Here is a 55,845-nt window from a genome sequence, read left to right on the forward strand (position 1 = left end):
CGGGTGCTGGTGGCCGCGAACCGGATGAAGCATCCGCTGGACGCGCGGACGCTGGCGCGGCTGGCGGTGCGGTACGCGGACCGCGGAGTCGTCGGGTTCGGGCTGTCGAACGACGAGCGGCGGGGTATGGCGCGGGACTTCGACCGGGCCTTCCACATCGCCCGGGAGGGCGGGCTGTTGTCGGCGCCTCATGGCGGGGAGCTGACCGGGCCGTCGTCGGTGCGGGACTGCCTGGACGACCTGGACGCGAACCGGATCGGGCACGGGGTGCGGGCCGCGGAGGATCCTCGGCTGCTGCGGCGGCTGGCCGAGCGGGGGGTCACGTGCGAGGTCTGCCCGGCGTCGAACGTGGCACTGGGGGTCTACGAGAAGCCCGAGGACGTGCCGTTGCGCACCTTGTTCGAGGCGGGGGTTCCGATGGCGCTGGGTGCCGACGACCCGTTGCTGTTCGGGTCGCGGCTGGCCGCTCAGTACGAGATCGCCCGGCAGCACCACGGTTTCACGGACGCGGAGCTGGCGGAACTGGCCCGGCAGTCCGTGCGGGCCTCGGCGGCCCCTGCGGACGTCAAGGCGCGGATGCTGGCCGGGGCCGACGAATGGCTCGCTCGCCCGGCCGCTTGAAATGGGCGTAGGGCGGATACGGCTTGTAGCAGATGTCTATCTCCAGCGGATGCCCGCCGGTGTTGGGCGGCTCGGCCAGGGTCAGGGCCGTCATGAACGCCATCCGTCCCTTGGCGACGTGCTTCTGCAGCGGGCCCCAGCCGGCCGCGTAGGCGAGGTCGGTGGCCGTCTGGGCGAAGACGTCCCTCGTGCCGAACAGGAAGAACGTCCGGGCGTGGGTGCTGTGCCGCAGATCGTCGCGGGCGTCCGCGTACGACTGACGGCCACGCCAGGACTCCGCGTCCCGCGCGGTGCGGGCCTCGTCGGTGCGTGCGGTCAGCGGGGTGCCGTGGGTGAGCTTCCGCCGCAGCTCGGGCCACTGGCTCACGCGCAGGCCGAGGCTGTGGTGGGCCAGGACCAGGTCGACCCGTTCGCCCCAGCCCTCGTCGGGCGGGACGCCGTCACGCAGCGGGATGTGGACGATGGTGTGGCGGGAGTAGGCGGCGAAGGAGAACAGTCCGGCCAGCCGGTTGAGTCCGTCGTGGTCGCCGAGCAGCAGGCCGATGGGGTCGGGGGCGGTCAGCGAGGTGTGACGCAGGGGGTGGCGGGGCTGGACGACCCGGTGCTCGTGCGGACCGGACCGGGGCCGGAACTGGCGCAGCCTCAGCCGCATGTGGGGTGCCTCATGGGATGAGGGTGCGGGGTGGGGGGTGGGCTCCGCAACGGAGATTCTTGCGGGGGGCCGGGGGGATGGGGCCGGGCTGGGGTGGGGCGGCTACAGGCTGACGCCCACCGTCACCGGCTCGTTGACCAGCGTGATGCCGAAGGTCTCGTGGACGCCGGCGACGACCTCTCGGGCGAGGGTCAGGAGGTCTTCGGTGCTGGCCTCGCCGCGGTTGGTGAGGGCGAGGGTGTGCTTGGTGGAGATGCGGACGGGGCCGGTGCCGTAGCCCTTGGTGAAGCCCGCCTTGTCGATGAGCCAGGCCGCGGAGGTCTTGGTGTGGCCGTCGCCGGCGGGGTAGGCCGGGGGCTCGGTGCCCGCGCCGAGGTGCTGCTTCACGCGCGCGTGGAACGCCGTGAACTCCTCGTCCGTGAGGATCGGGTTGGTGAAGAAGGAACCGGCGGACCAGGTGTCGTGGTCCTCGGGGTCCAGGACCATGCCCTTGCCCGCGCGGAGCTTCAGAACGGTTTCGCGGGCGGCGGTGAGGGGCACTCGGTCGCCGGGTTCGACGCCGAGGGCGCGGGCGGTTTCGGCGTACTTGATGGGTGCGGAGAGGCCGTCGGCGTCCTCGAGCTCGAAACGGACGCGGAGGACGACGTACCGCGCGGGGTCTTCCTTGAAGCGGCTGTGACGGTAGGAGAAGGCGCAGTCGGCGTTGGCGATGGTGACGGTATCGCCGGTCCGCCGGTCGTAGGCGATCACTTCGGTGATCGTGGAGGAGACCTCCTGGCCGTAGGCGCCGACGTTCTGGATGGGGGTCGCGCCTGCGGAGCCGGGGATGCCGGCGAGGCACTCGATGCCGGCGAGGCCGGCCTCTACGGTGCGGGCGACGGCGTCGGTCCAGACCTCGCCGGCGGCGAGTTCGAGGTGGGTGCCGTGGAGGGTGACGCCCTTGGTGGCGATGACGAGGGCGGTGCCGTCGAAGCCCTTGTCCCCGATGACGAGGTTCGAGCCGCCGCCGATGAGCAGGAGGGGGGTGCCGCTGTCGTCGGCCTCGCGGACGGCTGCGATCACCTCTTCGTCGCTGGTCGCGGTGACCAGGCGAGCGGCGGGGCCGCCCAGGCGGAAGGTGGTGAGGGGGGCGAGGGGGGCGTCGTGTCGTTCCTGCACGGGCTCAAGAGTACGAGATGCCTCCGGCGGTGGGCGGGGTGCCTGCGGCGGCCTGCGCGGGTGGGTGGGAGTTCGCGTTGCGCGCTATTCGCCGTTGTGGGTCGGGGCCGCGCCGGGGGGTGTCCGTCCTCGGTCGGGCGGCTCGGTTTCTCTCAGGGGTGCGTGGTGTCGGACGCCCGCCGCTGCGGGCGGACACCCCCGGCACGTCCCCTGCTCGCCGTTGCGCCGGTGCGGGTGAGTGCGGTGCGCTGTTCGACGCCGGTACGACCGTCCGGTGCGGGTTACTTCAGCCTTGCGGCGCCTGAGGACGGGCACTGCCGTCCCGATGTGCTGAGCCTCTGGATGCCGGTGCAGGTCACTTCAGCCCGTCTGGGGGTGCCCCCTCTGGGGGAGTTTGAGGACGAGGCCCTTTCGGGGCCGAAGCGGGGTCTGGGGCGGCAGCCCCTGGGGATGGGACGGATAGGGGCGGCGGGGGCGAGGGAACTGCTGGTTCGCCACGGCGCGGGCGTACGCGGACGGCCCCGCCGTCTCGGGCGGGGCCGTGCCGAGGGGAGACTGTCAGCCGACGTGTTCCAGGGCCGCGGCCGGCTCCCCCGTCGCCGCGCCCACCGCAACCCGCGCGGAACGCCTCGTGGGTATCAGCAGCGCCGCAACCCCGGCGAGAGCCACCACCGCCGCCCCCGTCATCAGCGCGGGCCGCAGGCCGTCCACGAAGGTCTGGCCCGTCTCGTAACCGCCCTGGGCGGCGAAGATGGAGCCCATGATCGCGATGCCGAGCGCACCGCCGACCTCCCGGAGCGCGTTGTTCGCACCGGAGGCGATGCCCTGCTCGGAGCTGCGGACGCTGGACATGACCAGGTTGGAGGCGGGGGCGAAGAAGAGGGCCATGCCGATGCCGCTGATGATCAGGCCGGGCAGCTGGACCGTGTAGGAGGCGTCCGTGGTGATCACCGCGGCCAGGTAGGCGAGGCCTGCCGCCTGGAAGAAGAGGCCCGTGGCCACGACCGGGCGGCCGCCGATGCGGTCGGAGAGGATGCCGGCGATCGGCGCGACAAGCATGGGCATGCCGGTCCAGGGCAGCATCCGCAGCCCGGCCTCGGTGGGCGAGTAGCCGAGCACGCCCTGCATGTACTGGCTGAGCAGGAATATCGAGCCGAACATCCCGAGGAACATCAGCAGGCTGGCCGCGTTGATGCCGGAGAAGGCCCGGGAGCGGAACAGCCGCATCGGCAGCATGGGGTTCTTGGCACGGGTGCTGTAGATGACGAAGCCGGCGAGGAGCGCCGTACCGGCGAAGAGGGACGTGAGGACCAGGTAGTCCGTCCAGCCATCCGCGGGGCCGCGTACGAGGCCGTAGACGATGCCGAAGAGGCCGCCACTGGCGAGAAGGGTGCCGGGGATGTCGAGGGGCGCGCCGGTGCCGTAGGACTCCGCGAGGCGGAGACGGGCCAGGGGGAGGAGGGCCACGCCGAGCGGGACGTTCAGCCAGAAGATCCACTGCCAGGAGATGTGCTCGGTGAGGCTGCCGCCGATCAGGGGGCCGGAGGCCACCGCCAGTCCGTTGACGGCGCCCCAGATGCCGTACGCCATCCCGCGCTTGGCGGCGGGCACGGCCGCGGTGAGGAGGGTGAGGGTCAGCGGCATCATGACGGCCGCGCCGACGCCCTGGACCGCGCGGGCCGCGATGAGGCTGTCGATTCCGGGGGCCAGGGCGGCCGCGGCGGAGGCGCCGGTGAAGATCGTCAGGCCCACGAGGAAGAGCTTGCGGCGGCCGAAGCGGTCACCGAGTGCCGCGCCGAACATCAGCAGGACGGCGAAGGTGAGGGTGTAGGCACTCACCGTCCATTCCAGGTCGTGCAGCGCGCCGCCGAGATCCTCGCGGATGGACGGCAGGGCGGTGGTGACGACGAGGTTGTCGAGGGCCGCCATGAATCCGGCGACGCTGGTGATGACGAGGGCCCAGACGGCTCCCCCGCGGGGTGTGTTCCCTACGGCTTGCTGTGACATATCTCCCCCAGAGCTCCCTAGGTAGCTATTGATTACTAACTTTCACGCTCATGAAAAGGCGCCGACGACGCCCTTCTCGCTCACTTCTCCAGCCGGCCCTTGAATCGCGCCGACGGATACATCCCTTCCCACACCCGGTGCTCGGGCGGAAAGCCCATCGCGATCAGGCAGTTGATGAGCATCCCGTACGCGAGGAACTGCGTCGTCTCGCTCGCGTCGGCACCCAGCGGCAGATGCACCGTGTCCCACAGCCGCATCCAGCCGTCGCGCACCGCCACCCCGAACTCGTGGTCGCCCTCCTCCTCGGCGGCCGCCACGGCGACGTACATCTGCATCTGCATCAGCAGCCGCTCCGGGTGCTCCGCGATGACCTTGGTGTACGCGTTCGCCATGGCGTGCAGGGCCTCTTCGCCCTCCAGCCCTTTGGCGGCCTCGCCGAAGGTGCGGATGGTCTCCTCGACGCACCGCGCCGACGCCGCCAGGAAGATCGCCTTCTTGCCCGGGAAGAGCCGGAAGAGATACGGCTGCGAGACCCCGACCCGCTTGGCGATCGCCTCGGTCGAAGTGCCGTGATAGCCGCCACGGGCGAACTCGATCGTCGCCGCGCGGATCACACTCTCGCGCCTCTCCTCCGCACTCATCCTGACCATGGGCAGTAAGTTAGTACTCAATCACTAACTCGTCAAGGGCTCACGGAACGCTCCCCACCCGCCAAGCGTTGTGGCCGGTAGGAGGCCACGAACACGTAAGGAGCGCCCCACCATGGAGGGCGCCCCTTACTCAGCATTCTGCTCGTCGGGCCAGCCGTACAACCGCCCGCGACATCCCCAGCACCTTCTGCCCGGCGCTGGTCGCGGTCAGGTCCACGCGGACCGTGTTGTCGTCGAGCTTGGCGGCGACCTTGGCGCTGACCTCGATGACGGCACCCTGGTCGTCGTTGGGCACGACGACGGGCTTGGTGAAGCGGACGCCGTACTCGGCGACGGCTCCCGGGTCGCCGACCCAGTCCGTCACCACGCGAATCGCCTCGGCCATGGTGAACATGCCGTGCGCGATGACGTCCGGCAGTCCGACCTCCTTGGCGAACTTCTCGTTCCAGTGGATCGGGTTGAAGTCCCCGGAGGCGCCCGCGTACTGGACGAGCGTGGCGCGGGTCACGGGGAAGGTCTGGGCGGGCAGTTCGGTGCCGACCTCGACGTCGTCGTATGCGATCTTCGCCGTCATGTTCTTCGTCACGCCCCCTCGGCCGCGCGGGCCACGAGCTTGGTCCAGGCGGTCACCACGTGTTCGCCGGCCTCGTCGTGGACCTCGCCGCGGATGTCCACGATGTCGTTGCCGGCCATGGACTTGATGGCCTCGATGGTGGAGGTCACGGTGAGGCGGTCACCGGCGCGCACGGGGCGGGTGTAGGCGAACTTCTGGTCGCCGTGCACGACGCGGCTGTAGTCCAGGCCCAGTTGCGGGTCCGCGATGACCTGCCCGGCGGCCCTGAAGGTGATGGAGAACACGAAGGTCGGCGGGGCGATCACATCGGGGTGACCGAGCGCCTTGGCGGCGTCCGGGTCGGTGTACGCCGGGTTGGCGTCCCCCACGGCCTCGGCGAACTCACGGATCTTCTCCCGGCCCACCTCATAGGGGTCGGTGGGCGGGTAGCTCCGCCCCACGAAGGACTGGTCGAGCGCCATGGGCTCGGCACCTCCTGCTGATCGCTGGTACTGGCCGGTAGCGGCTGATGAACGACGCGAGGCCGCCCCCCTGACTACTGGGGGCGGCCTCGCGTACGAGCCTGATTTATCGCGTCTCGCGGTGCGCGGTGTGCGCGTTGCAACGCGGGCAGTGCTTCTTCATCTCCAGTCGGTCCGGGTTGTTACGCCGGTTCTTCTTGGTGATGTAGTTCCGCTCCTTGCACTCCACGCAGGCCAGCGTGATCTTCGGGCGGACGTCGGTGGCAGCCACAGGAGTGCTCCTTGACGAACGGATAGGACTGATTTAACGCAAAGAAGAGTAGCCGATCGAAGGACCGACCCCACAATCGGCTACTGTCAGTAGCGGTGACCGGACTTGAACCGGTGACACAGCGATTATGAGCCGCTTGCTCTACCGACTGAGCTACACCGCTGTGATGCGATCCGCTCCCGTCTTGCGACGGGAACCTCACACACCAGAGCCCCAATACGGAATCGAACCGTAGACCTTCTCCTTACCATGGAGACGCTCTGCCGACTGAGCTATTGGGGCGAGCGATGAAGACATTACACGCTCGGCAGCCGTTCGCCCAAATCCGTTTCCGGGCCCAGGCAGCGGTGCGTCCGGCCCCTCTCCGGCGGTCTGTCCGGCGGCCCGTCCAGTGGCCTGTGCGGTGGCCCGCGCAGTGGTTTGTCCGGTGGCCTGTGCCGTGACTTGTCCAGTGGGTTGTCCGGCGGTCTTCCCACCTGTCTCCGAGGGTTCTCCCGTACGACGAACCACACCGGTACGACTATTGCGCTCCTCCCCGCTGCGAGCGGATCACCGCCCTAGGCTCGACTCACTCTCCGTGATCTTGCGTCCCCCTGGCTCAGCCCCGAGCCACGAGCCTTGAGCCCCTGGAGCGCGATGCCCGACAGCCAGCCGCAGCCGCCGCACTCGTCGTCCTCGCCGGGCCCGGCCGACACCACCTCACTCCTGCTGTGCGGAGCACGGCTGACCGACGGCCGGACCGTGGACGTACGGCTGGACGGCGGGCGCATCGAGGCGGTCGGTACGGCGGGCAGTCTGACGGCGGAGGGCACGCGCGCGTGCGGTGCGCGTGTGGACCTCAGCGGCTATCTGCTGCTGCCGGCACCGGTCGAGCCGCACGCCCACGGCGACACCGCGCTGTCGGCCGACGAGGGCGGCCCGGTCTCGTACGACTCCCAGGACGTCCAGCGCCGGGCCACCGAGGCGGCTCTGCTGCAACTCGGGCACGGGGCGACCGCGCTGCGGGCACACGTGCGCGTGGGCGACGTACAGGGGCTGGGCGCGCTGGCCGCCGTGCTGCAGGCCCGGCGTTCGCTGCGCGGGCTCACCGAGCTGACCGCGGTGGCGATGCCGCGGGTGCTGACCGGGGTGGCCGGGGCGGAGGGGCTCGCGATGCTGCGGGACGCGGTGAAGATGGGCGCCTCGGTGGTCGGGGGCTGCCCGGATCTCGACCCCGACCCGACGGGCTATGTACAGGCGGTCCTGGACATCGCCTCCGAGCACGGCTGCCCGGTCGACCTCCACACGGACGCCACCGACGCGGCCCGTCTCGCGCGTCTCGCCGCCATGGCCGGCGGACTGCGCCCCGGCGTGACCCTCGGCCCGTGCGGCGGCCTCGGCCGGCTGCCCTCCCAGGTCGCCTCCCGCGCCGCCGACCAGCTCGCGGCCGCCGGGGTGACCGTGGTGTGCCTGCCACAGGGCGGCTGCGGGGGCGTGGACCGGCGCGGCACGGCTCCGGTACGGCTGCTGCGGGCGGCCGGGGTGCGGGTGGCGGCCGGCAGCGGCTCCCTGCGGGACGTCTCCAATCCGGTGGGGCGCGGGGACCCCCTGGAGGCGGCCTACCTTCTGGCCTCCCGTTACGGCATGCGCCCCGAGGACGCGTACGACGCGGTCAGCGCCTCCGCGCGGGCCGTGCTGGGGCTGCCCGAGGTGCGTGTGGAAGCGGGTTTTCCGGCGGAGTTGCTGGCGGTGCGCGGGGATCGGCTGTCGGGGGCGCTGTCGCTGGCGTACAGCCGGATCGTGGTGCACCGGGGGCGTGTGGTCGCGCGAACCAGCGCGGTCCGGGAGTTCTGCGACTCGGCGGCGGCTGTGGAGTTGGGGCTGCCTCGGCAGGGGCGGGGGGAGTTGTCTTGAGGGGGTGAGGTGGGGGTGGGGGTGCGGGTGTGAGGGGGGTGAGGGTGTGTGTGGGGGGGGTGAGGTAGGGGGTGACGTGGGGGGTGTGAGGGGGGCGTGCGTTGCGGCGTTGGGGCGCGTGGTGTCGGTAGTGCGCTGGGCGCGTGAAGGCAGGAGTGCGCTGGGCGCGTGGGAGCGGGAATGCGCGGGGCGCCTGATGGCCAGGGGCGCGGGGCGCACGGTCTGCCGCGCGCGGGCCTTGCCGGCCTGGCTGGGGGCGCCGCCCCTTGGCGCAGATGGGCGGTTGCGCGCCAGGCGTGTGTGCTTCGCGCCTGCTCCGGTGCGCTGCCGGACGAGGCGGCGCGTGGGGCGTGCAGGTGAGGAGCGGGGGGCGTGCAGTCGGGTGGGTGCGCCCCGTGGTGGGCTCCCTGCGGCGTGGCTCAAGTCGTGCGGCGGATGCGGTGGTCCGGGCGTACGGTCGAAGGCATGCGCATTGTCATCGCTGGTGGACATGGTCAGATCGCGCTGCGGCTGGAGCGGCTGCTCGCCGCGCGCGGGCACGAGGTCGCGGGCATCATCCGCAAGGCGGAGCAGGGCGACGATCTGAGGGCGGCAGGTGCCGAACCGGTGCTCCTGGATCTGGAGTCGGCGTCGGTGGAGGAGGTAGCGGCGCATCTGCAGGGCGCGGACGTGGCGGTCTTCGCTGCGGGGGCGGGCCCGGGCAGTGGTGCGGCGCGCAAGGACACGGTGGACAAGGGCGCGGCGGTGCTGTTCGCGGACGCGGCGGTGCGGGCCGGCGTACGGCGTCATGTGGTGGTGTCGTCGATGGGCGCCGACGCGAAGCACCAGGGCAGCGAGGTCTTCGACGTCTATCAGCGGGCCAAGGGCGAGGCCGACGACCATGTCCGCGGCCTGGACGCCCTGGACTGGACGATTCTGCGCCCCGGCGCGCTGACGAACGACGCCGGCACCGGCCTGGTCCGCCTGGAGGCACACACGGGCCGCGGCCCGGTCACGCGCGACGACGTGGCCGCCGTACTGGCGGAGTTGGTGGAGACCCCGGCGACGGCCGGGCTGACGCTGGAGCTGGTCGGCGGGTCGACGCCGGTGTCGGTGGCGGTGAAGTCGGTGGCCGGGAACTGACGATGGTCGTCGAGGGGGTGCCGGCCGCGCGGGAGGCGCTGCTGCGGCGGATGTACGAGGTCTTCTCGACCGACGACCGCGACGACTTCGTACCGCGGTGCCTGGCGCCGGATGTGGACTGGCCGAATGTTCTGGATGGGGTCCGGCTGCACGGACGGGAGGCGGTGCGGGGGTACTGGGCGCGGCAGTTCGCGGCCGGGCATCCCCTCGTACGGCTGGAGGGGCTTCGGCTCGACACGGACGGCTCGGCCGTGGTGGCGAGCGTGCGGCAGGGGATGCGGGACGCGGAGGGCGATCACTGGGCCGACGGGACGGTGGAACATGTGTACCGGTTCGACGGGGACGGACTGGTGAGTCGTATGGATGTGCGAGCCGCGTCGTAGCTGCGGCAGGTCAGAACAGGGGCATCTGGCCCGGGATCTCCGGGATCACGTATCCGTCCAGTGAGGGCTGGGCAGCGCCCAGTTGCGCCTGGCGGCGGGAGCCGGGGCAGGAGGTGAGGTCGCCGTTCTCGCGGGCGCCGGGCGGGTCGTGCCGCGCGAAACGGCCGGCTACGACGGCGATCTCGCGGCGGCATTCGGGGCAGTTCCTGCGACGGGTCGACATGGGGTCAGTGTGCCCCGGGTGATGTCCTGTTGTGCGTGTCAGACGGGTGGCAGGCGGTTGTCGTACATGGTGCGGGGCTGTCGGGACGCGGCCAGGGCCAGCGATGCAGCACGAGCGGACCGCCCCGGTGCCAGAAACCTGGCCGAGAGCCGTCGTTCCGCGCTGATGCAGGCGGCCCGCCGCGGCGAACCCTTCGACGAGGAGACGGGGCTGCCCTCCCCTGAACTCCGAGCCAAGCTGCAGAAGGTCACCTGGTATCAGCACACCCGCGACTTCATCGAAAAGCGCTGGGACGGCGCACCGGCCAAGTCACGCCGGAACTTCGCCGACGCGTTGGCGACGATCACCCCAGCTCTGGTGAAGACGGAGGCCGGACGCCCGGACCCACGCGTACTCCCACGCGCGCTCTACAGCTGGGCCTACAACAAGTTGGCCTGGCGGCAAGAACCACGGCCGGAGTGACGCAAGGTCCTCGACTGGCTGGAACGGAACTCGGTCCCGATAGGAGATCTCGAAGACCCACAGACTCTCCGCAAGGCCTTGGACGCCCTGGGAAAGAAGCTGGACGGGAAGCCGGCCGCAGCCCGTACCGCACTGCGTAAGCGGGCCTGCCTGAGCGATGTGCTCGGGATGGCAGCGGAAGCCGAGTACTTCACGACGGCCGTGAACCCACTTCAGTCGGTGCAGTGGGCCGCACCGCGCACGGCCGAGGAAGTCGACTCCGAGGAAGTCGACCCCGAGGCAGTCGCCAATCCCCGCCAGGTCCGCCGCCTGCTGACCGTCGTACGCGACCAGGGCGACCGAGGTGAACGACTCGAAGCGTTCTTCGCCTGCCTCTACTACGCGGGCATGCGCCCGGCCGAAGCAATCCACCTACAGAAGTCGCAGTGCCGACTCCCTGGGGAGGGGTGGGGAGTCCTCACCCCTCCGAGGCGGCACCGTCCGAGCCGGCCAAAGCTAGAAAGACGACGGCAGCGCACACGAGAAGCGAAGCCTGAAGTGGCGGGCCCCCGAAGACTCACGACCGGTACCGGTACCGATCCCTCCCGCGTGCGTCCGCCTCCTCCGCACCCACATCGACTGCTTTGGCACAGCCGCAGACGGCCGACTCTTCCGCACAAACCGCGGCGGCCTGGTCCAGGAGAGCGGCTACGGCGACGCCTGGGCAAAGGCCCGCGCCGACGTCCTCACCCCAGAGGAAGTCGCCTCATCCCTGGCCCGCCGTCCCTACGACCTCCGCACGTCGGCATCTCCTTCTGGCTCAGCTCCGGCGTCGACCCCGCAGAAGTAGCCCGGCGCGCCGGCCACAGCCTCACCGTCCTCTTCCGCGTTTACGCCAAGGTGCTCGCGCAGTCGCAGGAGCGCGCCAACCAGCGTATTGACGCGGCCCTTGAGGAATGGGGAGAAGCCTCCGAACCCGACGGTTCGTGATCCAGATCTCCCTACTTGATCAGGCTCGCTGCGCTCGCTCGGTCCGGCGGCAAACAGCGCTTGCTGATCTTCGGGCCAACTCCTCCGCCCAGGCGCATCAACGGCCGCTATCGGCCCGCATGCCACCGCCACCACGATCGGGCCTCAGGGATGGCAAAGAGCAACAGCAGTTAGACCTCAACGCCCTCGTTTCAGGGGCCACACGCGCAAACGACCAAGCAAGTCACACCCACTCACGCTTGACGTACATTTTGAACGCGTTCAAGATCTGGTTCGGCAAGTACAGCGCGCTTGAGCCGTGGCGCCGTGATGATCAGGGGGACAGGATGAGCAGGGGGATAGTCGGACGGTGGCTCGTCGCTGTACTGGGCGCTGCTTCGGTACTCATCTCGGGGTGTGCGTACTCGGTCGACCCCGACGAGCTTCCCGGCGTGTACCGCAACGGCAAGACCGGCGGCGAGATCACGCTCGATTCCGACGGCACATTCACCGCCACTGATCTGTCGACAGACGCGCACACCGACCCCGAAGATTTGCATGGCCACTGGGACTTCGTCGACAGCAGCGGCAGCGACTTCGTCTACTTGAACATCGATGAGCGTGGCATCGGTGAGATCTCCGGTGTCCAGCTCTACACGCGCGGCGGAGGGAAGGTGGAGTTCAGCCGTCCGGATGGGTCGTGGTCCCTGGTGCTCACGAAGGTGTCCGCCCAGTAGATCAGGCTGCCCAGTCCGGCGTGTGGTGGCACCACACCCGGCGGCGGCCGATCCGGGACATCCGTCCGTCCGGACGCCCCGATCATGGTCCGTGTCGAATACGTGTCGACGTAGCTCGGTTGGCCCTGCGTACGGCTACTACGTCCAAGGTCAGCGCCACGTCCATGCCGAAGCGCCCAGGGCCCTTCTAAGCGCTAGGACGCGGCGGGCGATCCAGTGCTAGTCGTCGGCGTAGGTCCACTCCTCAATGACCCAGGCATCGGACGCAGTCGATCGCCACGCGACGTATCCAGGTGGCATGGTGGCCAGTTGGGCAAGCGATGGGTCCAGGTCCACGACGTGCTGGAGGTGGAGGACCGACGAGGCACCGGAACCGTTGGGATCGTGGACGCCGTCGCTCACGAGCCAATCGTCCTCGTCATCGTGGATCACGGTCAGGGCCGGGAACTCCCCAGCGGAGACGGTCCTTTGTATGATCGCGAGCAAGTCATGAGGGAAGGTTTCCCCTTCAAACGGCCAGCTCAGCTGAGGCTGCATTGATCCCATGCGAGTGATTCTGCGTACAGCAGCGAAGTACAGCAACCACAGCAACCGCCCCCGCAGCTACACCGCGAAGAGACCTCGCTCAATCGGTTCTCTTCCAAATCTTGCAGCCGCCAGTCATGAAGGCCTTGTCGGTGGGCTTGATGGTGACAGCCGCCTGCCCCTTCGTCGACCCGCTGGCGATGATGTCGTCGGCTTCCCCTGACGTACCTTTCAGACGCTCCCAGAAGCAGTAGGTGCTGTCCCCGCCCTGCGGACCGGCAGTACGGTACGTGCCGGGTCGAACGTCCGTGCCGACCAGGTACACCCCATCCCCGGGAATCTCTCCGGCTCCCGCATCCTCGGCAGCGTCGGCCCCGCTGGACGAGGAGACTCCTGCCGTCGTTTCCGTGACCGTTTCCGTGACCGTGACGGTCGCGGACGCGTTGCCGGCGCTTCCCTTCGAGTCACCGCCGACGGCATAGCCGATCAGGCCTCCGGCCAAGAGGCCAGCAATAGCGACCGCCACATGCGCCAACAGGCCTCTGTGCAGCCTCAATCGGCCCGACGCAGGGGATGCCTCCGGCTCCCGCTGCTGGCGCTGCAGCGGGCCCTCAGGAGGGCCCGACGGGTCACTGTCCCTCATGACCTCAGAGTGCGCCTGGACGGCGCCGGCCGCACATCGTCCACGTCGCCCCCAGCCGCGCATCCCCACGTCGTGCACGACTACGTTGAGGCCCCTCTGGTTGGCCCGCATATGGCCCGGAAACCCTGATCAGCCCCGGGATCCACGCGTCACAGCGTGAGACAAGTCACCCTGTTTCGATTCCCCTCGAAAAATCGCCCCGGAACATGAAGAGACCCCCTCCTCACTGCGTTTCCGCAGTTGGGAGGGGGTCTTCCCCAGTGTGGCGGCGCCAGGATTCGAACCTGGGAAGGCTGAGCCGGCAGATTTACAGCGGGCTCCGCCCATCATCGTTGACCTGCGGTTCTTCCTGTGCACGCCGCTGCTGGGGGACACCTGGGGGAACCAGGGCCGCACTCCCCGCTGCCTCAACGGACTCCGGACCACCAACCCGCGTCCGATACGCGTACGAGATCACGGTGAGATCTGCGTCTTCCACAACCCACGGTGAGGTGCAATGGAGAACGCCCCCGGATGTCCTCGGCTCCTCTCCCGCGCGGTCCAACTCAATCGAATGCACGACGATCAAGGCGTTGTCCGGGTAGTACTGCCGCTGCTTCTCAACCTCTGCGCGCGTGAGAATTACCTCCAGCCCTGCGGAGGTCGTCCCCTTGACCTCGACGTGCAGCCGTCGTTCGCCCCTTGTGAGCAGAAGGTCGAAGGACTCCTTGTCGCCGACGTCTTTGACCTTCCACCCTTGTGCCTCAAAGTGCTCAGTGGCCATGCGGACACTGTGGTGCTCGATGGCTCGCCGCTCGCCGGGCGTGAGCAGAAAACCCTGCCCCGACCTGCCCGGCCGTGAACCACTGCGTGTGCGCCGGCCAGCGGTCTTCGCCGCACTTTGCTCAGCCTCCACCACTTCCGGGGTCGGATCCCCCGGGATGTACGGAGCCAACCGCTCGGCTTTGTAGAGGATGCCGAGAAGGCCCGTCATGAAGCGCAGGTCTTCCAGCAGGGTCTCCTGCGGAGGCATTTGATCGCGCTGGTACGTGATGGCCAGCACATTCCCGGGCTCGTACCCCCGTCCCAATGGGGTCCTGGCCTCCAAGTCGATGGTTCTATGCAAGTCCGGACGCCCGGCCGTGGCCTCTGTTAGTTGAGGCAAAGCCCAGCCGACGCGGGCACGAAGATCTTCGAGCCTGCGAGGCTTGAACACTCCTCCCGTCCAGATCGTCGTCCCCTGATTCAGTGACAGATAGACGCGCTGGCCGGAGGCGCTGAACAGGTAGACCACGTACCACCCCGTGGTCGAGCTAGGCGACTGTTCACGCCCGAATACACGCACCCACGGAATCTCCGACTTAAGACCCGTACCGTCGCGGCCCTCGACACCCAAGTTGTCGAGCGAAACACCGAGTGCTGCCGACAGAGTGGCCCCATCTGCTCGCAACAGATCGGGCAGCTGCTGCCGTACGACGACACCTCGTCCCTGCATCTCTTCCGTGTTCGTCGCCGTCCAAGACGGCTGAAGCTCAAGGACCTTGCTCAGGAGATCATCCACGTGCGCAGCGTAGCTCTGGGCACTGACACGGCTCTCCTCAAACCCGATTCTGCGATCTACGCACCAAACGCCCTGAGATTCCATAGCTTATGGACATGACGTTCGAAGCGAGGCCGGAGCAGCCGGCACCGACTGGTAGGTGCTGGTGTGGGTGCGGGACGACCACAGGCCCAGGAGCCTACTTCCGTCAAGGTCATGACAAGATCGCTGAAGCTGCCGTGTTGGCTACGCGCTACGGAAACAACGTCGTTCGACTGCTGGCGCACCACGGCTTCAACTCGGAGGTCTCGGTGGTTGGCGAAGCCGAAGCACAGGGCATCTGGGCGATGTGCCCGGAGTGTGAGTACCGCGGCGCGCCAGCAAGTGTCGCCAACCACAGGAAAAAGGCGAACCACTGACGACAGAGCCCCTGCACCTACTGAATTAAGTGGACGATCCCGCAGGTGCGACCGCTAGCTAGCTGACCCGGATTCTGCACTTTCTCCACTGCGGAACCCTTTGGAGGCCAGTCAGTCGCCCCCCCCCGGGGCTCGCCGCCTCCACAAGACTCATTGCGCGACTTCGGGACAGAAGCAGCTATCGACGCTAAGATCAGAGGTTACTATCCTGCACCTCTGCAGGGTAACAAAGCAATCGCAAGAGCAAGCTCATAGGATTAGCGAGTGTGGGGTACCCATGGACGACTTTCGCATGGAATTCGATATTGGCACGATCAAGCACCTGGGTCTACAGATGTACTCAACGTTGCCTCCGGTTATCGCTGAGCTCGTATCGAATGCATGGGACGCCGGAGCGAATCGGGTCGAAATCACGATTCCCACAGGAGTGTTCAACGCTCAATCCAGCATCGTGATCACTGACGATGGTGACGGGATGTCAGATAGCGAAATCCGGGACGGCTATCTTGTCGTAGGGCGAGATCGAAGAGTCGACGAAGAATCAGACCAGCGAAAAGATCCTCCGATTCGCAAATATATGGGACGTAAGGGGATCGGAAAGTTCTCCGGATTCGGTATTGCTCGGCGGATCGAGGTCGAAAGTTGCAAGCAAGGGCACGTCTCGCGCTTTGTCATGGATTTTGACCAACTTGAGCAGGCTGCGCAGCGCCGAGAAATTAAATTCGAAGCCCTCCCCGCAACTGGGCTCGTAAATAAGGGCACCCGAATCACACTCAACGCCATACAGAAGTACAGGAATCGCTCTGTATCGATGACTGCTCTGCGGCGTTCGCTTGCACGTCGCTTTTCAGTTATTGATTCCGATTTTATAGTGTCGATCAATGGGGCGCCTCTTACCCCTGACGAACGAGATCTGCGCCGGCTACTGGCAAATGACAGGAGCGGCAATCCATACCTGTGGGAGGTAGAAGAGGAGATCTCTCCGAACACCGGCTGGATGGTGAAGGGCTGGTTGGGGGCCCTGAAGCAGACAGACTCATCCGTGGACGGCATCCCCCGTGGGGTAGTTGTAATGGCCCGCGGAAAGCTAGTGCAAGAGCCCTTCTTCTTCGATGTCAACCCTGCTCAGCAATATGCCCTAGCCTATCTAGTTGGGGAGATCCATGCTGAATTTGTCGACGATGCGGAAGACACAGTAGCAACTGCACGTAATGGCCTTGTCTGGGACAACGAGGCCAACGAGGCCTTGCGCCTGTGGGGTCAGCGAAAAATCCAGTATGTAGCGAGAGAGTGGGCGAGTCGGCGCAAGCGGGACAATCTTGAAGCTCTAGAACATAACGAACTCTATGTCAGGTTCAAAGAGGAGGCACAAAAGGCTTCAAATACACGCTCCACTAAAGCTGCGGACAAACTAATCAGGGACCTGATTCAGCGCAACCCAGATGAAACCCCCGATGACATCGCCAAAGTGGTCGAATGGTCTATCGACTATTTGGAGTACGATGCTTTTTGGGAGCTCGCCCAAGAAGTTCGCGAAGCTGACGTCTCGGACGCCACGCAGCTGGTCAGTCTGTTCCGAGAGTGGGAGATCGTCGAAGCCAAGGAAATGTCGCGAGTAACCGAGGGAAGGATTGAAACTATCCGAAAGCTTCAAGAACTAATCTCCGAGAACGCCCTTGAAGTCCCCACGCTCCATAATTTTCTTCGCGAGTTCCCATGGGTTCTAGACCCTCGGTGGAATCTAGTAGACGACGAGGTCTACTTCAGCACTTTGCTGCGAGAACATTTCCCGGAGTCAGACACCGAGCTGGAAGAAGACAAACGAATCGACTTCTTGTGCGTGAAAGAGTCGGATTCTCTCGTCGTGGTAGAAATCAAGCGGCCGCAATCCGTTGCATCCACTAAGGCCCTTGAGCAGATTGAACGCTATGTCAACTTCTTGCGATATCAGATTCGAACGGCGACAGATCCCGAATACTCGTTCCATAAGGTAGTTGGTTACCTTCTGTGCGGAAGGGTTGCCAGCGGGTTTGAGCCGGAACAAAAGGCGGAAAACCTCAGGAACTCAGAAATTTACGTACGCCACTACTCTGACTTGTTGGGGATGGTGGAGCGAAGCCATAGGGAATTCCTATTGAAGTATGCCCAGTTGCGCTCTACCCGCGAAGGGGACAGCGCAACTTAGTTGGCGCCGGCTCACCGGGAGCGAACCAAGCAGGCTGCTAAATGAGAGCGCGAGCGTCAGGAGGGGGCAGCGGTCACAGCCCTGATCACAGTAGCCGGGTCTCCCTCGTACCTCACGTGCGGTTCGTCTGACTGAGGTGGCACGAAGCGCGCGCGATAGCGCCGAAGGTCGCTCTCGGAAAAGTAGATCGAGTTCGGATCGTCAGCGTGGAACTCGTTGCGCTTGCTGACCCTCGACCAGAGTTCGTCATGGCTTGCTTCGAGATAGACCAGTAGCGGAGTGGCGCCGGCGTCGGTCGCGATGGTTCGCCACCGGGCACGGTCGTCCGGGGTCCAGAAGCCATGGTCAACCACGACATCGCGCCCCGCCTTGAGCTGTTCGCGGAGTTCAGCCGCGATGTCCTCTAGGACCGGCCGCTCAAGGGTGGGAAAGGTCCCTCGTGGGAAGTCCACCCCGTACACGCCATGGCGGCGGTACATCTCCTCATCCGGGCACAGACGCACGAAGCCCCGGGCAGTGAGAGCGCGGGCGAGGGTGGTCTTGCCGGAGCCGGGGAGTCCAGCCATCAGGACGCAGAACGGTGGGCGTGGGGACATCGGTCTCGTCAGAGTCTGGGAGATGGCGGTCATCTCCGCTTCGGCTTCAGGGGTGAGCAAGCCGTCACGGCGAGCGGCAAGCAAGGTGCCCATGCGGTCTTCGAGAACGCTCATGAGCGTGTCGTCGATGGTCGTCACTAGGAAACCTCCGATTCCGTCCGCCAAGTGCGACCAGGGCCTCCGAGGTCGACACCGTACTCCACGACGTTCCCCTCGCTGTCGATGAACTTCGCAGTCATCACGACGACGGGTTCTGTCGGTGGGTTCTCAGGGTCCAGCTCCAGGAGCTGAGCGTCCTCCGCCGTCAACAGGCGCGCTGACGCGGTGTCGATTCGATGAGTGATCGGAAGGCCGGTCACCTCCGCGATGAGCTGGAGTGACGTCCCCCCAGTCAGTCGCTCGCTCTTCGCCAGTTGCGGGATGAGCCTTCCGTACCGAGCGGGAATCCAAGACGTGCTGTGCGCCACGATGCCGTGCCGGTCTCTGTACACCCGTCGCCGGCGAATCACGTCGGAGTGAGGTTCGATGCCCAGGGCCTGGGCGACCTCCGAGGGCGCGGAAACCACGGCAGCCTGGTGCGAGTCGGACCGTTCTCCTGATCCCCAACTTGACCCGGTGCGGCGCCCTCGATCCTGGCGCTGAGATCCGGAGGACATCGGAGCGGGCCGGTCTAGGACTTCCGTCCCGATCCCGTGAATCCCTCTGACCAACCCCTCGTTGCGCAACTTGCGCAATGCCTTCTCGGCCGTTGCGGTGCTCACACTCCACTCTTCCGAGAGGTTCTTGATGCTCGGCAGGAGAGATCCCGGCGGTAGCTGACCGGACTCGATCAGCTCCGTGTAATGGGCGGCAATCTTCGCGTACGGCGCTCGATTGTCGGCCTGACCTGCCATCTCGTCAGCTCCCTCATCGCTGGTTCCCTGCGGTTCCCTAGCTTACTGCTTGACACCGCAGGGAACCCTAGGGAACCTTAGGGATGTGCCCGCCGGTTGGAACGTCAACCAAGGGTCACCGTGCCCGTGTATGCCCGCTTTGATGCCGGGCGTAGCGGCTCGGAGCAGCACTAACGCCCGGAGGAAAGCCCCGTCGAGGTGAGTACGAAGGCAGCGGCAGTTGGTTGAGAATTCAATAGAGGTTCAAGTTTCGACGGGGTGAGCCCCGTCCCCGTAACGGCCCGGGTGACGGCCGTCGGTGGCCACTTCGTGGCGGGTGAACCTGGCCCACCCTGCGTGTCAGCTCTGGAGAAACAGCCTTCGGGATCATCCCTCCCTTACGGGAGGTCAACCCGTTGGCTGCCACCTGGTACGCGCCGCCCTGCTGGCGTCAGAGCAGTGACGATGACGCGCCCGATTCCCCGGCTCGGGACCGGTGCTCCGTGGCAACGGCGCGCTGGTGAAAGCCGTGCCCCTGCTACTCGCGGGAGGTCGGCATGGGCCGACGACATACGAGGGCGCCGCCGCGATGGACCGGCCGGCGGCGCCTGAACGACTTCACGGTCCGCTCTCTTCCTGGCTTCGCAGCGGCTTTGCGCTGCGGCCGGTTGCCTCCCCCGCCCGTCCAGCCCGCGCCGTGTGCGTGTTGGCCGTACGGGCGGGGCGCGGGGAGCCGGATCTTCCGACTTCAACGGCGCGCGGCCCCGGGTGGCTAGACCCGGGGCCGCTGTTCGGGCCGTTCCACTGCTGAGAGGAACACGACCCAATGAACCCCATCGTCACTGTTCAGGAAGCTGTTACCGCGTTCGCCGACTGGATGGAGCCGACGGACGCGGAGCTGGACGCCATCGACCGTGAGATGCCGGTCATCGTCGCGGACATCGACCTGTTGGACGCCCACATCGCCACCCTTGACCGCACGCCGACCGAGATGGACGAGCGGCGCATTCGCCGCGCACGTCGCCGGGCGCTGGCCGCGCGGGTGGAGCTGATCAACCACGCGGTCACCGTCGCTGGGCTGGGGGCGTGATGGCGCCGGTGTGCACGGCGCAGATGTCCGTGTTCAACGACCGCTGGCGGCTGTACGTGGTGCTGATGAACACCACCGACCTGTGGCCGGAGTTCAGCTTCGATCGGGCCGCGCCGGTGCCGACGTTCACGGAGCGCGTGAACGCGCTCAGCGTCCTCGGTTTCGAGCCGGTTCCGGGTGCTGAGTGGGAGTGGACGGAGTACAGCGCCGACCCCGACGACCCCTCCACCGCGATCACGCTCCTCGCCGCCATTCAGGTGCGTTCATGGACGGAGGGCGAGGCGTGAACGCCGTTCAGATCCGTTCAGCCGAGCGCGCCCTGTCCGTTGGCACGTGGCTGATCGTGGCGGGCGCGATGCTGTATTCGGTCCTCACCGTCACCCCGCTCGCGGCGGAACACACGCCGGATGAGTGGGACTGGACGGCACCCATCCTGCCCCTGGTCGTCGATGCGGCCGTTGTCATCGTGGTCCGCCTCGATGCGGTCCTGGCCCGCCTCGGGGGACACGGCGGCCGGTGGCCCATCGTGCTGCGCTGGATGACCGGCTGCATGACCCTGGCGTTGAACGTCGCGGACTCCGCGCTGCAAAACGACCTGGTGGGCGTGGCCGTGCATGCGGTCGCGCCGCTGCTGCTGATCGTCACCGCCGAAACCGGACTCGCCTACCGGCGCGCGATCACCGCCGCCGTCGCGGAGCTGGAGGAACGGCAACAGGCACAGCGCGAGGCACGCGAGCGGGCCATGGAGGCACGCCGTGAGGCTGCCGAACGGCTGGCTCGTGAAAAGCGGGAGCACGAAGCGCTGCTGGCGCGTGAACAGCGTGAGCACGAAGCCCAGCTCGCCCGTGAGCAAGCCGAGCGCGAGGAGCGGGCCCGCCGTGAGGAACGCGAGCGCGCCGAAGCCCGGGAGCGGGCCGAGCGCGAAGAGCGTGAACGTCATGAACGCGAGCGTGAACAGCGCCGCCTTGAGCGTGAACGTGCCGAGCGGGAAGAGGCCGAGCGGCGCGAGCGGGAGCGGCAGGAGCGGGCCGAGCGTGAACGCCGTGAACACGCGGCGCGCGAGGAGCGGGCCGAGCGTGAACGCGCCGCCCTGCTGGCTCTGGGACCGGCCACGGAGAAGATGCCGGAGGAGCGGGCCCGCGTGATGGTTCAGGCCGCCTTCACGGCCGGACTGCCGGTGCGCGCGGCTGCGGAGCTGTGCGGCTGGTCGGTCGGCTGGGTCTCCACCCGCTACCAGGAACTCCGCGACAACGGTCACGTGGCGGCCGCGCCGGTTGAGGCGATGGTCTGATGCCTACCGCCTACGCGAAGTGCTTCGACCCGACCGGGGCCCGCTACGGCATACCCACCTACCCGTGGCGGATGGCCCCGGACGGCTACGCCACCCGACGACAGCTCCGCGCGATGGGGCTGCGTCCGGGTGGTCAGCCGATCGCCGCGCAGGTCCTGCGCGTGAACCGCCGTACCGGCACCATCCGCGTCGCCTACTTCTACCGCATCGACCTGGCCAAGCCGGTCAGGCCGATGACGTCGCGCAAGTGGGGCGCTCTGGCGTTGGCGATGCTCGCCCGCCGCACCTGCCCGAAGTGCGAGATCACCTACAGCTACTGCCTGTCGGCCCGACACGGCATCTGCGGCCTGTGTCTGGCCGCCGAGGAACAGCGCGCAGCCGCCTGAACCCTCCAACACCCTGGGAGTTTCGCTGTGTCCAGTCGTACCCGTACCCGCAAAGTCCGGACCGCCGCCGGCGTCACCGCCGTGCAGATCCCGCGTGCGCGCGGCCGTCGCGGCGCACAGCCGTTCGTGGTCGTCGTCCCGGAACACCCGAGCCTGACCCGCCAGGCGTTCGGCTTCGTGGGCCGTGGACTGTGGATGGCCCGTCACGCGCTCGCCCCGACCGGCATCGCCGTACTGGCCCTGGTCGTCACCGGCCTGCTGCACCTCATCGCCTGGTGGTCCGCACTCGTGCTCGCCCCCGCCGCGCTCGCCCCGGCGGTGTGGTTCGCCGTGGTGCAGCGCTCGCACCCGGCGCAGGGCTCCACGCTCGCCTGGCGCCTCACCCTCGCCGTGTTCGCCACGCTCGCGCTCGCGTGGGCGGCGCTCGCGGCCGGGTTCGGCCCGTGGGCCGGTCCGCTGCCGCTGCTCTGGCTGCTGACGCTGATCGTCGCTCAGACCGCGTGGCTCATCGTCCGCCGTACGCACTGACCCGAGGAGACCGGCTCTGATGGCAACCCCTACGCGTAACGGCAACGGCCGCACCGGTGGCGCCGCGAACGGCGCGGCCAACAACAAGGGCAACAAGTTCGCCAACGTGGGCGCCGCCGCCGGCGGGTTCGTCGGCGCGATGGGCGGCTCGTTCGTCCCGCCCATCAACGTCACGGTCAACAACAATCGCAACGCCGCCCGGCCGGGCGGCGGCCGGTCCGGCAACCAATCCCTGCTGCCCTCCCCGGAGTTCACCTCCCCGGCTCAGGTGCGGAACTACTGCAACACCCTGCGCGCGGCCGGCGTGACGCTCTCGATCGAAGTGGCCATGGCGGCGGAGATCCTCGAAAGCGTGCTGGCGGCCGTGCCGGACCCGGAGGGCCGGGCGTTCGGCTCGCGCATCCGGGCCCGGAAGGTGGCCCGCAAGATGCGCAAGTCCGCCGACGGCATGCGTGACGCCGCGAAGAACGCCGCCGCCTGCTACTCCGCGTTCCAGCAGGAGTTCGAGGAAGAGATCAACCGCGTCCGACACCGCGCCCGGCGCCCGGCTCAGCCGGTCATGAACTGGGCTCAGCAGTAAGGAGGTCGGGCCATGGCCCGGACACAGAACCAGATGGCTGCCTACTACCCCGACGGCATGCAGGGCATGGTCATGGACCCACAGGGCGGACCGGAGAACGGCACCGTTCGCGCATACCTGCTGCACAAGGCCAAGCCGCACATCCCGCCGTGGCTCACGTGGGGCGCAACCGGTCTGGTCGGCGCGTTGGGCCACTGGCGGTGGCCGGACAACGCGGCGGCCGGTGTCGGCCTCACCCTGACCTCGGTGGCGCTGACCGGCGCCACCTGGCTGGCGGGCAAGAACACCACCCAACAGCGTCGCTTGCACTCCGCCGTCACGGTGGCGTGCGGGTCGGCATGGGTGACCGCCGCCTGTCTCGCGGGCCCGACGGCAGGGCCGGTCGACGACCTGTTCCTGATGGGCGGGCCCGCCCTGGCCCTGTCGTGGAACGTCCGCGTGGTGCTGCGCACCAACACCGAAGGTGTCGTCGGGAGTTCGGATGGAGGTCTGCTGGCCAAGGTCGGACTCGCGCGGGCGCAGATCGGCGCGGCGAAGGTGGAGCCCAACCGGGTCACCGCGCCGCTCGCGCTGCAACCCGGTGAGCAGACCAACGACGACGTCACCAAGGCACTGGCCCGGATCGCGTCCGCCCTGGATCTGCCCCGCAACGCCATCCGCTACAGCCCCGACCCCGACTCCGAGCGGCGCGGCGAACTGGTCATCGTGCCGGAAGACATGCTCGCCGAGGTCGTGGAGTGGGAGGGCCCCTCTAACCTGGGAGGCTCGATCGCCGAGCCGCTGGTGCTGGGACGCTACGACGACGGCTCGCTGCTGGTGATGTGGCTGCCCGGCGACCCGGATGCGGGCCGCAACTCCACGCACGGCCTGATCGCGGGCCAGTCCGGCTCGGGTAAGGGCGATGCCGCCCTGAACCTCCTGACGGAGATCCTTTCCCGCCGGGACGTCATCGTGTGGTTCTCCGACCCCAAGGCGTTCCAGGACTTCGCCCCGCTGCGGACGGGGCTGGACTGGGCTGCGGAGGGCGGTTCCCAGACCGAGGTCATGGTCGCGGTCGTGGAGGCGGTCATCCCCGCGCGTACGCGCTGGCTGGGCGCCCACGGCTACCGCCAGTGGGTTCCCGAGGCCGCCGAGGTGCAGAACGACCCGGCTCACTCCTGCCGCCCGGACGGCCGTGCGTGCGGCTGTGCGGGCATGCCGTTCCTGGTCGCCTGGTTCGAGGAAGCGGCCAACACCCTGCGGAACATGGGCGACGACGCGTTCACCGGCATCGCTCAGGAGGCCCGGTCCGCCGGGATCTCGCTGATCGTGTCGTTGCAGCGGCCCTCCTACGACCAGATGTCCACCTCCACCCGCGCCTCCCTCCCGTCCGTGATCGCACTCGGCTGCGACCCGCGCGACGAAGGGTTCTCCCTCCCGGAGACGGTCATCGACGCCGGCGCCCACCCCGGGGCGTGGGCCAACCGGCGCCCCGGCTACTGCTACGTCGTCTCCCCGGGCATCGACGAAGCCCGCTACCCCTCCCCGGCCCGCACCCGGCGCTTCACCATCCGGGCCGTGCCGGTCATGGAACAGCTCGCCGCATGGGCGCAAGCGAACGGCGCGGTCGCCGACCCGGTCACCGCTGGCGCGGCCTCCGGCGTGGCCGGACGCGCCTACACCGGCCGCACCACCACCGCCGACGACGACGTCCGGCAGCCGACCGGGCTGCGGGTCGTCCGTGACGAGGAGGACGACATGGACCACGGCGGGCTCCTGGTCGACCCCGAGGACGTGGACATCGACCCCGAGGCCGAGCTTCCGCAGCCGGAGGAGGGCGACGACACTCCGCTCTTCGGTGAGGAGAGCGGGCGCAAGCCGTCGCCGGAGGAGGCCCGCCGCCTGTTCGCTCAAGCGCTGGAGGAGTTCGAGGAAGCGGGCCAGATGATCGTCGGCCCGCGCGACTTCATGGACTGGTGCGACCGCAACAACCTCTCCCGCCCGTGGGTGTCCGCCCGGCTCAAGGAGGCGGCCGAGGAGGGCCGGTTGGAGGCGACGAACACCACCGGCCGGTGGCGCATCGTCCCCACCCTCACCGCCGCCTGACACCAGCCCTGACGCCTGACACCGTCACGGCCCCCTGACACCCAAACCCCTAGGCAAACCCGGTGTCAGAAACGCGTGACGCCCCTCCGTGACACCCCCTGACATCTGACGCTGACACCCCACCCGCGCGGGCCTGCGCCACACGCCGGCGCGGGCCCGCGGCTCACCCGAGGGAGCCCCGATGCCCCACCTCGACCCGCCGGGGATCATCGCCCCGCACATACCCGCCGACGCCTACCGGCGCGCCGAAGCGACCGGGCAGCCGGTCGTCATCGTCGTCCACACCACCGACCACACCGGCCGCCCGCTGAGCCAGTACCTGTTCCCGATCGCGGTGGCCGGAGCCGGAGTGATCGGCGTGTTCGGACTCGTCGCCGCGTTCCTCGCGCTGCTCGACTTCGCGGTACACACCGCCGTCACCATCGCGGGCGCCGCCGGACCGATCAGCGTCGGCGGGATCAGCCTCAAGCTCTTCGGCTCCAAACGCACCTAGCTACGCCAAGGGCGGCCCCCACGTCTCGCCAAAGAACCGGGGCCGCCCTTGTCCACCTGCCACGAACTGACCTGTGGAGGTCTCCAGGATGACCCAACCCACCGACATCCGGCGAGTGCGCGCCCGCAGGCCGCGTCTGCTGGATCTGTTCTCGTGCGCTGGCGCCGCCACCGTCGGCTACCACCGCGCCGGGTTCGACGTGGACGGATGCGACATCGCCCACCGGCCCAACTACCCCTTCACGTACCACCAGGGCGATGCCCTCACCTACCTTGCCGCCCTGATCGGCTCGGGTGAGATCGAACGGTACGCGTTCGTCCACGCCTCTCCGCCCTGCCAGAGCAAGTGCGCGTTGACCGTGGGCACCAACCAGTCGCAGGGCTGGGGCGGTACCCACGTGGACCTGGTGGCGCCCACCCGCGAACTCCTCGACGCAACCGGCCTGCCGTACGTCATCGAGCAGCCGAACGGCCGCGCCGAGATGCGTAAAGACCTCACGCTGTGCGGCGAGATGTTCGGCCTCGGGGTCATCCGCCATCGCAACTTCGAGTTGGGCGGCTGGACCACCGCACAGCCCGCGCACGTCCCGCACCGGGGGCGGGTGCGCGGCTGGCGCCACGGCCGCTTCTACGACGGCCCATACGTCGCCGCGTACGGCAACGGCGGGGGCAAACCGACCGTGGCGGAACTCCAGACCGCCATGGGCATCACATGGACCGACGTGCGCGAGGAACTGACCGAGGCCATCCCGCCCGCCTACAGCGAGCACATCGGCCGCGCCTTCCTCGCCCACACCGCGTTGGAGGCGGCGGCATGAGCAAGCATCTCCACACCGCCCTCCGTCTCGCGGCCGACGGCTTGCCCGTGCTGCCGCTGCGCAGGGGCAAGGTGCCGTTCGGGAACTGCCCGGCCTGCGCCAAGAACACATGCGGTGGTCGGCCGAACATGAAGCACCCTGGGCCCTGCGCCTGCCCGGTGCCCTGCCACGGTTGGGCCGCCGCCACCACCGACATCACCGTCCTGCGCTCCCGAGAGTGGGCGCGGGTGTGGTGGGAAGCGGCGGCGGTGGCCTATCACCCCGGCGGCGCCGGCCTCACCGTCGTCGACCTCGACAACCCGGCCGCCATCGCGTGGGCCCGTGCGAGCCTGCCCGCCACGCAGACCGTGGCCACCACGCGCGGCGAGCACTGGATCTACCGGGGCGCCATGCAGTCCGTGAACGCGGTCCGGGAGGGCGTGGACATCAAGTCCACGATGGCCTACGCCCGGTATCTCGGTCCCGGCACCGGCACCATCACGGCGCTACCGGACGCCGTGCGCGAGTTGGCCGTGAGGGAACCCGCCACGGTCCGCACGGCACCGCAGGCCGTCTCCGTGCCCGCGCCGGTCGGGGGCGGGGCGTGCCGTCATCGCACGCCCGCCTTCCTGGAACGCGGCATCGTCATGGCCGAACAGCAGATCACCGACGCCCGCAGCGCGGTCCACGCCACCGTCTACCGCACGTTCCTCGCCGTGCTGTCCACGCACGGCCGGTGCGGCTGCCTGACCGACGCCCACGTTGCCCGGCTGTTCACCGCCGCGCAGGGCAAGGGCGAATCGCCCCGGCACTGCACCGACGCGTGGACCAACGCCCGTACCAGGTTGGGACTGTAGCCATGTCCGACGACGACAAGCCCCCCGCCCGTGAGGTCATCGCCGACTACGCACAGGCCCACTTCCGCTACTTCCGCACCGCCGACGGCACCGTCTTCGCGCAGAAGAACGGCCACCCCGTGGCCCGCCCGATTCGTTCTCAAGGCACGTCGGGCAGCCACCGGCAGGAACTCATGGTCGGCCTCTTCAACGACGGTCGCGGCGTGTTCAACGGCACGGCGCTCAAGGAGGCGTTGGACTTGATCGAAGCCTTGGCGATGAGCCAGGAAGTGCAGCCCGTGCACATCCGCGTCGCGCCCGGATTCGACGGGGCGACGTGGTTGGACCTGGGCCGCACCGACGGACAGTCTGTCCGTATCCACCCCAACGGCTGGGACATCCTCACCCCCGACCCGCAGGAAGTCTGCTGGCGGCGCACCCAGCTCACCGGCGAACTCCCCCTACCGGCCAAGGACACCGACGGCAAAGGCATCGATCTCCTGCTGCGGCTGTGCAACTTCGCCAACGCGGAAACCGAGTGCCTCGCCGTGGCCTGGCTCATCGGCTGCCTCGGACCGTCCGTGCCCGTCCCCGCCCCGTTCCTCACCGGCCCGCAGGGCGCCGGCAAGTCCACCGGCGGCCGCATGCTCGTGCGGGTCGTCGAGGGCATGAGCGGTGACCTGCGGCGCGCGCCGAAGGATGAGGAGAACCTGATCGCGGCCGTGGCCGCCGGATGGGTCACCGCGCTGGACAACCTCTCGCACCTGGCGCCGGACCTGTCCGATCTGATGTGCTGCATCGTCACCGGCGCCGAGACCATCAAACGGGCCCTGTACACCGACGGGGACGTCGTCCGGGCCCGCTACCGCCGCCCCCTGCTGCTGACCGGCATCGACGTGGGCGTCATCCGGCCCGACCTTGCCGAACGGCTCCTGCCGCTGCGGTTGGAGCGCCCCCGCACCCGGCGTACCGAGGCGGAGCTGTGGGCGGAGTTCGAAGAGGTTCTCCCCGTCGTCCTCGGGTCGCTCCTCGACCTCACGGTCAAGGTCCGTGCGGCCGATGCCGAGATCCCGACCGACCTGCGCATGGCGGACTTCGCGCACCTGTGTGCACAGCTCGATGCTGCGACCAGTTGGGGTGCGCTCAACGCCTACCGGACCTGCCTGGACGACCTCAACGACGACGTCATCGAGGGCGACCTGTTGGCGCAGACCGTGTTGAAGCATGCCGCCGGCCTGGAAGCGGGCGTGGAGGAGCGCAGGACGTCTGCCGAGTGGCTGCACTGTCTGACCCAGCTCTACACCGGCGACGACTTCCGCCCGCTCCCCAAGGGGTGGCCCACCACGGGCAAAGTCCTCTCCGACCGTCTCAAACGCCTTCAACCGACGCTGGCCGCGCGGGGCGTCCTCATCGACTGGGGGCGCACCAAGACAGCTCGCTACATCGAGATGACCCGATCGGCGGCCCCGCCGCCGCATAAACAGGAGCCGATGCTCTGACCGGCGGCCGTCCTGCACGAGCAAGAAGAGCACCACGGGCGCGATGTGCTCCTCTTGCAGTTCGGCGCAACGCGCCGCCCAAGGGTCGCGCCGCGAAGCGGCTCCTTCTTCACGCCTAAGGCGCACCCAACAGACACCCCCTCTTTCTCTTGTCCGAAGGAAAGGGACGCTGCGTCACCCGCGTCACCCATGGACGGCAAACGGCCCGCGACCTGCCGCAAAGGCGGTGACGCAGACCGGCCGTGACTGCGTCACCCCGCGTCATCCACGTCACCAATGACGAACGGACTGTGTCACCGATGACGCACCCCGGAGAGGCCGCGTCACCCAAAGCCGCAGGTCAGAGCCGCGAATGACGCAGATGACGCGGTGACGCAGAAATCCGCACCTCGGACACACGCAGCGCTTTGAAGCCCACTCGCTCTACTCGCGCTGTGCGGCCCCGTGGGGCCGTAGACATCCGGAACGGGGCTAAGAGCCCCGCCATGACCGAACCCCTCGAAGGAGTCGACCGTGGCCCGCCCCCAGATGCTCAAGCTCCCCGAAGTCCTCGAAGAGATCGGCATGAGCCGCGCCGCCTTCTACCGCATGCGGGCACGCGGCCAAGCTCCCCGCACCCGAAAGCTCCCCAATGGCCAAGTCCGGGTCAGTCGGAGCGATCTTGACGCCTGGTGGGAGCGCTGCGAGGAACGTTTCGCCTGACGCCCCTTCCCTCCCTCGAACCCGCCCCCATCCGGGGCGGGTTCTTTACTGCCCGGAGAATCATGCCGCTCACGTACGACGCCCGGATCTACAGCATCGAGACTCGCCAAGACCGTCCGAAGCCCTACCGTGTCCGCTGGCTTGTTGGGCCACAGAAGCACTCGAAGAGCTACACGGTCAAAGCCCAGGCCGACGGCCGTCGTTCGGAACTGATGACCGCCCTGCGGAAGGGTGAGCAGTTCGACGTGGAGACCGGCCTCCCCGCCTCCGAACTCCGCGCCCTGAACGGCTCCGTGACCTGGTACGAACACACCCGCGCGTACGTCGACCGCAGGTGGGACAAGCTCCCCGCCAAGTCGCGCCGCAACGACGCCGATGCCTTGGCCACCATCACCCCCGCGCTCGTGAAGACGACCGTCGGGCAGCCCCCTTCGCGCGTGCTCCGCACGGCCCTATACGGCTGGGCATACAACAAGAGCCGCTGGTCTCAGGAACACCCCGAGGACGTCACAAACGCCCTCCGCTGGCTGGAGAAGAACTCCCTCCCCATCGCCGCTCTCGAAGACCCCGCCACGCTTCGTTTGGCTCTGGACGCCCTGTCGACGCTGCTGAACGGTTCCCCCGCCGGCGCACGCACGGCACGGCGCAAGAGAGCGTGCCTCAGCGACGTCTTGGGACTCGCGGTCGAGCGGCGCTACTTCAGCGTTCCGGTCAACCCGCTGTCCACCGTGAAGTGGTCGGCGCCGAAGTCGACCGAAGAGGTTGACCCGGCGAGCGTCGCCAACCCTCGTCAGGTGCGGGCCCTGCTTGAGGGCGTACGAGCGCAGGGTGAGCGGGGTGCTCACCTTGAGGCCTTCTTCGGGTGCCTGTACTACGCCGCCATGCGTCCTGCGGAAGCGGTTGGACTGACCGCGTCCCAATGCCACTTGCCCAAGCGAGGATGGGGCAAGCTGACCCTTCGCGGCGGGATCGTCCACGCCGGCCGCGACTGGACGGACGACGGTCGGGCCCACCAAGACCGGCACCTCAAGGCGCGAGCACAGCGAGACTCGCGCTTGGTGCCCATCCCTCCCCACTTCGTCGCGATGCTCCGTTGGCACATCGAGCGCTACGGCACGGCTCCGGACGGACGCCTGTTCCGCACGAACCGTGGTGGTGTGATTCAGGACACGGGATACGGCGAGGTGTGGGCCGCCGCGCGAGCCGATGCGCTGACTCCGGAACAGGAAGCGTCGCCGCTCGCCCGGCGCCCGTACGACCTTCGATGCGCCGGGGTCTCGTTCTGGCTCTACAGCGGAGTCGACCCGATGGAGGTGGCGCGCCGCGCCGGACACTCGGTCGCCGTGCTGTTGCGCGTCTACGCGAAGGTTCTGGCTCAAGCCCAGGAGCGAGCGAATCGCCAGATTGAGGCTGGCCTGCGGGAATGGGACGGAACCGACCTCTCCCCCGGGGGACGCCTGGGGGACACACGCTGATCAGGGCTGGTACGCACCCGAGACTAGGTGAGACAAGCCACACATTTCGACCCGCGTTCGAGTGACGCCGTTCGAATATGAAGAGACCCCCTCCATACTGCGTTTCCGCAGTTCGGAGGGGGTCTTCCCCAGTGTGGCGGCGCCAGGATTCGAACCTGGGAAGGCTGAGCCGGCAGATTTACAGTCTGCTCCCTTTGGCCGCTCGGGCACACCGCCGGGGTTCGCTGCCCTTCGAACCGCTTTTCGGCGGTGCTCCGTGGCAACGACGTAAACAATACCCGATGGAGAGGGGTGCTTCGCCACCCGATTGATCAGCGCTCGGGCGACGCGGGGTGGCTAGGCTTGTCCGGATGCGGCCCGGGACCTACGCCGGGCTCGGCGGCCGCCTCACGTACGCCGATACGCAGCCCGAAACGCACCCCGATACAAGGAGCCACAGGACATGGCCGACTCCAGTTTCGACATCGTCTCGAAGGTCGAGCGGCAGGAGGTCGACAACGCCCTCAACCAGGCCGCCAAGGAGATCTCGCAGCGCTACGACTTCAAGGGCGTGGGCGCCTCGATCTCGTGGTCCGGTGACAAGATCCTGATGGAGGCGAACTCCGAGGACCGGGTGAAGGCTGTCCTCGACGTCTTCCAGTCCAAGCTGATCAAGCGCGGGATCTCGCTCAAGGCCCTGGACGCCGGTGAGCCGCAGCTGTCCGGCAAGGAGTACAAGATCTTCGCGTCGATCGAGGAGGGCATCTCCCAGGAGAACGCGAAGAAGGTGGCGAAGATCATCCGTGACGAGGGCCCCAAGGGCGTGAAGGCTCAGGTCCAGGGCGACGAGCTGCGCGTCAGCTCCAAGAGCCGCGACGACCTGCAGGCCGTCATCGCCCTCCTGAAGGGCAAGGACTTCGACTTCGCCGTCCAGTTTGTCAACTACCGGTGAGCGACGTCTGATCGGCGCCGCAGAGGGCGGTACGAGGAAGGGTGGGCACCTGGCCGGTGCCCACCCTTCTCGCCTGCTGGCTGCGGTTCGGGGGTGTGCTCAGTTGCGCGAGTTGCCGAACAGGATGCGGTAGCCGATCAGGAGGACCAGTGCGCCCCCGATCGCGGCCGCCCAGGTGGTGCCGTCGTAGAAGTCCTTGGTGATCGAGTGGTCCAGCCAGCGGGCCGAGATCCAGCCGCCGATGAACGCGCCCGCGATGCCGATGAAGGTCGTACCGATGAAGCCGCCCGGGTCACGGCCCGGCAGCAGGAACTTGGCGATGGCCCCGGCCAGAAGCCCCAGGATGACCCAACCGATGATGCTCATGCCCTGAACCTGCCCTTCCGCACTGTGGCCACGCCGTTCCGATGCTGTGACTTCGGTTCCGGCGGCTGTGCGCTCTTGGGTTGTGCATGGCGCGTTCGTGCCATCGCGCCTTTGCGGCAGCGTGCGTTCGTGCCCTGTTGCCCAGAAGGACGTCAGAGGTGCACCGGCCGGTTGCACTGATCAGTAAGGTGCGGCGCATGACACCTTCCGGCTCCGCCTCCGAACTTCGACGCACCCTGGGCCTGGGCGACGCCGTCGTCATCGGGCTCGGCTCGATGGTCGGGGCCGGCATCTTCGCCGCCCTGGGACCCGCGGCACGCGCGGCCGGGTCCGGGTTGCTGATCGGGCTCGCGCTCGCCGCCTTGGTCGCCTACTGCAACGCCTCCTCCTCGGCCCGGCTGGCCGCGCTGTACCCGGCCTCGGGCGGCACGTACGTATACGGGCGCGAGCGGCTCGGGCCGTTCTGGGGTTACCTTGCGGGCTGGTCGTTCGTGGTCGGGAAGACGGCCTCCTGTGCGGCGATGGCGCTCACCGTGGGCGCGTACGTCTGGCCGGAGCAGGCGCACGCCGTGGCCGTCGCGGCCGTCGTCGCGCTGACCGCGGTGAACTACGGCGGCATCCAGAAGTCCGCCTGGCTGACGCGGGCGATCGTGTCGGTCGTACTGGCTGTCCTCGCTTCCGTGGTGGTCGTGTGCCTGGGCTCCGGGGCGTCCGATGCCGGGCGGCTGGACAGTGGTGCCTCTGGGGGTGTGGGCGGGGTGCTGCAGGCCGCCGGTCTGCTGTTCTTCGCGTTCGCCGGATACGCGCGGATCGCGACCCTCGGGGAGGAGGTACGGGATCCCGCGCGCACGATCCCGCGAGCGATCCCGCTCGCTCTGGGCATCGCGCTGGGCGTGTACGCGTGTGTGGCGGTGGCTGTCCTTTCGGTGCTGGGGGCGGAGGATCTCGGGCGGGCGACCGCACCACTGGCCGACGCCGTGCGGGCGGCCGGGGTGCCGGGGCTGGTGCCGGTGGTGCGGGTCGGTGCGGCCGTGGCCGCGCTGGGCTCACTGTTGGCCCTGATTCTGGGCGTCTCGCGGACGACGTTGGCCATGGCTCGTGACCGGCATCTGCCGGGCACGCTGGCTGCCGTGCATCCGCGCTTCCAGGTGCCGCACCGGGCGGAGCTGGCCGTCGGCGCGGTGGTCGCGGTCCTCGCCGCCACGGTGGATGTGCGGGGCGCGATCGGGTTCTCCTCCTTCGGTGTGCTGGCGTACTACGCGGTGGCCAACGCCTCGGCATGGACGCTGAGTTCGGCTCCGGCGGCGCGGGTGGTGCCGGCGGTGGGGCTCCTCGGGTGCGTGGTGCTGGCGTTCGCGCTGCCGGGGGTCTCGGTGATTGTGGGCGCGGGTGTGCTGGCGGTGGGGGTGCTGGCGTACGGCGTACGGCGGTGGGTGGCGGCGCGGTGAGGCGGCCCGCGGCGATCTGCGGTCGCCCGGCAGGCGGCGCCGACTAGTGGAGCGGCGCCTTCCACGACAGACGCCGCGTCCCCGTCAGGCTGTGCGGATGCCCGGCCCGGCGAGTGCCCCGTCGGGTATGGGAGTACGGCTCGGACGAATCCGGTCGTGCGGCTCGGGTGGTGTGTGGGCCCACAGGCGGGCGCTGCGGATCTCGGTCTCCCCCTGTGCCCGCACCTGCTTGTTCGCGGTCATGAGTTCATGATGCAGGCCCGCACCGACAACGGTGCGGGCCTGTGGACAACCTCGGGGCTGTGGAAAACCCAGCGCCTTCAGGACCGATTCCGGAACGGCTCCGGACCAACTCCGGAACGGCTACCAGCGCGACGAGAACGGCTGGTCGGTCGATACGATCTCGCGGCCCAGGGGGAGCAGCGAGACCGGGATCAGCTTGAAGTTGGCGATGCCGAACGGGATGCCGATGATCGTGACGCACAGGGCGATGCCGGTGACGATGTGGGCCAGCGCCAGCCACCAGCCCGCGAGGATCAGCCACAGGACGTTGCCGATGCAGGAGGGGGCTCCGGCGTCACGGCGTTCGACCGTGGTGTACCCGAAGGGCCACAGGGCGTAGACGCCGATACGGAAGGCAGCGATGCCGAAGGGGATGCCGATGATCGTGATGCAGAGCAGTACCCCGGCGAGCAGATAGCCGAGGAACAGCCAGAAGCCGCTGAGGACGAGCCATATGACGTTCAGGATTGTCTTCACTGGTGGCGACCTGCCATCTTCTCGAGGCGAGCAATGCGCTCCGCCATCGGCGGGTGCGTGGAGAACATTTTCGAGAGTCCCTGGCCCGGACGGAAGGGGTTCGCGATCATCATGTGGCTCGCGGTCTCGATACGGGGCTCCGGGGGCAGCGGAAGCTGCTTGGTGCCCGACTCGAGCTTGCGCAGCGCGCTGGCCAGGGCCAGGGGGTCCCCGGTGAGCTGGGCGCCGGACGCGTCGGCCTCGTACTCCCGGGAGCGGCTGATGGCCAGTTGGATGAGAGTCGCGGCGAGGGGGCCCAGGATCATGATCATCAGCATGCCGAGGATGCCGGGGCCGTCGTCGTCGTTGGAACGGCCGATGGGGATCAGCCAGGCGAAGTTGACCAGGAACATGATCACCGAGGCGAGGGCGCCGGCGACCGACGAGATCAGGATGTCGCGGTTGTAGACGTGGCTGAGCTCGTGGCCGATGACGCCGCGCAGTTCGCGCTCGTCGAGGATGCGCAGGATGCCCTCGGTGCAGCACACGGCCGCGTTGCGCGGGTTGCGGCCCGTCGCGAACGCGTTCGGCGCCTCCGTCGGGGAGATGTACAGGCGCGGCATGGGCTGGCGGGCCTGTGTGGAGAGTTCGCGGACCATGCGGTACAGCGCGGGGGCCTCGAACTCGCTCACCGGGCGCGCGCGCATCGCGCGTAGCGCGAGTTTGTCGCTGTTCCAGTACGCGTACGCGTTGGTCCCCAGGGCGATCAGGACCGCGACGACGAGCCCCATACGGCCGAAGAAGCTGCCGATGACGATGATGAGTGCCGACAGTCCTCCGAGGAGTACTGCGGTCCTGAGCCCGTTGTGCCGGCGGTGCACGGTACGCCCTCCAAGTCGTGCAGCAGGGGAACCCTTTGCTTGGTTGATCTGCGGTCCTACTGGTGTCTTTTCCAGTGGACCCTCCCGTACTGGTCAACGCCAGGCGAGAGCGGCTAGTTCCCTTGTGCGTGCGTGGGCGGGCGTGCGCCGTCCGGGTGAGGGCGCCCAGATCTTCGGCGGTGGGCTCAGAAGAGGCCGGTGTCGGTGAAGCGCAGGATCAGCTGGGGAGCGCCCGAGAGGGCGATGCCGAGGACGCCGGTGAGGGCGATCGCCGCGGTGAGGGGGACCGGGATGCGATGCCGCGCGGGTTCGCCCTCAGGGGCGCGGAACAGCAGGGCCGTCCACTGGAGGTAGTAGAACAGCGCGATCACGACGTTGACCGCCATGACCACGGCCAGCCAGCCGAGGCCCGCGTCGACGGCCGCGGAGAAGACGGTGACCTTCGCGAAGAGGCCGATGATGCCCGGCGGCAGTCCGGCGAGGCAGAGCAGGAAGAAGGCCAGCAGCAGGGCGGCCAGGGGATTCGTGGCGTACAGGCCGCGGTAGTCGGTGAGGCGGTTGAGGGCTCTTGTCCGGCCCACCAATGCGGCTACCGCGAAGGCGCCGAGGTTCACGGCGGCGTACATGAGCGCGTAGGCGACGGTGGAGCCGATGGAACGTTCGGCGTCGTCGGAGTACGCGGCTGCGGCGATCGGCACCAGGAGGTAGCCGGCCTGGCCGACGGAGGACCAGGCGAGCAGGCGTACGGCGCTGTACGCGCGCGTGGGTTGCTGTCGGAGGGCGCCGACATTGCCGACGGTCATGGTGAGGGCGGCCAGCGCGGCGAGCGCCGGGCCCCAGACCTCGGCGTACGACGGGAGGGCGACGACCGTGACGAGGATGAGGCCGGAGAAGCCGACCGCCTTGCCGACGACCGACAGATAGGCGGCGATCGGGAGAGGCGCGCCTACGTAGGTGTCCGGGACCCAGAAGTGGAAGGGCACGGCGGCCGTCTTGAAGGCGAAGCCGATGAGGGTGAGGACGACGCCGGTCTGGGCGAGGGTGTAGAGCTGGCCGTCGACGTTCTGGATGCGGTCGGCGATCTGGGTGAGGTAGAGGGTGCCGGTGGTGGCGTACACGAAGCTGATGCCCATGAGGCTGACCGCGGTCGCGGTGACCGAGGACAGGAAGAACTTCAGGGCCGCTTCGGAGGACTTGCGGTCGCCCTGGCGCAGGCCGACGAGGGCGAAGGCGGGCAGGGAGGCGACCTCCAGGGCGACGATGAGGGTGGCCAGGTCGCGGGAGGCGGGCAGGAGGGCGGCGCCTGCGGCGGAGGAGAGCAGCAGGAACCAGTACTCCCCTTCGGGGAGTCCCTTGTCGGCGTCCTTGAGGGCAGTGACCGACAGGAGGGCTGCGAGTAGTGCTCCCCCGAGCACCAGGAGCTGGAGGACGAGGGTGAAGCGGTCCGCCGTATAGCTGCAGACGTCGGGGGCGCCGGTCTGACAGAAGGTGGCCCGGTCGCCGTCCAGGAGGGGCAGCAGCATCGCTGTGGAGGCGGCCAGGCCCGCGACGGACAGCCAGCCGAGGAGCGCCTTCTTGTGGTCGCCGACGAACAGGTCCGCGACGAGGACCACGAGTCCGACTACCGCCGCGATGGTGGGCGGCGCGATGGCGAGCCAGTCGACGGACTGGACGAGGTTCGCGGCCAGCGGCTGGGCCGCGGCGGCCAGGGCGCTCATCGGGTGCCTCCTGCGAGGAGCTGCTGTACGGCCGGGTCGGTCAGGCCGAGGAGGGCCTTCGGCCACAGGCCGGCTACGACGGTGAGGGCGACGAGCGGTGTCCAGGCGGCGAACTCGTACGCGTGGACGTCGGCGAGCTTCGGGGCGTCCTGGGGCACGGCGCCCATGCACACGCGGCGGACCACGACGAGGAGGTACGCGGCCGTCAGGAGGGTGCCGAAGGCCGCGATCGCCATGAACGTGAGGAACGCCGGGCGGCTGAGCTCGTCGGCGGGGTCGAACGCGCCGAACAGGGCCAGCATCTCGCCCCAGAACCCGGCGAGGCCCGGCAGGCCGAGGGAGGCGACCGCGGCGAACGCGAGGAGGCCGCCGAAGCGTGGTGCCTTGCCGTACAGCGCGGCGCCGGTCTGTTCGGCGAGGGCGTCGAGGTCGGTGGTGCCCGTGCGGTCCTTCAGTGCGCCGACCAGGAAGAACAGCAGGCCGGTGATGAGGCCGTGGGCGATGTTGGCGAACAGGGCGCCGTTCACGCCGGTCGGGGTCATCGTGGCGATGCCGAGCAGGACGAAGCCCATGTGGCCGACGGAGGAGTAGGCGATGAGGCGTTTGAGGTCGCCCTTCGCGCCCTGTTTGGCGAGGGCGAGGCAGGCCAGGGATCCGTAGATGATCCCGACGACGGCGAAGGCGGCGAGGTAGGGCGCGAAGTCGGCGAAGCCGTCGGGGGCAATCGGCAGAAGAATGCGGACGAACCCGTACGTACCCATCTTCAGCAGGACGCCGGCCAGCAGGACCGAGCCGACGGTCGGCGCAGCGGTGTGGGCGTCCGGCAGCCAGCTGTGCAGGGGCCACATCGGGGTCTTCACGGCGAGCCCGATCCCGACCGCCAGAACGGCGATGACCTGCACGGATGTGGTCAGGGACCGGCCGTTGTCAGTGGCGAGTGCCACCATGTCGAAGGTGCCCGCCTTGATCCCGATCAGGAGCAGGCCGAGCAGCATGACCACGGATCCGAGCAGCGTGTAGAGGATGAACCGCCACGCCGCCTGGGTCCTGCCCTCGCCGCCCCAGCGGGCGATGAGGAAGTACATCGGGATGAGCACCATCTCGAACGCGAGGAAGAACAGCAGCAGATCGAGGACGGCGAAGGTCGCGAGGGTGCCGGACTCGAGGACCAGCAGCAGTGCGACGAAGGCCTTCGAGGGCGGGTCCGCGGTCCGCCCCGTCGGCGGCTGATGTTGCTGCTTGAAGTACGAGTAGAGCGCGCAGAGGAAGGTCAGCAGCGCGGTCAGGACCAGAAGGGGGAGAGAGATGCCGTCGATGCCGAGGTGGATCCGCACATCGAGTGCGGGGATCCAGCTGATGTCGGTCGTGGCCTGCATCTTCGACGGGTGGTCGTGGTCGAAGCCGAGCGTCAGGACGATCGCGGCGATGAGAATCACGCCGGTCACGGTCACTCCGTGCCGCAGCACGGCCTGCTCGGGCGACTTCCCCTTCAGTCCCGGCGGGGCCGGCAGGAGAGCGGCGACGGCGCCGAGGAGCGGGCCGACGACGACGAACGCCAGAAGGAACTGCATCACGGACTCGTTGATATCGATCACGCCTGCTCACGCTCCCGTGGCGACGAGGACGGCGGCGACCACCAGGACGACGGTGCCGGCGAGCAGCGCGCTCACATAGGTCTGCACATTGCCGGTCTGGGCCCGCCGTACGGCCGCCCCCAGCAGTCGGGGCAGGGCGCCCGCGGCGCGTACGTAGGTCTCGACGACTTCACGGTCGAGGAACCGGACGAGGGTGGCGCCGGCCTGGACCGGGCGGACGAAGAGGGCCGAGTACACGGCGTCGAGGTGGAAGCCGACGGCCGCGTGCCGGTGGAGCGGGCCGAGCAGGAGTCGGCCGGGATCCGCGGGGTCGGGCGCGTAGGCGATGTCTCCGTACGCGGGCTCGTGGCTGGCGATGGCCTCGGCCTCGACACGGGCCGAGTCGCCCTCCGGGTGGGCGGCGACCGCGCCCAGCGGGACGCGGACCGCGAGTGCGGTGGTGTGCCGCCAGGCCGCGTAGGTGACGATGCCGCCGACCAGGGCGACGCCGGTGCCGAGGACGGACGTGGTGAGGGTCGGGGCGAGGTCGTTGCCGTCGAACCAGTCGGGCAGTACGCGGTAGGCGAGCCCGCCGACGGCGAGGGACGGGACCGCGAGGACCCACAGAACGACGGTCATCGTCAGCGGCTGCCTGCCGTGGTCGGGGGCCTCGGCGCCCCGGCCGTTGAAGGCCAGCAGCCACAGGCGCATGGCGTACGCCGCGGTGAGCAGCGCCGTGAGCAGGCCGGCGACCAGGACGACCCAGCCCGCCGCTCCGGGGGCGTGCTCGGTGTGGCCGGTGGCGACGTGCTCGGCGGCGCCGAGGACGGACTCCTTGGAGAAGAAGCCGCTGAAGGGCGGGATCGCGGCGAGCGCGAGGAGCGCCACGGTCATCGTCCAGTAGGCGTCGGGGACGCGGTCGCGCAGGTGGCCCATACGGGACATGGCGGCCAGTGAGTTGGTGCCGGCGGCGTGGATGATCACGCCCGCCGCGAGGAACAGCAGCGCCTTGAAGGCGCCGTGCGACAGGAGGTGGAAGACGGCGGCGCCGCGGTCGGCGACGGCGAGGGCGCCGGTCATGTAGCCGAGCTGGCCGATCGTCGAGTAGGCGAGGACGCGCTTGATGTCGTCCTGGGCGAGCGCGGCGAGCGCGGAGCCGGCCATGGTGACGGCGGCCATCACGGCGAGGACGACCATCGCGGCCTGCGAGGCCTCGAACACCGGGAGGAGACGGGCGATGAAGTAGACGCCGGCGGCGACCATCGTCGCGGCGTGGATCAGTGCGGAGACGGGCGTGGGGCCCGCCATCGCGTCCGGGAGCCAGGTGTGCAGCGGGAACTGCGCCGACTTGCCGGCCACGCCCGCCAGGAGCAGCAGGGCGATCAGGGTCGGATGGTCGAGTCCGTCGTGTGCGACGGCGCCGAGGACCTTCGTGATGCGGAAGGAGCCGGCGTCGGTGGCGAGCGCGAACAGGCCGATCAGGAAGGGGACGTCACCGAGCTTGGTGACGAGGAAGGCCTTGATGGAGGCGGCGCGGGCCTCCGGGGTCTCCCAGTAGTGGCCGACCAGGAAGTACGAGCAGATGCCCATGATCTCCCAGCCGACCAGCAGCACCATCAGGTCGCCTGAGTAGACGACGAGAAGCATCGCGGAGGTGAAGAGGGAGACGAGGGCGGCGTAGGAGGGGTAGCGCGGGTCGTCGCGCAGGTAGCCCGTCGAGTAGATCTGCACACAGGTGGCGACGAGGCCGACGAGTACGGCGACCAGGGCGGCGAAGCCGTCGATGTGCAGGGCGAGTTCGATCGGGACGGACCCGGTGGGCGTGAGCTCGGTGGCGGCGTTCACGGCCTCGTCGCCACCCTGGCGCACGGCGACCACCGCGGCCAGGGCGAGGGCGGTGAGCGTCGGCAGGACGGCGAGCGGGCGGACGAAGCCGGGGGCCGTGCGGCCCAGGAGCAGACCGGCGGCCGCGCCCAGGAACGGAAGGAGGGGGACGAGAACGGCGAGGGTGGTGGTGGTCACGCGGTGGCCTCAGCCTTCTCGGCCGCGGGGACGTCGCCGTCGGAGTCGGGGACTTCGGGCTCGTGGCCCTCGGCGGTGTCGCGGAGCTTGTCGATGTCCGAGGTACCGCGGTTGCGGTAGACGGCGAGGACGATCGCCAGGCCGATGCCGATCTCGGCGGCGGCGATGGCGATGGTGAACAGGGTCAGGGCCTGGCCGGAGTGCAGGGTCTCCTCGGCGGTCCGGCTGAGCCAGACGTCGAAGGCGACGAGGTTGAGGTTGACGGCGTTGAGCATCAGCTCGACCGACATCAGGACCAGGATCGCGTTGCGGCGGGCGAGGACGCCGTAGAGGCCGGTGCAGAAGAGGAGGGCGGAGAGTACGGCGGGATAGGCGAGGTGCATCAGCGGGCGCCTTCCTGCGCGGCCGGGGTGGTCCGCTCGGCGGGGGCATTGCCGCTCCGGGCGGCCTCGGCGCGCTGATCGGTGACGTGGCTCTCGGACGGCTCGGTTCGCTCCGTCTCGCTGCCGCTTCCCGTCACCCTGGTCTCCTCGGCGGCGGTGCGGCTCTCGGCCGAATCGGTTGTCTTGGCCGGCTTGTTTCGCCCGATCGGGTGATTACGGGAATTCGGGGCGGATGGGGAACTACCGGTCGCGGGCCGGAAGTTCACAGGGGGAGAGCTCGACTCCGCCTTCGCCTTCCGGGACAGGACGATCGCGCCGACCAGTGCGGCGAGGAGAAGGACGGAGAGGGCCTCGAAGGGGAGGACCCAGTTCTGGAAGAGGCTCGCTCCGGTGGCCTCCGTCGAGCCGGCGGCGGGACCGTCCAGATCGATCCAGGTCGAGCGGAACGCGTCGACGACCACCCAGACGAGGGCAGCGGCCGAGGCGACGGCGACGGTGAGGGCGGCCCAGCGGTTGCCTGAGTCGGCGTCCGGGGAGCGACCGATGGGGGCCTTGGTGAGCATCAGACCGAAGAGAAGGAGGACAACTACGGAGCCCACGTAGATGAGGACCTGCACCCAGGCGATGAACTCGGCCGTCAGCAGGAGATATTCGACGGCCAGGCCGCCGAGGGTCACCACCAGCCACAGGGCGGCGTGCACCAGCTGTCGGGTGGTGACGGTGATGATCGCGGCACCGAAGGTGACCAGGCCGACGAGGAGAAAGGCGATCTCCACGCCGGTCGGCGAGAGGAAACCGTGGGTTTCCGTGGCGGCCACGGTGAGGAAGCCGCGGGCTTCGGCGGCGGCCGGGGTGAGGGGTACGGAGGCGGGGCTCACGCGTCTCCCTCCTGAGGTTCGGCCTGTGCCGTCGCTAGTTTCTCGGCGGTCTTGCGGGCGGCCGCGATCTCCTTCGGCTCCTCGGCGGCGGGGTCGAGGGCCGGCGGGGCCGGGACGGTCCACATCCACTCGCGGAGCTTGTCGCGTTCGTGGGTGAGGTCACGGATGTCGGTCTCGGCGTACTCGAACTCCGGGGACCAGAACAGGGCGTCGAAAGGACACACCTCGATGCAGATACCGCAGTACATGCATAGGGAGAAGTCGATGGCGAAGCGGTCGAGGACGTTGCGGCTGCGCTCACGGCCGCCGGGGGTCGCCGCCGGGACGGTCTCCTTGTGGGAGTCGATGTAGATGCACCAGTCCGGGCACTCCCGGGCGCAGAGCATGCAGACCGTGCAGTTCTCCTCGAACAGGCCGATGACGCCGCGGGTGCGGGGCGGGAGGTCGGGCTGGACGTCGGGGTACTGCTCGGTGACGGTCTTCCTCGTCATCGTGCGGAGGGTGACGGCCAGGCCCTTGGCGAGGCCACTGCCAGGAATGGGGGCCATCAGGAGATCACCACCTTGACGATGCCGGTGAGGGCGATCTGAGCGAGAGAAAGGGGCACGAGGAGGGTCCAGGAGAGCTTCTGGAGCTGGTCCTCGCGCAGGCGGGGGTAGGTGACACGGAGCCAGATCACGAGGAAGGCGAGGATCGCGGTCTTCAGCAGGGTCCAGACCCAGCCGAGGCCGTCGGCGCCCCAGGGGCCGTGCCAGCCGCCCAGGAAGAGGACGGTGGTCAGGCCGCACAGGACGATGATCCCGGCGTACTCGGCGAGCAGGAACAGGGCGAAGCGGAGGCCGGTGTACTCCGTGTACGCGCCGAAGATGATCTCCGAGTCGGCGACGGGCATGTCGAAGGGCGGGCGCTGGAGTTCTGCGAGGCCGGCGGCGAAGAAGACGATCGCGCCGACGATCTGCCAGGGCAGCCACCACCACTCGAAGGCGTCGACGATGCCGGGAAGGGAGACCGTGCCGGCCGCCATCGCGACGGAGGCGGCGGTGAGCAGCATCGGGAGTTCGTAGGCGAGGAGCTGGGCGGCGGTGCGGAGGCCGCCGAGGAGGGAGAACTTGTTGGCGCTGGCCCAGCCGGCCATGAGAGAGCCGAGGACACCCACGCCCATGACGGCCAGGACGAAGAACACGCCCGCGTCGATGACCTCGCCGACGGCGCCCTCACCGGGGCCGATGGGGATGGCGAGGAGGACCAGGAGGTAGGGCAGAAGGGCGACTGCGGGGGCGAGCTGGAAGATACGGCGGTCCGCGCCCGCGGGGACGATGTCTTCCTTCTGCGCGAACTTCACGCCGTCCGCGACGAGTTGGGCCCAGCCGTGGAAGCCGCCGGCGTACATCGGACCGAGGCGGCCCTGCATGTGAGCCATGACCTTGTGCTCGGTCTGGCCGACGATGAGGGGGAAGGTGAGGAAGACGACGAAGACGATCAGGAGTCGCAGGGCGACGTCGAGAGCGTCGTTCACTGCGGGCCTCCTGCGGGGTTTTCGGGAGCGTCGGGGTTTTCGGTGGCGTCAGGGGTGTCGGTGGCGTCCGGGATTCCCGCGGCGTCCGGGGTTCCGGGGGCGCCGGGCTGGTCCGGGGTTCCAAAGGCCCCGGGGGCACTGGGCCGTGCCCGGGTTTCAGTGGCTCCGGGGGGTTCCTCGCGAGAGAGGGTGGCTTCGGCGTCCGGGGCCGGAGCGGGACGGGGATCGGGGTCGGGAGCTGATGCCTGCTCGGTCTCAGTCCCGGACTCCGGGCCTGCCGCCGGCGCGGCCTGCGGCTCAGCCTCCGGACTCGGCTCGGTCTCGGAGGTCGGCTCGGCCTCGGACGTCGGCTCGACCTCGGACGCCGGCTCGACCTCGGACGCCGCCTCGTTCTGCGGCTCAGCGTCCTGACGCGGCTGTGTCTCGGACTCAGGCTCCCCCTGCGGCCCTGCGCCCTGGCCCGGCTGCATCTCGGGGCCCGGCTGCATCTCGGACTCCGGCCCCACCTCGGGGCCCGACTCCGTCTCGAACTCCGGCGCTGTCTCGGACTCGAACCGCGCCTCGGTCTCCTGGCTCGGTTCGGGCTCGGGACGTCGTTCCGGTTCGGGTTCGGGTTCGGGTTCGGCGAAGGCCGGGCGGGCGTGGTGCCACGGGGCGTCCGGGCTGCGGGGGGCCGTGGGTGTTTTCTGAGGTGTGGGCTCGGTGCCGTGGGCCTGGGTGCCCTCGGCCGGAGCGGCAGACGTCGGCGTGCCGGGTGCGGTGCGTTGGCTCGCCGAGCCCTGCGAGGCGCTGCGTGAGCGGCGGGGGCCCGCGGGAGCGGCACCTGTCCCGGGACCCGTCCCGGGCTGCTGGGAGGCCGAGCCCTCGCTCGCGCTTCGTGCGCGACGCGGCGCGGCCCGGGTGCCTGACGCCGACGAGGGCGTGCCGGTGTCAGCCGCGGGGGTCCCGGTGCCCGGCTCGGCGCCCTCGGTGTCGGTGGTCGACGCCTCGGGGTTCGCAGGCGTCTGGTCGGCCGAATCCTCAGCCCCGGTACGGGAACGGGGCGGCGTGGCATCCGAAGCGGCCGCCCCCTCGGTCTGGCTCGCCGAACCCTCCGCCGCCGTACGAGCACGACGCGGACCCACACCCGCCGCCCCCGGCGTCACAGGCGCCTCCGCCTGGCTCGCCGAACCCTCCGCCGCCGTACGAGCACGACGCGGACCCGCACCCGCCGCCCCCGGCGTCACAGGCGCCTCCGCCTGGCTCGCCGAACCCTCCGCCGTCGTGCGGGCGCGACGGACGGGGCGTTCGCCTGCTGCTCGGGCTGGGCGTTCGCCGGTGGCTCGGGCTCCTGCGGTGCGGGTGGGGCGGGTTGGGGCTGGGGGGAGTTGGCCCTTCAGGGGGCCCCACTCGTTGGGATCGGGGACGCCTGGGGGGAGCATTTGGCGGCGCTTGGGGCCGCCGTGGTCGGACTCGCCCGGTTCCTTGGCGCCGGGCCAGGCCTTGGCGACTCGGGCGGCCAGGACGAAGTCCTTGCGGAGGGGGTGGCCCTCGAAGTTTTCCGGGAGAAGGAGGTGGTTCAGGGCGGGGTGACCCTCGAAGGTCACGCCGAACATTTCGTGGGTCTCGCGTTCGTGCCAGGCGGCGCCCGCGAATACGTCGACCGCGCTCGGCAGGGTCGGGGACTCGTGCGGGACCGTCGTGCGCAGGAGCAGGCGGCGGACCGGCGACAACGCCGCCACGTGCGCGGCGATGCGGAAGCCCGTGCCCGGTTCGTCGACCGCGCTCAGCCAGTCGAAGTAGGTGCAGCCCAACTCGTCACGGGCTGTCCGCAGCGCGGTGAGCCAGGAAGCCGGCGGGACGTCCACCGTCAGGACCTCGTAGGACTCCTCGGCCATGGTGTCCGCGCCGAACAGTTCCTCGACGGGGGCGGGCAGCCAGCCGACCGCGGTCATCGTCCCTCCCCCGACACACCATCAGAAGCCGAACCGGAAGAAGAAGGAGAAGGAGTCCCGGGAGAGGACTCAGCAGAGGAGCCAGAAGACGACCCAGAAGAGGACCCTGCAACCGAATCCGAATCCGAATCCGAATCCAAAGCCGAAGCCGAAGCCGAAGCCGAGTCCGTCAGCGGCCGCGGTCCCGAAGCCTGCCCCGATTCCGAAGCCTGCCCCGATGCCGGGCCCGATCCCGGTCCCTTCACCAACCCGCTCTGCAGCGCAGCCGTCGAGGCTCGCCCCCCGCTCACCCCGTACCGCTCCCCCAGCGACTCCCGAGCGATCTTCTCCTGGAGTTTGAGGATGCCCTGGAGGAGGGCCTCGGGGCGGGGCGGGCAGCCGGGGACGTAGACGTCGACCGGGATGATCTGGTCGACGCCCTTGGTGACGGAGTAGGAGTCCCAGTAGGGGCCGCCGCAGTTGGAGCAGGCGCCGAAGGAGATGACGTACTTCGGTTCCGGCATCTGTTCGTACAGGCGCTTCACCGCCGGGGCCATCTTGTCCGTGACCGTGCCCGAGACGACCATCAGGTCGGCCTGGCGGGGCCCGGGGGCGAAGGGGATGACGCCGAGGCGGATGAAGTCGTGGCGGGCCATCGACGCGGCGATGAACTCGATCGCGCAGCAGGCGAGGCCGAAGTTGAAGACCCAGAGGGAGTAGCGGCGGCCCCAGTTGAGGACCACCTTCATCGGCTCGGGGGCGAGGCGGGCCAGTGCGCCCAGCCGCTTCGGCTCCGGGAGCAGGACGGGCTCCGGCGAGGTCACCGCGGGTGTCACTCCCGATGTCACTTCTGGCGTCACGTCCATGTCAGGACGCCCTTCTTGTATGCGTACAGCAGGCCCACGGCCAGGAAGCCGAGGAAGATGAACATCTCGACGAGCGTGGTGGCGCCGTAGCCGGGGGCGGCGAAGACCGTGGCCCAGGGGAACAGGAAGATCGAGTCGACGGCGAAGATGACGTAGAGGAAGGCGTAGACGTAGTAGCGGACCTGGGTGTGGGCCCAGCCCTCACCGACGGGGTCGACGCCGCACTCGTACGTCAGGAGCTTCTCGGGGGTGGGTACGACGGGGCGCAGCAGGCGGCCCGCGCCGAAGGCGACGGCGACGAACAGCACGCCGACGACGGCGAGCAGTCCGACGACCGAGTACGACTGGAAGTAGTCCGCCGCAACGACGACGGTCGACCCGACGGTCGGTTCCGGCACGTCCGTCCCCTCGCTCCCTGTGAACTCACCGAACATCTCTGTACATCTCTGCACATCTCTGGACACCGCTGTCTCGGCGGACACCGCTACGTCACTGGACACCGCTGTTCGACGATCTGTACGCACGGGAGTCTAGGGCCTGCTAAAGAGACCGTAAGCAGCCCGTCACGGCTTGAGATCGGCTTGAGATGCCGGGGTGGGGTTTTCCCCAGGGCAGCGCGGCGGTCCGCCTCATGGCGTCGCGGCGCGCGGCGCGGCACGCTAGCCCATATGACCGAACGCCCCAGACACTTCCCGGAACGGGACAGCGAACCGGCCGCGCCGCTTCCGCCGGTCCGGTTCGCTTATGACGCGCACACCTGGAAGGAGATCGCGCATCTCCTGATCAACCTTCCGGTGGCGCTGCTCGGGTTCGTGTACGTCACGACCGTGCTGTTCACCGGGTTCTGGCTGACGGTGACGGTGATCGGGTTCCCGTTGCTCGCGGCCGGGCTGATGGGCGCGCGGAAGCTGGGCGCGATGGAGCGGGCGCGGGCCCGGGCGCTGCTCGGGGTGCGGATCGACGAACCGAGCCCGCTGCCGCTGAAGACCGGCAACTCGGGCTTCTTCCAGCAGCTGTGGATGATGCTCAAGGACCCGGTCGGCTGGCGGACGATCCTGTACGACTTCATCCGGCTGCCGTGGGGCATCCTCACCTTCACCATCACGCTGACCTCGTTGTTCGTGCTGTGGCCGGTGCTGCCGTTCATCGCGCGGGGCCTCGCCAACGCCGACCGGGCGATGGTGCGCGGGCTGTTGTCGCCCTCGGACGAGCTGGAGCGCCGTATCGCCGAACTGGAGTCGGACCGGGGGGTCGTGGTGGACGCGGCCGCGTCCGACCTGCGGCGGATCGAGCGGGATCTGCACGACGGGGCGCAGGCCCGGCTGGTCAACCTCGCCATGGGGCTCGGCCTGGCCAAGGAGAAGCTGCTGGAGGACCCGGAGTACGCGCAGGCGATGGTCGCGGAGGCGCACGGCGAGGTGAAGCTGGCGCTCCAGGAGCTGCGGGATCTCGCCCGCGGCATCCATCCCGCCGTGCTCACCGACCGCGGTCTGGACGCCGCCCTGTCCTCCGTGGCCTCGCGCTGCACGGTGCCGGTGAAGGTGACGGCCGACCTGGACGCCAGACCGGCCGCGGCGATCGAGGGCATCGCCTACTTCACCGTCTCGGAGCTGCTGCAGAACGTCAGCAAGCACAGCGGGGCGCGGACGGCCTCCGTCGATGTGTGGCGGTCGAAGGACCGGCTGCTGATCCAGGTCTGGGACGACGGCCGTGGCGGCGCCCGCCTCGACGGCGGCACCGGTATGCAGGGCCTCGCCGAGCGCCTCGACGCCGTCGACGGGCTGTTCGTCATCGATTCGCCCCAGGGCGGTCCTACGACGGTGACGGCCGAGTTGCCCTGGCGGGACCGGGCGCCCGACGACCGCCAGGGGTAGGGAAAACCCCCCTCCCAAGACGCCGACGGACTCCATGGTCCGCGGACCTGCGGTGCAGCAGGGTGGAGGTACGACATACGACATGCAACATGCGTCATGCGACACGGATGCGCGTACGCCACCGCAGGCTCGCGACGAGAGAAGGACGACGCCGATGGCCACGGACTACGGACAGAGCTACGGGTTCCTCGACGAGATCGACGAGATCGACGAGGGGACGCGGCGGCGCCGGCTGCCGACGGGGCTGCGGGCGCCGTTCGAGGGGCGGACCTGGCGGGAGTTCGGGTATGTGCTGCTGGGCCTGCCGATCAGCATCCTGCTGTTCACGTACGCCGTGACGATGGTGTCGATCGGGGCCGGGCTGCTGGTGACGTTCCTCGGGATTCCGGTGCTTGCGGCGGGGCTGGCCGGGTGCCGCGGGTTCGGGGCGCTGGAGCGGATGCGGGCGCGGGGGCTGCTCGGCCTCGAGGTCGCCGATCCTGAACCGCTCCGGATGCGCGGGAACGGATTCCTCGCCTGGATAGGTGCCGTGCTCAAGAGCGGCACCTCCTGGCGGACGCTGCTGTACTCGGTGATCCATCTGCCCTGGGCGGTGTTCTCGTTCGTCGTCGCCGTGAACTTCTGGGCGTTCGGATGGGCGCTGCTGACGTATCCGCTGTGGTTCTGGCTCTTCCCGGTGTACGGCGGGCAGGACGGGCTTCAGCTGTACGGCGACGAGACCCACCACATCTATCTCGACAACCCCTTCGAGATCGGGGTGACCGCGCTGGTGGGGCTGCTGTTCACGCTGGCCACGCCGTGGATCGTGCGGGCGCTGACGATGGTGGACCGGGTGATGGTGCACGGGCTGCTCGGCCCGTCCCGGCTGGCCACGCGGGTGGTGGAGCTGGAGTCCGACCGCGGGGTCGTGGTCGATACGGCGGCTGCGGACCTGCGGCGGATCGAGCGGGATCTGCATGACGGGGCGCAGGCTCGGCTGGTCGCGCTGGCCATGGATCTGGGGCTGGCGAAGGAGAAGCTCGTCGAGGACCCGGAGGCCGCGGCCCGGATGGTCGACGAGGCGCACGGCGAGGTGAAGACGGCGCTTCAGGAGCTGCGGGATCTGGCTCGGGGGATCCATCCGGCGGTGCTCACGGACCGGGGGCTGGACGCGGCGTTGTCGGCGGTGGCGTCCCGGTGCACCGTGCCGGTGCAGGTGGAGGTGGAGCTGGCGGAGCGGCCGGCGCCGGCGATCGAGGGGATCGCGTACTTCACCGTCTCCGAGCTGTTGCAGAACATCAGCAAGCATTCGCGGGCGACCTGGGCGGCGGTGGATGTGTGGCGGGTGGAGAACCGGCTGATGCTGCAGGTCGTGGACAACGGGGTCGGGGGCGCCGACACGGCTGCGGGGTCCGGGCTGGCCGGGCTGGCGGAGCGGCTGGATGCGGTGGACGGGATTCTGGTGGTGGATTCGCCGGTCGGGGGACCTACCCGGGTTACCGCGGAGTTGCCTTGGCGGGCGGAGCGGGCGTTGGGGTGACGGCTCTCCGGGGGGCGGGGCCTGGGGGAGAGACCGGGGTGGCGGGGGCGCCAGTGTGGCGGGGCGGCGGGGCCTTTTCGCCCCCGCCGCCCTTACCCGTTCCCGTCCCCAGGGGCGCCGCCCCTTCGACCCCGACACCCCCTCGGGGGCTCCGCCCCCCCTCCCCCGACCCCCGATCGGCCCCGAAAGGGCCTCGTCCTCAAACGCCGGACGGGCTGAGATTGCCTGGACCGGCGTTCAGTGATGCAGCGATCGCCGCGGATGCAGTGGTCGCCACGGATGCAGTGGTCGCCGCCTTGCACACCCGGTCGCCTCCACCCCTTCTGGCGCCGGACGCCGCCCTGCCGTGCATGTGCTCCCGTTGATTCCCACTGATTCCCGTTGCCCCGGCGCAGCCGGATGCGAATGCTGGAATGCTGGACTCTGCCCGCCGGGGAGGCGGGCGCGGAGTCGGGGCGTGGGGGGCCGAGGATCGTGGAGGACAGGGTGCGGGTGGTCATCGCCGAGGATTCGGTTCTGCTCAGGGAAGGGCTGACCCGGCTGCTGACCGACCGCGGGCACGACGTCGTCGCGGGGGTGGGTGACGGGGAGGCGCTGGTCAAGACCATCACCGAGCTGGATGCGCAGGGGGAGCTGCCGGACGTCGTCGTCGCGGATGTGCGGATGCCGCCCACCCATACCGACGAAGGGGTGCGGGCCGCCGTACAGCTGCGGAAGGCGCATCCGGGACTCGGGGTGCTCGTGCTGTCGCAGTACGTCGAGGAGCGGTATGCCACCGAACTGCTCGCCGGGTCCAGTCGCGGGGTCGGCTATCTGCTCAAGGACCGGGTAGCCGAGGTGCGTGAGTTCGTGGATGCCGTGGTGCGGGTCGCCGAGGGGGGTACGGCGCTGGACCCGGAGGTCGTCGCGCAGCTGCTCGGGCGCAGCCGCAAGCAGGACGTGCTCGCGGGACTCACCCCGCGGGAGCGGGAGGTCCTGGGGCTGATGGCCGAGGGGCGTACGAACTCGGCGATCGCGCGGCAGCTGGTGGTCAGTGACGGTGCCGTCGAGAAGCACGTCAGCAACATCTTTCTGAAGCTGGGACTGTCCCCGAGTGACGGGGATCACCGTCGCGTTCTCGCGGTCCTCACCTATCTGAACTCCTGACGTCCTGCCGCCGTGTCAGCCATCGGGAGTCGGCCGTCCGGGTGACCGACTCGACGAGCGGGACCCGAGTGCCACGAGAGATCAACGATCGAACCTAGAACCGAACGCCAGCGGGGAGCGTCTTGTAGGGAAGCGCCGGGGGGCGAGTAAATCATGACAAGTCAGGGCGGCGGGCCGTCTCAAAATGGTGTCCATCATGCGATTGGCCCCAGGAAGGCGACCCTTACGGACGTAGGGTTGATCCTGGGCGGGCCTGCGGGAAGGCTCGTCCCGGACAGCCGCCTCGAGGGAGGTCCAGTTCAGTGACCAGCCAGGTCAGTAGCCCAGCGGAGCAGGCCGACGAAGCCGTCGTGGGAGAGCAGCGCAAACCGGCAGGGACCAAGGACGTCCGCCGGCTGGACCGGGTGATCATCCGCTTCGCGGGAGACTCGGGTGACGGTATGCAGCTCACCGGTGACCGCTTCACTTCGGAAACGGCCTCCTTCGGCAACGATCTGTCCACTCTCCCCAACTTCCCCGCCGAGATCCGGGCCCCTGCCGGAACCCTGCCGGGTGTCTCGTCCTTCCAGCTGCACTTCGCCGACCACGACATCCTCACCCCCGGCGACGCCCCCAACGTGCTCGTCGCGATGAACCCGGCCGCCCTCAAAGCCAACATCGGCGATCTGCCGCGCGGCGCGGAGATCATCGTCAACACGGACGAGTTCACCAAGCGGGCGATGCAGAAAGTGGGGTACGCGGCCTCGCCGCTGGAGGACGGCTCGCTCGACGGTTACAGCCTCCACCCGGTGCCGCTGACCACACTGACCGTCGAGGCCCTCAAGGAATTCGACCTCAGTCGCAAGGAGGCCGAGCGCAGCAAGAACATGTTCGCGCTCGGCCTCTTGTCGTGGATGTACCACCGGCCGACGGAGGGCACGGAGAAGTTCCTCAAGCAGAAGTTCGCACGCAAGCCCGAGATCATGAAGGCGAACCTGGCGGCGTTCCACGCGGGCTGGAACTTCGGTGAGACGACGGAGGACTTCGCGGTCTCCTACGAGGTCGCGCCGGCCGCCACCGCGTTCCCGACCGGTACCTACCGCAACATCTCCGGGAACCTAGCCCTGTCCTACGGACTGGTCACCGCGTCCCGGCAGGCGGACCTGCCGCTGTTCCTGGGCTCGTACCCGATCACGCCGGCCTCGGACATCCTGCACGAGCTGAGCCGGCACAAGAACTTCGGTGTGCGGACCTTCCAGGCGGAGGACGAGATCGCCGGCATCGGGGCGGCGCTGGGCGCGGCGTTCGGCGGCAGCCTGGCCGTGACGACGACGTCCGGGCCGGGTGTGGCGCTGAAGTCGGAGACCATCGGCCTCGCGGTGTCCCTCGAACTCCCCCTCCTCGTGATCGACATCCAGCGCGGCGGGCCGTCCACCGGTCTGCCGACGAAGACCGAGCAGGCGGACCTGCTGCAGGCCATGTTCGGCCGCAACGGCGAGGCTCCGGTCCCGATCGTCGCCCCGTGCACACCGGCCGACTGCTTCGACGCGGCGCTGGAAGCGGCTCGGATCGCGCTGACGTACCGCACGCCGGTGATGCTGCTCTCGGACGGCTATCTGGCCAACGGCAGCGAGCCGTGGCGCATCCCGGAGATCGACGAACTCCCGGACCTGACCGTGCAGTTCGCCCAGGGCCCCAACCACACCCTGGAGGACGGTACCGAGGCGTTCTGGCCGTACAAGCGGGACCCGCAGACCCTCGCCCGCCCGTGGGCGGTCCCGGGCACCCCCGGTCTCGAGCACCGCATCGGCGGCATCGAGAAGCAGGACGGCACGGGCAACATCTCCTACGACCCGGCCAACCACGATTTCATGGTCCGCATCCGCCAGGCCAAGATCGACGGCATCGACGTACCCGATGTGGAGGTCGACGACCCGCACGAGGCGCGGACGCTGGTGCTGGGCTGGGGGTCGACATTCGGACCGATCACGGCGGCGGTACGGCGGTTGCGGGCGGCCGGGGAATCGATCGCGCAGGCCCATCTGCGCCACCTCAACCCGTTCCCGCGGAATCTCGGCGCGGTTCTGCAGCGTTACGACAAAGTGGTGATCCCCGAGATGAACCTCGGGCAGCTCGCCACGCTGATCCGGGCGAAGTACCTGGTCGACGCCCACTCGTACAACCAGGTGAACGGTATGCCGTTCAAGGCTGAGCAGCTCGCCACGGCTCTCAAGGAGGCCATCGATGGCTGAGACGTCCACGGAAGGCACGGGCACGATCGAGGCGCTTTCCCTCGTTCCCAAGGCCGAGGGCCGACAGTCCATGAAGGACTTCAAGTCGGATCAGGAGGTGCGCTGGTGCCCGGGGTGCGGTGACTACGCGATCCTGGCGGCGGTGCAGGGCTTCATGCCGGAACTGGGCCTGGCCAAGGAGAACATCGTCTTCGTCTCGGGCATCGGCTGCTCGTCGCGGTTCCCGTACTACATGAACACGTACGGCATGCACTCGATCCACGGCCGCGCGCCCGCGATCGCGACCGGACTGGCCACCTCCCGGCGGGACTTGAGCGTGTGGGTGGTGACGGGGGACGGCGACGCGCTGTCGATCGGCGGCAATCATCTGATCCACGCCCTGCGCCGCAACGTGAACTTGAAGATCCTGCTGTTCAACAACCGGATCTACGGCCTGACGAAGGGTCAGTACTCCCCGACGTCGGAAGTCGGCAAGATCACGAAGTCGACGCCGATGGGTTCGCTGGACGCCCCGTTCAACCCGGTGTCGCTGGCGATCGGTGCGGAGGCTTCCTTCGTGGCGCGGACGGTGGACTCCGACCGCAAGCACCTGACGGAGGTGCTGCGTCAGGCGGCCGCCCACCCGGGCACCGCGCTGGTGGAGATCTACCAGAACTGCAACATCTTCAACGACGGCGCCTTCGAGGTACTCAAGGACAAGCAGCAGGCCGAGGAGGCGGTGATCCGCCTGGAGCACGGCCAGCCCATCCGCTTCGGGGCGGACGGTTCGCGCGGCGTGGTCCGCGACATCGTCACCGGTGACCTCAAGGTGGTCGACGTGACGGACGAGAACGCGTCTCAGATCCTGGTCCACGACGCCCACTCGGCCTCTCCGACGACCGCCTTCGCGCTGTCGCGCCTCGCCGACCCTGACACCCTCCACCACACGCCGATCGGGGTGTTCCGGTCGGTGGACCGGCCGGTCTATGACACGCAGATGGCTGATCAGCTGGATGCGGCTATCGAGCAGAACGGCAAGGGGGATTTGGCCGCGCTGTTGGCTGGGGGCGACACCTGGACGGTTGTGGGCTGACAGGAGAGAAGTACACGTGGGGCCCGGATGCGTTCGCCATCCGGGCCCTCGGCGTCAAGCGTCGGGAATGTCCCGCTTAGCACGCAAAAGCGTATCTCGGGTGATCACGACAATGCGCTCATAGTCGGCACGAGCGGCATCTGCCGGAAGCAGCGCGTCCAGTTCCTCGGTGCGATCGGTACCGATGACCGCGAAGCTCCCGTCACTCAGCTCGAAGAGGTCGGGACAGGTCTCGCCTGTCATTGACCCTCGCAGGCGGGGCGAGTCGCCAATACGGCGGAGGACACTGACGGCAGGGAGTTCGCTGTGCACGCGGAGCCCTTTTCTATGGCCACATAAATGAAGTCCGGTCCCAGGAGCCACGGAACCGGACACGATGACATCGGGCCCAACTATTTATCACTGCCCGTCAGGACGGGAATGACTTCCCAATCCACTCTGCAAGGTGATTTATCTCACACGTTGGAAGTAACTGGCCACACGGCCGTACACGCCCACGGCAGGACGAGATGATGACGCTCCGTCAGGCGCCCGGCTCCTCGCCAGGGCCCACGACCCACCACTCGTCCGGACCATCGGCGAGTTCCTCGACAATGATGTTGACCGCTTCCCCCACCCTGGCCTCCATCGAGTGGCGGGGCAGGCTGCGGCGATGTTCGCGAGTTGTCTCCCAGTACTCGGCGAAGATCGGATTGCGGGCCAATACTCTAAGATGCCCGATAAGTTCCTCCCAGCCGTAGGCGCCGATGCGATGGCCGAGCAGGATCGCGCTGTACTCGCGGTTGACGAACAGCGCCTGGCGCCGCTTTCGGTCGGAAAGTTCCTGAAGGGTGCTCATGGCCTCCGTCAGCGCGGGATCCGACATCGCCCGGTCCACCTGCTCCGCCGCGATGCGGTGCAGTTGGAGCAGGTTCGCGTTTCTGATCTCCTCGGTGAGGAAGGTGAGTTGACGCAGCACGTCCAACAGCAGCTCTTCGTGACGCTGACGCCGTAATGGGCGCGGAAACGGCCTGCGCACACGGCCGGTCTTCAACCGTGCCGCAGAATCGATCCTGCGCTCATCCGGATTCTGTGTGGCCAATGCGAACCCCCGAGTCAGGCGTCCGGCTGCCGGTCGACGATCTCGCGGACGGTTCGAGGACCGGCGTGCGGGTGGGCACAGCGCCCGCCCCCAGCATGCCGGGCGACTCAAGTCGGCAAGGGAGGCGGAAAGGGGGCGCATGGGTGGACGAACCTCTGACGTCAGCCAACGCCCTGACATGTATGTGCCCACCGCGCGCCGTCCGCATTCGTCCAGAGTGCTCGGCGCATCTGCATCATCCCTGCTCAGAGCCCGCTTTCCGCGCGTCATACACCTCCCGCGCCTCCAGCACCGCCCCCATCCGCTCCTCCGTCCACAACGCCAGCCCCCGCACCTGCTCCGCCGCCTCCCGCCCCAGATCGGTGAGGGAGTAATCCACCCGCGGCGGAATCACCGGCTTGGCATCCCGGTGCACCAGTCCGTCCCGCTCCAGCGTCTGGAGTGTCTGGGCCAGCATCTTCTCGCTCACCTCCCGCCCGAATCCCCCGATCGCGCGGCGGAGTTCACTGAAGCGGTACGGGCGGTCCAGGAGTTCGATGAGGACCAGGACACCCCAGCGGCTGGTGACGTGTTCCAGGACCAGACGGTAGGGGCACATCACCTCACCGGCCGCCGATGCCGTAGCAGCAGCCGCAGCCGCAGCCCGGGCCGCAAGCGCAGCGCCAGTCCCAACCGTCACCACAGCCCCAGCCGCAGTCTCAGATGCCGTCCCCGTCTCCGTACCCTCACTTACTGCCATACCAGTACCTTACTTCAAAGTGGGTACTTTCGAAGAGTTAGCGCTTCCCCTATGGTTAGTGCATACGCACCCCACAAGGAGATCGCACATCATGAGCATCGTCGTCACCGGAGCCACCGGACACCTGGGCCGCCACGTCGTCGAGCAGTTGCTGGAGAAGGTGCCGGCCGAGCAGGTCACGGCCGTGGTCCGCAGTGCGGAGAAGGGTGCCGATTTTGCGGCGAAGGGCGTGAAACTCGCTGTCGCCGACTACAACACCCCCGAGAG

Annotated in this window: 55 protein-coding genes, 3 tRNA genes and 3 pseudogenes (2 of these 61 only partly in view); 28 read left to right on the forward strand and 33 right to left on the reverse strand. The window is 68.8% G+C overall.

Going from position 1 to position 55,845, the window contains the following annotated elements; genetic code table 11:
* A protein-coding gene (locus PH203_RS22785; RefSeq protein WP_289922231.1) for an adenosine deaminase crosses the window boundary here: on the forward strand, positions 1-621 show its 3' portion. Its footprint begins 420 nt before the window's first position; the window shows 621 of its 1,041 coding nt (coding positions 421-1,041); the start codon falls outside the window, past its left edge; the stop codon is at positions 619-621.
* Here the strand turns inward: PH203_RS22785 and PH203_RS22790 are convergent.
* The 9 genes and pseudogenes from PH203_RS22790 to PH203_RS22830 form a co-directional block, all read right to left on the reverse strand.
* Complete coding sequence (locus tag PH203_RS22790; RefSeq protein ID WP_289922232.1) at positions 566-1,273, reverse strand: hypothetical protein; 708 nt, start codon at positions 1,271-1,273, stop codon at positions 566-568. The two genes, PH203_RS22785 and PH203_RS22790, sit on opposite strands and share 56 nt — an antisense overlap.
* A 102-nt stretch (positions 1,274-1,375) precedes the next feature.
* Positions 1,376-2,446 (reverse strand): annotated as a pseudogene (locus PH203_RS22795) (UDP-N-acetylmuramate dehydrogenase); the annotation flags it as partial.
* Positions 2,447-2,989: 543 nt separating this feature from the next.
* A complete protein-coding gene (locus PH203_RS22800; RefSeq protein WP_289922233.1) occupies positions 2,990-4,438 on the reverse strand; it encodes an MFS transporter in 1,449 nt (482 codons plus the stop codon).
* 80 nt (positions 4,439-4,518) lie between these two features.
* Positions 4,519-5,088: a TetR/AcrR family transcriptional regulator gene (locus tag PH203_RS22805; RefSeq protein ID WP_289922234.1), complete on the reverse strand. Its 570-nt coding sequence runs from the start codon at positions 5,086-5,088 to the stop codon at positions 4,519-4,521.
* 130 nt (positions 5,089-5,218) lie between these two features.
* Positions 5,219-5,662: a MaoC family dehydratase gene (locus tag PH203_RS22810; RefSeq protein ID WP_289922468.1), complete on the reverse strand. Its 444-nt coding sequence runs from the start codon at positions 5,660-5,662 to the stop codon at positions 5,219-5,221.
* 8 nt (positions 5,663-5,670) lie between these two features.
* Complete coding sequence (locus PH203_RS22815) at positions 5,671-6,123, reverse strand: MaoC family dehydratase N-terminal domain-containing protein (RefSeq protein WP_289922235.1); 453 nt, start codon at positions 6,121-6,123, stop codon at positions 5,671-5,673.
* Positions 6,124-6,229: 106 nt separating this feature from the next.
* Positions 6,230-6,394 (reverse strand): 50S ribosomal protein L33, encoded by a 165-nt coding sequence (gene rpmG, locus PH203_RS22820; protein ID WP_003948671.1) that lies wholly within the window; start codon positions 6,392-6,394, stop codon positions 6,230-6,232.
* A 90-nt stretch (positions 6,395-6,484) separates the two neighbouring features.
* Positions 6,485-6,557, reverse strand: a tRNA-Met gene (locus PH203_RS22825).
* A gap of 46 nt (positions 6,558-6,603) precedes the next feature.
* A tRNA-Thr gene (locus tag PH203_RS22830) sits at positions 6,604-6,676 on the reverse strand.
* A gap of 354 nt (positions 6,677-7,030) precedes the next feature.
* Between PH203_RS22830 and PH203_RS22835 the strand changes: the two genes are divergently transcribed.
* From PH203_RS22835 to PH203_RS22845, 3 genes are all read left to right on the forward strand, one after another.
* A complete protein-coding gene (locus PH203_RS22835) occupies positions 7,031-8,287 on the forward strand; it encodes an amidohydrolase family protein (RefSeq protein ID WP_289922237.1) in 1,257 nt (418 codons plus the stop codon).
* Between the two features lie 465 nt (positions 8,288-8,752).
* Complete coding sequence (locus PH203_RS22840; RefSeq protein WP_289922238.1) at positions 8,753-9,409, forward strand: SDR family oxidoreductase; 657 nt, start codon at positions 8,753-8,755, stop codon at positions 9,407-9,409.
* A gap of 2 nt (positions 9,410-9,411) precedes the next feature.
* On the forward strand, positions 9,412-9,792 hold the full coding sequence (locus PH203_RS22845; RefSeq protein ID WP_289922239.1) for a nuclear transport factor 2 family protein: 381 nt from the start codon (positions 9,412-9,414) through the stop codon (positions 9,790-9,792).
* Between the two features lie 10 nt (positions 9,793-9,802).
* Here the strand turns inward: PH203_RS22845 and PH203_RS22850 are convergent, their stop codons facing one another.
* Complete coding sequence (locus tag PH203_RS22850) at positions 9,803-10,015, reverse strand: hypothetical protein (RefSeq protein ID WP_289922240.1); 213 nt, start codon at positions 10,013-10,015, stop codon at positions 9,803-9,805.
* Between the two features lie 21 nt (positions 10,016-10,036).
* On the opposite strand from PH203_RS22850, the pseudogene PH203_RS22855 reads away from it, so the two are divergent.
* Positions 10,037-11,446 (forward strand): annotated as a pseudogene (locus tag PH203_RS22855) (site-specific integrase).
* Positions 11,447-11,685: 239 nt separating this feature from the next.
* Positions 11,686-12,162, forward strand: coding sequence for a hypothetical protein (locus PH203_RS22860; RefSeq protein ID WP_289922241.1), 477 nt, complete (start codon positions 11,686-11,688; stop codon positions 12,160-12,162).
* A gap of 219 nt (positions 12,163-12,381) precedes the next feature.
* On the opposite strand, the gene PH203_RS22865 is transcribed toward PH203_RS22860, so the two are convergent.
* The 3 genes from PH203_RS22865 to PH203_RS22875 form a co-directional block, all read right to left on the reverse strand.
* On the reverse strand, positions 12,382-12,708 hold the full coding sequence (locus tag PH203_RS22865) for a hypothetical protein (RefSeq protein ID WP_289922242.1): 327 nt from the start codon (positions 12,706-12,708) through the stop codon (positions 12,382-12,384).
* 79 nt (positions 12,709-12,787) lie between these two features.
* Positions 12,788-13,330: a hypothetical protein gene (locus PH203_RS22870; protein WP_289922243.1), complete on the reverse strand. Its 543-nt coding sequence runs from the start codon at positions 13,328-13,330 to the stop codon at positions 12,788-12,790.
* A gap of 307 nt (positions 13,331-13,637) precedes the next feature.
* Positions 13,638-14,870: a DUF3578 domain-containing protein gene (locus tag PH203_RS22875; RefSeq protein ID WP_289922244.1), complete on the reverse strand. Its 1,233-nt coding sequence runs from the start codon at positions 14,868-14,870 to the stop codon at positions 13,638-13,640.
* Positions 14,871-15,545: 675 nt separating this feature from the next.
* Between PH203_RS22875 and PH203_RS22880 the strand changes: the two genes are divergently transcribed.
* Positions 15,546-17,453, forward strand: a complete 1,908-nt coding sequence (locus PH203_RS22880) for an ATP-binding protein (RefSeq protein ID WP_289922245.1) — start codon at positions 15,546-15,548, stop codon at positions 17,451-17,453.
* Between the two features lie 56 nt (positions 17,454-17,509).
* Here PH203_RS22880 and PH203_RS22885 read toward each other — a convergent pair whose 3' ends face one another.
* Positions 17,510-18,187, reverse strand: coding sequence for an AAA family ATPase (locus tag PH203_RS22885; protein ID WP_289922246.1), 678 nt, complete (start codon positions 18,185-18,187; stop codon positions 17,510-17,512).
* Positions 18,187-18,942 (reverse strand): GntR family transcriptional regulator, encoded by a 756-nt coding sequence (locus tag PH203_RS22890; protein ID WP_289922248.1) that lies wholly within the window; start codon positions 18,940-18,942, stop codon positions 18,187-18,189. Before PH203_RS22890 ends, PH203_RS22885 begins: the two co-directional genes overlap by 1 nt.
* Before the next feature lie 805 nt (positions 18,943-19,747).
* On the opposite strand from PH203_RS22890, the gene PH203_RS22895 reads away from it, so the two are divergent.
* The 13 genes from PH203_RS22895 (at position 19,748) to PH203_RS22955 (ending at position 30,682) form a co-directional block, all read left to right on the forward strand.
* Positions 19,748-20,011, forward strand: a complete 264-nt coding sequence (locus PH203_RS22895) for a DUF6284 family protein (RefSeq protein ID WP_289922250.1) — start codon at positions 19,748-19,750, stop codon at positions 20,009-20,011.
* A complete protein-coding gene (locus tag PH203_RS22900; RefSeq protein WP_289922469.1) occupies positions 20,011-20,298 on the forward strand; it encodes a DUF6303 family protein in 288 nt (95 codons plus the stop codon). The genes PH203_RS22895 and PH203_RS22900 overlap by 1 nt, the downstream gene beginning before the upstream one ends.
* Positions 20,295-21,302 carry a DUF2637 domain-containing protein gene (locus PH203_RS22905; RefSeq protein ID WP_289922251.1) on the forward strand — a complete coding sequence of 336 codons (1,008 nt, stop codon included), beginning with the start codon at positions 20,295-20,297 and terminating at the stop codon, positions 21,300-21,302. The genes PH203_RS22900 and PH203_RS22905 overlap by 4 nt, the downstream gene beginning before the upstream one ends.
* Positions 21,302-21,688 (forward strand): RRQRL motif-containing zinc-binding protein, encoded by a 387-nt coding sequence (locus PH203_RS22910; RefSeq protein WP_289922253.1) that lies wholly within the window; start codon positions 21,302-21,304, stop codon positions 21,686-21,688. Before PH203_RS22905 ends, PH203_RS22910 begins: the two co-directional genes overlap by 1 nt.
* A 27-nt stretch (positions 21,689-21,715) precedes the next feature.
* Complete coding sequence (locus tag PH203_RS22915; RefSeq protein ID WP_289922254.1) at positions 21,716-22,216, forward strand: hypothetical protein; 501 nt, start codon at positions 21,716-21,718, stop codon at positions 22,214-22,216.
* Positions 22,217-22,235: 19 nt separating this feature from the next.
* The gene (gene traA, locus PH203_RS22920) at positions 22,236-22,796 is read left to right on the forward strand and encodes a plasmid transfer protein TraA (protein ID WP_289922255.1); all 561 of its coding nucleotides are present in this window, start codon (positions 22,236-22,238) and stop codon (positions 22,794-22,796) included.
* 57 nt (positions 22,797-22,853) lie between these two features.
* Complete coding sequence (gene traB / locus PH203_RS22925) at positions 22,854-24,881, forward strand: plasmid transfer protein TraB (protein WP_289922470.1); 2,028 nt, start codon at positions 22,854-22,856, stop codon at positions 24,879-24,881.
* Between the two features lie 181 nt (positions 24,882-25,062).
* Positions 25,063-25,374 (forward strand): hypothetical protein, encoded by a 312-nt coding sequence (locus PH203_RS22930; protein ID WP_289922256.1) that lies wholly within the window; start codon positions 25,063-25,065, stop codon positions 25,372-25,374.
* A gap of 88 nt (positions 25,375-25,462) precedes the next feature.
* Complete coding sequence (locus tag PH203_RS22935; RefSeq protein WP_289922258.1) at positions 25,463-26,191, forward strand: DNA methylase; 729 nt, start codon at positions 25,463-25,465, stop codon at positions 26,189-26,191.
* Positions 26,188-27,027 carry a bifunctional DNA primase/polymerase gene (locus PH203_RS22940; protein ID WP_289922259.1) on the forward strand — a complete coding sequence of 280 codons (840 nt, stop codon included), beginning with the start codon at positions 26,188-26,190 and terminating at the stop codon, positions 27,025-27,027. Before PH203_RS22935 ends, PH203_RS22940 begins: the two co-directional genes overlap by 4 nt.
* Positions 27,028-27,029: 2 nt before the next feature.
* The gene (locus PH203_RS22945) at positions 27,030-28,505 is read left to right on the forward strand and encodes an ATP-binding protein (protein WP_289922261.1); all 1,476 of its coding nucleotides are present in this window, start codon (positions 27,030-27,032) and stop codon (positions 28,503-28,505) included.
* A gap of 513 nt (positions 28,506-29,018) precedes the next feature.
* On the forward strand, positions 29,019-29,207 hold the full coding sequence (locus PH203_RS22950) for a helix-turn-helix domain-containing protein (protein ID WP_289922263.1): 189 nt from the start codon (positions 29,019-29,021) through the stop codon (positions 29,205-29,207).
* Positions 29,208-29,269: 62 nt separating this feature from the next.
* Positions 29,270-30,682 (forward strand): site-specific integrase, encoded by a 1,413-nt coding sequence (locus PH203_RS22955; RefSeq protein WP_289922265.1) that lies wholly within the window; start codon positions 29,270-29,272, stop codon positions 30,680-30,682.
* Positions 30,683-30,816: 134 nt separating this feature from the next.
* On the opposite strand, the gene PH203_RS22960 is transcribed toward PH203_RS22955, so the two are convergent.
* Positions 30,817-30,898 (reverse strand) — tRNA-Tyr (locus PH203_RS22960).
* 226 nt (positions 30,899-31,124) lie between these two features.
* Between PH203_RS22960 and PH203_RS22965 the strand changes: the two genes are divergently transcribed.
* The gene (locus PH203_RS22965; RefSeq protein WP_200702768.1) at positions 31,125-31,613 is read left to right on the forward strand and encodes a YajQ family cyclic di-GMP-binding protein; all 489 of its coding nucleotides are present in this window, start codon (positions 31,125-31,127) and stop codon (positions 31,611-31,613) included.
* A gap of 99 nt (positions 31,614-31,712) precedes the next feature.
* On the opposite strand, the gene PH203_RS22970 is transcribed toward PH203_RS22965, so the two are convergent.
* Positions 31,713-31,979 (reverse strand): GlsB/YeaQ/YmgE family stress response membrane protein, encoded by a 267-nt coding sequence (locus tag PH203_RS22970; RefSeq protein WP_289922270.1) that lies wholly within the window; start codon positions 31,977-31,979, stop codon positions 31,713-31,715.
* A 197-nt stretch (positions 31,980-32,176) separates the two neighbouring features.
* Here PH203_RS22970 and PH203_RS22975 point away from each other — a divergent pair, with 197 nt between their 5' ends.
* Positions 32,177-33,427 (forward strand): APC family permease, encoded by a 1,251-nt coding sequence (locus PH203_RS22975; protein ID WP_289922273.1) that lies wholly within the window; start codon positions 32,177-32,179, stop codon positions 33,425-33,427.
* Between the two features lie 84 nt (positions 33,428-33,511).
* Here PH203_RS22975 and PH203_RS22980 read toward each other — a convergent pair whose 3' ends face one another.
* The 13 genes and pseudogenes from PH203_RS22980 to PH203_RS23040 form a co-directional block, all read right to left on the reverse strand.
* Entirely contained in the window at positions 33,512-33,670 is a 159-nt protein-coding gene (locus PH203_RS22980) for a hypothetical protein (protein ID WP_289922275.1), read from the reverse strand.
* A 120-nt stretch (positions 33,671-33,790) separates the two neighbouring features.
* The gene (locus PH203_RS22985; RefSeq protein WP_289922277.1) at positions 33,791-34,186 is read right to left on the reverse strand and encodes a YccF domain-containing protein; all 396 of its coding nucleotides are present in this window, start codon (positions 34,184-34,186) and stop codon (positions 33,791-33,793) included.
* Positions 34,183-35,046, reverse strand: coding sequence for a zinc metalloprotease HtpX (gene htpX / locus PH203_RS22990; protein ID WP_289922278.1), 864 nt, complete (start codon positions 35,044-35,046; stop codon positions 34,183-34,185). The genes PH203_RS22985 and htpX overlap by 4 nt, the downstream gene beginning before the upstream one ends.
* Before the next feature lie 185 nt (positions 35,047-35,231).
* Positions 35,232-36,764 carry an NADH-quinone oxidoreductase subunit N gene (locus PH203_RS22995; RefSeq protein ID WP_289922279.1) on the reverse strand — a complete coding sequence of 511 codons (1,533 nt, stop codon included), beginning with the start codon at positions 36,762-36,764 and terminating at the stop codon, positions 35,232-35,234.
* Positions 36,761-38,359 (reverse strand): NADH-quinone oxidoreductase subunit M, encoded by a 1,599-nt coding sequence (locus PH203_RS23000; RefSeq protein WP_289922280.1) that lies wholly within the window; start codon positions 38,357-38,359, stop codon positions 36,761-36,763. Before PH203_RS23000 ends, PH203_RS22995 begins: the two co-directional genes overlap by 4 nt.
* A 6-nt stretch (positions 38,360-38,365) precedes the next feature.
* Positions 38,366-40,360, reverse strand: coding sequence for an NADH-quinone oxidoreductase subunit L (locus PH203_RS23005; protein WP_289922281.1), 1,995 nt, complete (start codon positions 40,358-40,360; stop codon positions 38,366-38,368).
* Entirely contained in the window at positions 40,357-40,743 is a 387-nt protein-coding gene (gene nuoK / locus PH203_RS23010) for an NADH-quinone oxidoreductase subunit NuoK (RefSeq protein WP_289922282.1), read from the reverse strand. The genes PH203_RS23005 and nuoK overlap by 4 nt, the downstream gene beginning before the upstream one ends.
* Positions 40,743-41,561 (reverse strand): NADH-quinone oxidoreductase subunit J, encoded by an 819-nt coding sequence (locus PH203_RS23015; protein ID WP_289922471.1) that lies wholly within the window; start codon positions 41,559-41,561, stop codon positions 40,743-40,745. The genes nuoK and PH203_RS23015 overlap by 1 nt, the downstream gene beginning before the upstream one ends.
* Positions 41,562-41,617: 56 nt before the next feature.
* Positions 41,618-42,169, reverse strand: a complete 552-nt coding sequence (locus tag PH203_RS23020) for an NADH-quinone oxidoreductase subunit I (protein ID WP_289922283.1) — start codon at positions 42,167-42,169, stop codon at positions 41,618-41,620.
* Complete coding sequence (locus tag PH203_RS23025; protein ID WP_289922285.1) at positions 42,169-43,137, reverse strand: complex I subunit 1 family protein; 969 nt, start codon at positions 43,135-43,137, stop codon at positions 42,169-42,171. Before PH203_RS23025 ends, PH203_RS23020 begins: the two co-directional genes overlap by 1 nt.
* The gene (locus PH203_RS23030) at positions 43,134-45,071 is read right to left on the reverse strand and encodes an NADH-quinone oxidoreductase subunit C (RefSeq protein ID WP_289922287.1); all 1,938 of its coding nucleotides are present in this window, start codon (positions 45,069-45,071) and stop codon (positions 43,134-43,136) included. The genes PH203_RS23025 and PH203_RS23030 overlap by 4 nt, the downstream gene beginning before the upstream one ends.
* 224 nt (positions 45,072-45,295) lie before the next feature.
* A pseudogene (locus PH203_RS23035) lies at positions 45,296-45,916 on the reverse strand (NADH-quinone oxidoreductase subunit B family protein); the annotation flags it as partial.
* A complete protein-coding gene (locus PH203_RS23040; protein WP_289922291.1) occupies positions 45,907-46,314 on the reverse strand; it encodes an NADH-quinone oxidoreductase subunit A in 408 nt (135 codons plus the stop codon). The gene PH203_RS23040 and the pseudogene PH203_RS23035, both read right to left, overlap by 10 nt.
* A 270-nt stretch (positions 46,315-46,584) precedes the next feature.
* Here PH203_RS23040 and PH203_RS23045 point away from each other — a divergent pair, with 270 nt between their 5' ends.
* The 5 genes from PH203_RS23045 to PH203_RS23065 all read left to right on the forward strand — a co-directional run bounded on the left by PH203_RS23045 (position 46,585) and on the right by PH203_RS23065 (position 53,758).
* Entirely contained in the window at positions 46,585-47,790 is a 1,206-nt protein-coding gene (locus PH203_RS23045) for a sensor domain-containing protein (protein ID WP_289922292.1), read from the forward strand.
* Between the two features lie 154 nt (positions 47,791-47,944).
* A complete protein-coding gene (locus PH203_RS23050) occupies positions 47,945-49,309 on the forward strand; it encodes a sensor histidine kinase (protein WP_289922294.1) in 1,365 nt (454 codons plus the stop codon).
* A 486-nt stretch (positions 49,310-49,795) separates the two neighbouring features.
* Positions 49,796-50,455 (forward strand): response regulator transcription factor, encoded by a 660-nt coding sequence (locus tag PH203_RS23055; RefSeq protein ID WP_289922472.1) that lies wholly within the window; start codon positions 49,796-49,798, stop codon positions 50,453-50,455.
* A gap of 302 nt (positions 50,456-50,757) precedes the next feature.
* Positions 50,758-52,686, forward strand: a complete 1,929-nt coding sequence (locus PH203_RS23060; RefSeq protein WP_289922296.1) for a 2-oxoacid:acceptor oxidoreductase subunit alpha — start codon at positions 50,758-50,760, stop codon at positions 52,684-52,686.
* Entirely contained in the window at positions 52,679-53,758 is a 1,080-nt protein-coding gene (locus tag PH203_RS23065) for a 2-oxoacid:ferredoxin oxidoreductase subunit beta (RefSeq protein WP_289922298.1), read from the forward strand. Before PH203_RS23060 ends, PH203_RS23065 begins: the two co-directional genes overlap by 8 nt.
* A gap of 54 nt (positions 53,759-53,812) precedes the next feature.
* Here PH203_RS23065 and PH203_RS23070 read toward each other — a convergent pair whose 3' ends face one another.
* The 3 genes from PH203_RS23070 to PH203_RS23080 form a co-directional block, all read right to left on the reverse strand.
* Complete coding sequence (locus tag PH203_RS23070) at positions 53,813-54,001, reverse strand: hypothetical protein (RefSeq protein ID WP_289922301.1); 189 nt, start codon at positions 53,999-54,001, stop codon at positions 53,813-53,815.
* A gap of 280 nt (positions 54,002-54,281) precedes the next feature.
* Positions 54,282-54,716 carry a DUF6082 family protein gene (locus tag PH203_RS23075; RefSeq protein WP_289922473.1) on the reverse strand — a complete coding sequence of 145 codons (435 nt, stop codon included), beginning with the start codon at positions 54,714-54,716 and terminating at the stop codon, positions 54,282-54,284.
* Between the two features lie 358 nt (positions 54,717-55,074).
* Positions 55,075-55,437: a helix-turn-helix domain-containing protein gene (locus PH203_RS23080; RefSeq protein ID WP_289922303.1), complete on the reverse strand. Its 363-nt coding sequence runs from the start codon at positions 55,435-55,437 to the stop codon at positions 55,075-55,077.
* Positions 55,438-55,669: 232 nt separating this feature from the next.
* Between PH203_RS23080 and PH203_RS23085 the strand changes: the two genes are divergently transcribed.
* Positions 55,670-55,845, forward strand: partial view of an SDR family oxidoreductase gene (locus PH203_RS23085; RefSeq protein WP_289922304.1) — the 5' end (the start) only. Its footprint extends 679 nt past the window's final position; only the first 176 of its 855 coding nucleotides appear in the window; the start codon lies at positions 55,670-55,672; the stop codon falls past the right edge of the window.

Origin of the sequence: Streptomyces sp. S.PB5, assembly GCF_030403745.1 — a bacterium.
Taxonomy (GTDB): domain Bacteria; phylum Actinomycetota; class Actinomycetes; order Streptomycetales; family Streptomycetaceae; genus Streptomyces.

What these genes read in the sequence shown, in the direction of transcription:
- PH203_RS23065 (WP_289922298.1), top strand. Translation starts at nt 52,679, where the DNA reads ATGGCTGAGACGTCCACGGAAGGCACGGGCACGATCGAGGCGCTTTCC.
- PH203_RS23045 (WP_289922292.1), top strand. Translation starts at nt 46,585, where the DNA reads ATGACCGAACGCCCCAGACACTTCCCGGAACGGGACAGCGAACCGGCC.
- nuoK (WP_289922282.1), bottom strand. Translation starts at nt 40,743, where the DNA reads ATGCACCTCGCCTATCCCGCCGTACTCTCCGCCCTCCTCTTCTGCACC.
- PH203_RS22995 (WP_289922279.1), bottom strand. Translation starts at nt 36,764, where the DNA reads ATGAGCGCCCTGGCCGCCGCGGCCCAGCCGCTGGCCGCGAACCTCGTC.
- PH203_RS22930 (WP_289922256.1), top strand. Translation starts at nt 25,063, where the DNA reads ATGCCCCACCTCGACCCGCCGGGGATCATCGCCCCGCACATACCCGCC.
- PH203_RS22895 (WP_289922250.1), top strand. Translation starts at nt 19,748, where the DNA reads ATGAACCCCATCGTCACTGTTCAGGAAGCTGTTACCGCGTTCGCCGAC.
- PH203_RS22845 (WP_289922239.1), top strand. Translation starts at nt 9,412, where the DNA reads ATGGTCGTCGAGGGGGTGCCGGCCGCGCGGGAGGCGCTGCTGCGGCGG.
- PH203_RS22790 (WP_289922232.1), bottom strand. Translation starts at nt 1,273, where the DNA reads ATGCGGCTGAGGCTGCGCCAGTTCCGGCCCCGGTCCGGTCCGCACGAG.
- PH203_RS22975 (WP_289922273.1), top strand. Translation starts at nt 32,177, where the DNA reads ATGACACCTTCCGGCTCCGCCTCCGAACTTCGACGCACCCTGGGCCTG.
- traB (WP_289922470.1), top strand. Translation starts at nt 22,854, where the DNA reads ATGCAGGGCATGGTCATGGACCCACAGGGCGGACCGGAGAACGGCACC.
- PH203_RS22910 (WP_289922253.1), top strand. Translation starts at nt 21,302, where the DNA reads ATGCCTACCGCCTACGCGAAGTGCTTCGACCCGACCGGGGCCCGCTAC.
- PH203_RS22810 (WP_289922468.1), bottom strand. Translation starts at nt 5,662, where the DNA reads ATGACGGCGAAGATCGCATACGACGACGTCGAGGTCGGCACCGAACTG.
- PH203_RS22945 (WP_289922261.1), top strand. Translation starts at nt 27,030, where the DNA reads ATGTCCGACGACGACAAGCCCCCCGCCCGTGAGGTCATCGCCGACTAC.
- PH203_RS22940 (WP_289922259.1), top strand. Translation starts at nt 26,188, where the DNA reads ATGAGCAAGCATCTCCACACCGCCCTCCGTCTCGCGGCCGACGGCTTG.
- PH203_RS22890 (WP_289922248.1), bottom strand. Translation starts at nt 18,942, where the DNA reads ATGGCAGGTCAGGCCGACAATCGAGCGCCGTACGCGAAGATTGCCGCC.
- PH203_RS23080 (WP_289922303.1), bottom strand. Translation starts at nt 55,437, where the DNA reads ATGTGCCCCTACCGTCTGGTCCTGGAACACGTCACCAGCCGCTGGGGT.
- PH203_RS22835 (WP_289922237.1), top strand. Translation starts at nt 7,031, where the DNA reads ATGCCCGACAGCCAGCCGCAGCCGCCGCACTCGTCGTCCTCGCCGGGC.
- PH203_RS22850 (WP_289922240.1), bottom strand. Translation starts at nt 10,015, where the DNA reads ATGTCGACCCGTCGCAGGAACTGCCCCGAATGCCGCCGCGAGATCGCC.
- PH203_RS23050 (WP_289922294.1), top strand. Translation starts at nt 47,945, where the DNA reads ATGGCCACGGACTACGGACAGAGCTACGGGTTCCTCGACGAGATCGAC.
- PH203_RS22870 (WP_289922243.1), bottom strand. Translation starts at nt 13,330, where the DNA reads ATGAGGGACAGTGACCCGTCGGGCCCTCCTGAGGGCCCGCTGCAGCGC.
- PH203_RS23020 (WP_289922283.1), bottom strand. Translation starts at nt 42,169, where the DNA reads ATGGCCCCCATTCCTGGCAGTGGCCTCGCCAAGGGCCTGGCCGTCACC.
- traA (WP_289922255.1), top strand. Translation starts at nt 22,236, where the DNA reads ATGGCAACCCCTACGCGTAACGGCAACGGCCGCACCGGTGGCGCCGCG.
- PH203_RS23070 (WP_289922301.1), bottom strand. Translation starts at nt 54,001, where the DNA reads ATGACAGGCGAGACCTGTCCCGACCTCTTCGAGCTGAGTGACGGGAGC.
- PH203_RS22880 (WP_289922245.1), top strand. Translation starts at nt 15,546, where the DNA reads ATGGACGACTTTCGCATGGAATTCGATATTGGCACGATCAAGCACCTG.
- PH203_RS22840 (WP_289922238.1), top strand. Translation starts at nt 8,753, where the DNA reads ATGCGCATTGTCATCGCTGGTGGACATGGTCAGATCGCGCTGCGGCTG.
- PH203_RS22955 (WP_289922265.1), top strand. Translation starts at nt 29,270, where the DNA reads ATGCCGCTCACGTACGACGCCCGGATCTACAGCATCGAGACTCGCCAA.
- PH203_RS23030 (WP_289922287.1), bottom strand. Translation starts at nt 45,071, where the DNA reads ATGACCGCGGTCGGCTGGCTGCCCGCCCCCGTCGAGGAACTGTTCGGC.
- PH203_RS22815 (WP_289922235.1), bottom strand. Translation starts at nt 6,123, where the DNA reads ATGGCGCTCGACCAGTCCTTCGTGGGGCGGAGCTACCCGCCCACCGAC.
- PH203_RS22800 (WP_289922233.1), bottom strand. Translation starts at nt 4,438, where the DNA reads ATGTCACAGCAAGCCGTAGGGAACACACCCCGCGGGGGAGCCGTCTGG.
- PH203_RS22805 (WP_289922234.1), bottom strand. Translation starts at nt 5,088, where the DNA reads ATGGTCAGGATGAGTGCGGAGGAGAGGCGCGAGAGTGTGATCCGCGCG.
- PH203_RS22980 (WP_289922275.1), bottom strand. Translation starts at nt 33,670, where the DNA reads ATGACCGCGAACAAGCAGGTGCGGGCACAGGGGGAGACCGAGATCCGC.
- PH203_RS22900 (WP_289922469.1), top strand. Translation starts at nt 20,011, where the DNA reads ATGGCGCCGGTGTGCACGGCGCAGATGTCCGTGTTCAACGACCGCTGG.
- PH203_RS22965 (WP_200702768.1), top strand. Translation starts at nt 31,125, where the DNA reads ATGGCCGACTCCAGTTTCGACATCGTCTCGAAGGTCGAGCGGCAGGAG.
- PH203_RS22935 (WP_289922258.1), top strand. Translation starts at nt 25,463, where the DNA reads ATGACCCAACCCACCGACATCCGGCGAGTGCGCGCCCGCAGGCCGCGT.
- PH203_RS22970 (WP_289922270.1), bottom strand. Translation starts at nt 31,979, where the DNA reads ATGAGCATCATCGGTTGGGTCATCCTGGGGCTTCTGGCCGGGGCCATC.
- PH203_RS22865 (WP_289922242.1), bottom strand. Translation starts at nt 12,708, where the DNA reads ATGGGATCAATGCAGCCTCAGCTGAGCTGGCCGTTTGAAGGGGAAACC.